The organism is Devosia rhodophyticola (assembly GCF_028816475.1).
In the GTDB taxonomy this organism is placed as follows: domain Bacteria; phylum Pseudomonadota; class Alphaproteobacteria; order Rhizobiales; family Devosiaceae; genus Devosia; species Devosia rhodophyticola.
Window position 1 is genome coordinate 2446030 of the sequence record NZ_CP118247.1, and the last position, 57671, is coordinate 2503700.

Annotated in this window: 47 protein-coding genes and 3 pseudogenes (1 of these 50 running past the window's edge); 33 read left to right on the forward strand and 17 right to left on the reverse strand. The window is 57.0% G+C overall.

The features are described 5' to 3' along the window. Nucleotides 1-1450, reverse strand: partial view of a circularly permuted type 2 ATP-grasp protein gene (locus tag PSQ90_RS11975; protein WP_282210526.1) — the 5' portion only. 962 nt of this gene lie to the left of the window's left edge; the window shows 1450 of its 2412 coding nt (coding positions 1-1450); the start codon lies at nt 1448-1450; its stop codon lies beyond the left edge, outside the window. Between the two features lie 4 nt (nt 1451-1454). Then, the gene (locus tag PSQ90_RS11980; RefSeq protein ID WP_282210527.1) at nt 1455-4811 is read right to left on the reverse strand and encodes a transglutaminase family protein; all 3357 of its coding nucleotides are present in this window, start codon (nt 4809-4811) and stop codon (nt 1455-1457) included. Nucleotides 4812-5212: 401 nt separating this feature from the next. Here PSQ90_RS11980 and PSQ90_RS11985 point away from each other — a divergent pair, with 401 nt between their 5' ends. The 4 genes from PSQ90_RS11985 (at nt 5213) to PSQ90_RS12000 (ending at nt 10314) form a co-directional block, all read left to right on the forward strand. After that, on the forward strand, nt 5213-6442 hold the full coding sequence (locus PSQ90_RS11985) for an imelysin family protein (RefSeq protein WP_282213057.1): 1230 nt from the start codon (nt 5213-5215) through the stop codon (nt 6440-6442). A gap of 161 nt (nt 6443-6603) precedes the next feature. Then, nucleotides 6604-8112 (forward strand): di-heme oxidoreductase family protein, encoded by a 1509-nt coding sequence (locus tag PSQ90_RS11990; protein WP_407648118.1) that lies wholly within the window; start codon nt 6604-6606, stop codon nt 8110-8112. Beyond that, complete coding sequence (locus tag PSQ90_RS11995) at nt 8112-9221, forward strand: imelysin family protein (protein WP_282210528.1); 1110 nt, start codon at nt 8112-8114, stop codon at nt 9219-9221. Before PSQ90_RS11990 ends, PSQ90_RS11995 begins: the two co-directional genes overlap by 1 nt. Nucleotide 9222: 1 nt before the next feature. Next, on the forward strand, nt 9223-10314 hold the full coding sequence (locus tag PSQ90_RS12000; protein ID WP_282210529.1) for a DUF1513 domain-containing protein: 1092 nt from the start codon (nt 9223-9225) through the stop codon (nt 10312-10314). Here PSQ90_RS12000 and PSQ90_RS12005 read toward each other — a convergent pair. Then, complete coding sequence (locus tag PSQ90_RS12005) at nt 10293-11333, reverse strand: LacI family DNA-binding transcriptional regulator (RefSeq protein WP_282210530.1); 1041 nt, start codon at nt 11331-11333, stop codon at nt 10293-10295. The two genes, PSQ90_RS12000 and PSQ90_RS12005, sit on opposite strands and share 22 nt — an antisense overlap. Nucleotides 11334-11794: 461 nt before the next feature. Here PSQ90_RS12005 and PSQ90_RS12010 point away from each other — a divergent pair, with 461 nt between their 5' ends. The 7 genes from PSQ90_RS12010 to PSQ90_RS12040 all read left to right on the forward strand — a co-directional run bounded on the left by PSQ90_RS12010 (nt 11795) and on the right by PSQ90_RS12040 (nt 18442). After that, nucleotides 11795-13060, forward strand: a complete 1266-nt coding sequence (locus PSQ90_RS12010) for an ABC transporter substrate-binding protein (protein WP_282210531.1) — start codon at nt 11795-11797, stop codon at nt 13058-13060. A gap of 84 nt (nt 13061-13144) precedes the next feature. Next, nucleotides 13145-14176, forward strand: a complete 1032-nt coding sequence (locus PSQ90_RS12015; protein WP_282210532.1) for a carbohydrate ABC transporter permease — start codon at nt 13145-13147, stop codon at nt 14174-14176. Continuing rightward, nucleotides 14125-14955: a carbohydrate ABC transporter permease gene (locus PSQ90_RS12020; RefSeq protein ID WP_282210533.1), complete on the forward strand. Its 831-nt coding sequence runs from the start codon at nt 14125-14127 to the stop codon at nt 14953-14955. The genes PSQ90_RS12015 and PSQ90_RS12020 overlap by 52 nt, the downstream gene beginning before the upstream one ends. Before the next feature lie 3 nt (nt 14956-14958). Further along, the gene (locus tag PSQ90_RS12025; RefSeq protein ID WP_282210534.1) at nt 14959-15963 is read left to right on the forward strand and encodes an ABC transporter ATP-binding protein; all 1005 of its coding nucleotides are present in this window, start codon (nt 14959-14961) and stop codon (nt 15961-15963) included. Nucleotides 15964-16113: 150 nt separating this feature from the next. Further along, nucleotides 16114-16896 (forward strand): ThuA domain-containing protein, encoded by a 783-nt coding sequence (locus PSQ90_RS12030; protein WP_282210535.1) that lies wholly within the window; start codon nt 16114-16116, stop codon nt 16894-16896. 82 nt (nt 16897-16978) lie between these two features. After that, a complete protein-coding gene (locus PSQ90_RS12035; RefSeq protein ID WP_282210536.1) occupies nt 16979-18028 on the forward strand; it encodes a Gfo/Idh/MocA family protein in 1050 nt (349 codons plus the stop codon). 162 nt (nt 18029-18190) lie between these two features. Then, nucleotides 18191-18442, forward strand: coding sequence for a GlsB/YeaQ/YmgE family stress response membrane protein (locus PSQ90_RS12040; RefSeq protein ID WP_282210537.1), 252 nt, complete (start codon nt 18191-18193; stop codon nt 18440-18442). A 55-nt stretch (nt 18443-18497) separates the two neighbouring features. Here PSQ90_RS12040 and PSQ90_RS12045 read toward each other — a convergent pair whose 3' ends face one another. Beyond that, nucleotides 18498-20105, reverse strand: a complete 1608-nt coding sequence (locus tag PSQ90_RS12045) for a bifunctional metallophosphatase/5'-nucleotidase (RefSeq protein ID WP_282210538.1) — start codon at nt 20103-20105, stop codon at nt 18498-18500. A gap of 229 nt (nt 20106-20334) precedes the next feature. Here PSQ90_RS12045 and PSQ90_RS12050 point away from each other — a divergent pair, with 229 nt between their 5' ends. Further along, nucleotides 20335-20982, forward strand: a complete 648-nt coding sequence (locus PSQ90_RS12050) for a ThuA domain-containing protein (RefSeq protein ID WP_282210539.1) — start codon at nt 20335-20337, stop codon at nt 20980-20982. Between the two features lie 12 nt (nt 20983-20994). Here PSQ90_RS12050 and PSQ90_RS12055 read toward each other — a convergent pair. Then, nucleotides 20995-21632 (reverse strand): annotated as a pseudogene (locus tag PSQ90_RS12055) (NrsF family protein). Further along, complete coding sequence (locus tag PSQ90_RS12060) at nt 21629-22183, reverse strand: sigma-70 family RNA polymerase sigma factor (protein ID WP_282210541.1); 555 nt, start codon at nt 22181-22183, stop codon at nt 21629-21631. Before PSQ90_RS12060 ends, PSQ90_RS12055 begins: the two are co-directional and overlap by 4 nt. 168 nt (nt 22184-22351) lie before the next feature. Here PSQ90_RS12060 and PSQ90_RS12065 point away from each other — a divergent pair, with 168 nt between their 5' ends. The 5 genes from PSQ90_RS12065 to PSQ90_RS12085 all read left to right on the forward strand — a co-directional run bounded on the left by PSQ90_RS12065 (nt 22352) and on the right by PSQ90_RS12085 (nt 26642). Further along, entirely contained in the window at nt 22352-22660 is a 309-nt protein-coding gene (locus tag PSQ90_RS12065; protein ID WP_282210542.1) for a hypothetical protein, read from the forward strand. Nucleotides 22661-22749: 89 nt separating this feature from the next. Further along, complete coding sequence (locus tag PSQ90_RS12070) at nt 22750-23598, forward strand: cytochrome b/b6 domain-containing protein (protein WP_282210543.1); 849 nt, start codon at nt 22750-22752, stop codon at nt 23596-23598. Then, nucleotides 23595-24386: a molybdopterin-dependent oxidoreductase gene (locus PSQ90_RS12075; RefSeq protein WP_282210544.1), complete on the forward strand. Its 792-nt coding sequence runs from the start codon at nt 23595-23597 to the stop codon at nt 24384-24386. Before PSQ90_RS12070 ends, PSQ90_RS12075 begins: the two co-directional genes overlap by 4 nt. A gap of 15 nt (nt 24387-24401) precedes the next feature. Next, nucleotides 24402-24806, forward strand: coding sequence for a GFA family protein (locus tag PSQ90_RS12080; protein WP_282210545.1), 405 nt, complete (start codon nt 24402-24404; stop codon nt 24804-24806). A 309-nt stretch (nt 24807-25115) separates the two neighbouring features. Next, nucleotides 25116-26642, forward strand: coding sequence for a DEAD/DEAH box helicase (locus PSQ90_RS12085; protein ID WP_407648217.1), 1527 nt, complete (start codon nt 25116-25118; stop codon nt 26640-26642). Nucleotides 26643-26904: 262 nt separating this feature from the next. Here the strand turns inward: PSQ90_RS12085 and PSQ90_RS12090 are convergent, their stop codons facing one another. The 5 genes from PSQ90_RS12090 to puuE form a co-directional block, all read right to left on the reverse strand. Further along, a complete protein-coding gene (locus PSQ90_RS12090; RefSeq protein WP_282210547.1) occupies nt 26905-27528 on the reverse strand; it encodes a nucleoside deaminase in 624 nt (207 codons plus the stop codon). A gap of 52 nt (nt 27529-27580) precedes the next feature. Next, nucleotides 27581-28384: an META domain-containing protein gene (locus PSQ90_RS12095; RefSeq protein ID WP_282210548.1), complete on the reverse strand. Its 804-nt coding sequence runs from the start codon at nt 28382-28384 to the stop codon at nt 27581-27583. A gap of 216 nt (nt 28385-28600) precedes the next feature. After that, a complete protein-coding gene (locus tag PSQ90_RS12100) occupies nt 28601-29095 on the reverse strand; it encodes an ureidoglycolate lyase (RefSeq protein WP_282210549.1) in 495 nt (164 codons plus the stop codon). Between the two features lie 11 nt (nt 29096-29106). Then, entirely contained in the window at nt 29107-30126 is a 1020-nt protein-coding gene (alc, locus tag PSQ90_RS12105) for an allantoicase (protein ID WP_282210550.1), read from the reverse strand. An 80-nt stretch (nt 30127-30206) separates the two neighbouring features. Beyond that, on the reverse strand, nt 30207-31622 hold the full coding sequence (puuE, locus tag PSQ90_RS12110; RefSeq protein WP_282210551.1) for an allantoinase PuuE: 1416 nt from the start codon (nt 31620-31622) through the stop codon (nt 30207-30209). A 159-nt stretch (nt 31623-31781) separates the two neighbouring features. Here puuE and uraH point away from each other — a divergent pair, with 159 nt between their 5' ends. The 11 genes from uraH to PSQ90_RS12165 all read left to right on the forward strand — a co-directional run bounded on the left by uraH (nt 31782) and on the right by PSQ90_RS12165 (nt 46279). Continuing rightward, nucleotides 31782-32138, forward strand: a complete 357-nt coding sequence (uraH, locus tag PSQ90_RS12115) for a hydroxyisourate hydrolase (RefSeq protein WP_282210552.1) — start codon at nt 31782-31784, stop codon at nt 32136-32138. A gap of 1 nt (nt 32139) precedes the next feature. Further along, a complete protein-coding gene (gene xdhA / locus PSQ90_RS12120; RefSeq protein ID WP_282210553.1) occupies nt 32140-33663 on the forward strand; it encodes a xanthine dehydrogenase small subunit in 1524 nt (507 codons plus the stop codon). After that, complete coding sequence (gene xdhB / locus PSQ90_RS12125) at nt 33605-35932, forward strand: xanthine dehydrogenase molybdopterin binding subunit (protein ID WP_282210554.1); 2328 nt, start codon at nt 33605-33607, stop codon at nt 35930-35932. The genes xdhA and xdhB overlap by 59 nt, the downstream gene beginning before the upstream one ends. Then, nucleotides 35929-36795, forward strand: a complete 867-nt coding sequence (xdhC, locus tag PSQ90_RS12130; RefSeq protein ID WP_282210555.1) for a xanthine dehydrogenase accessory protein XdhC — start codon at nt 35929-35931, stop codon at nt 36793-36795. The genes xdhB and xdhC overlap by 4 nt, the downstream gene beginning before the upstream one ends. Further along, nucleotides 36782-38332 (forward strand): ABC transporter ATP-binding protein, encoded by a 1551-nt coding sequence (locus PSQ90_RS12135; RefSeq protein ID WP_282210556.1) that lies wholly within the window; start codon nt 36782-36784, stop codon nt 38330-38332. Before xdhC ends, PSQ90_RS12135 begins: the two co-directional genes overlap by 14 nt. Beyond that, entirely contained in the window at nt 38316-39401 is a 1086-nt protein-coding gene (locus PSQ90_RS12140; RefSeq protein WP_282210557.1) for an ABC transporter permease, read from the forward strand. The genes PSQ90_RS12135 and PSQ90_RS12140 overlap by 17 nt, the downstream gene beginning before the upstream one ends. Further along, nucleotides 39398-40327: an ABC transporter permease gene (locus tag PSQ90_RS12145; RefSeq protein ID WP_282210558.1), complete on the forward strand. Its 930-nt coding sequence runs from the start codon at nt 39398-39400 to the stop codon at nt 40325-40327. The genes PSQ90_RS12140 and PSQ90_RS12145 overlap by 4 nt, the downstream gene beginning before the upstream one ends. A 21-nt stretch (nt 40328-40348) precedes the next feature. Continuing rightward, nucleotides 40349-41428 (forward strand): BMP family ABC transporter substrate-binding protein, encoded by a 1080-nt coding sequence (locus tag PSQ90_RS12150; RefSeq protein WP_282210559.1) that lies wholly within the window; start codon nt 40349-40351, stop codon nt 41426-41428. 103 nt (nt 41429-41531) lie between these two features. Beyond that, nucleotides 41532-42758, forward strand: a complete 1227-nt coding sequence (locus PSQ90_RS12155) for a urate hydroxylase PuuD (protein WP_282210560.1) — start codon at nt 41532-41534, stop codon at nt 42756-42758. Continuing rightward, the gene (gene guaD / locus PSQ90_RS12160) at nt 42755-44065 is read left to right on the forward strand and encodes a guanine deaminase (protein WP_282210561.1); all 1311 of its coding nucleotides are present in this window, start codon (nt 42755-42757) and stop codon (nt 44063-44065) included. Before PSQ90_RS12155 ends, guaD begins: the two co-directional genes overlap by 4 nt. Before the next feature lie 33 nt (nt 44066-44098). Next, entirely contained in the window at nt 44099-46279 is a 2181-nt protein-coding gene (locus tag PSQ90_RS12165; RefSeq protein WP_282210562.1) for a malate synthase G, read from the forward strand. Here PSQ90_RS12165 and ade read toward each other — a convergent pair. Beyond that, nucleotides 46276-47985, reverse strand: coding sequence for an adenine deaminase (gene ade / locus PSQ90_RS12170; RefSeq protein ID WP_282210563.1), 1710 nt, complete (start codon nt 47983-47985; stop codon nt 46276-46278). The genes PSQ90_RS12165 and ade overlap by 4 nt on opposite strands. A gap of 113 nt (nt 47986-48098) precedes the next feature. On the opposite strand from ade, the gene PSQ90_RS12175 reads away from it, so the two are divergent. Beyond that, nucleotides 48099-48266 carry a hypothetical protein gene (locus tag PSQ90_RS12175; RefSeq protein ID WP_282210564.1) on the forward strand — a complete coding sequence of 56 codons (168 nt, stop codon included), beginning with the start codon at nt 48099-48101 and terminating at the stop codon, nt 48264-48266. Here the strand turns inward: PSQ90_RS12175 and PSQ90_RS12180 are convergent. Then, a complete protein-coding gene (locus PSQ90_RS12180; protein ID WP_282210565.1) occupies nt 48263-50488 on the reverse strand; it encodes a bifunctional diguanylate cyclase/phosphodiesterase in 2226 nt (741 codons plus the stop codon). The two genes, PSQ90_RS12175 and PSQ90_RS12180, sit on opposite strands and share 4 nt — an antisense overlap. Before the next feature lie 207 nt (nt 50489-50695). On the opposite strand from PSQ90_RS12180, the pseudogene PSQ90_RS12185 reads away from it, so the two are divergent. The 3 genes and pseudogenes from PSQ90_RS12185 (at nt 50696) to PSQ90_RS12195 (ending at nt 52521) form a co-directional block, all read left to right on the forward strand. Further along, a pseudogene (locus PSQ90_RS12185) lies at nt 50696-51744 on the forward strand (NAD(P)-dependent alcohol dehydrogenase). Nucleotides 51745-51824: 80 nt separating this feature from the next. Next, nucleotides 51825-52400 (forward strand): MgtC/SapB family protein, encoded by a 576-nt coding sequence (locus tag PSQ90_RS12190; protein ID WP_282210566.1) that lies wholly within the window; start codon nt 51825-51827, stop codon nt 52398-52400. After that, the gene (locus PSQ90_RS12195; RefSeq protein ID WP_282210567.1) at nt 52336-52521 is read left to right on the forward strand and encodes a DUF3008 family protein; all 186 of its coding nucleotides are present in this window, start codon (nt 52336-52338) and stop codon (nt 52519-52521) included. The genes PSQ90_RS12190 and PSQ90_RS12195 overlap by 65 nt, the downstream gene beginning before the upstream one ends. A gap of 4 nt (nt 52522-52525) precedes the next feature. On the opposite strand, the gene murD is transcribed toward PSQ90_RS12195, so the two are convergent. From murD to PSQ90_RS12210, 3 genes are all read right to left on the reverse strand, one after another. Continuing rightward, entirely contained in the window at nt 52526-53827 is a 1302-nt protein-coding gene (gene murD, locus PSQ90_RS12200; protein WP_282210568.1) for a UDP-N-acetylmuramoyl-L-alanine--D-glutamate ligase, read from the reverse strand. Beyond that, the gene (locus PSQ90_RS12205) at nt 53817-55142 is read right to left on the reverse strand and encodes a hypothetical protein (RefSeq protein WP_282210569.1); all 1326 of its coding nucleotides are present in this window, start codon (nt 55140-55142) and stop codon (nt 53817-53819) included. The genes murD and PSQ90_RS12205 overlap by 11 nt, the downstream gene beginning before the upstream one ends. Before the next feature lie 69 nt (nt 55143-55211). Further along, nucleotides 55212-56102, reverse strand: coding sequence for a metallophosphoesterase family protein (locus PSQ90_RS12210; protein WP_282210570.1), 891 nt, complete (start codon nt 56100-56102; stop codon nt 55212-55214). Between the two features lie 110 nt (nt 56103-56212). Between PSQ90_RS12210 and PSQ90_RS12215 the strand changes: the two genes are divergently transcribed. Continuing rightward, nucleotides 56213-56686 (forward strand): NUDIX domain-containing protein, encoded by a 474-nt coding sequence (locus PSQ90_RS12215; RefSeq protein WP_282210571.1) that lies wholly within the window; start codon nt 56213-56215, stop codon nt 56684-56686. Here the strand turns inward: PSQ90_RS12215 and PSQ90_RS12220 are convergent. Then, nucleotides 56683-57638, reverse strand: a pseudogene (locus PSQ90_RS12220) (glutathione S-transferase family protein). The gene PSQ90_RS12215 and the pseudogene PSQ90_RS12220 sit on opposite strands and share 4 nt — an antisense overlap. Between the last annotated feature and the right edge of the window lie 33 nt (nt 57639-57671).

Consider the following 57671-nt stretch of genomic DNA (forward strand, 5'->3'; position numbering starts at 1 on the left):
TGGCGATGGCGGCTGTATCAAGGGTTGAGCCGACGCGGGCAAAGCCACCGGGCATTACGGTCCATCCTGCTTCGGTGCGCGCCGCATAAACCCGCAAAGTGATGGGGCGCGGCTGCAACTTGCCATCGACATAGACGGGCGCGGTCGACAGCTGGACAGGCTCCTGACCGACATAATCGGCGCCGTGCGTGCGGATGCGTTCGATCAGGTTGGCGCGGTGTTCAGGCGAAATGGTCGAGCCCAGGGCGGTACCGCGCTGGTCATCAAACGGCAGGCTGGTTGAAAAGGCCGGGCCAATCATCAAATTATCAAAATTGTCGATGACATAGTCGCGTTCCGATGGCTGTCCGCACCACCAGGTGGCGATTTCGGGCAGTGCCAAGGGCCTGTCGAGCAGGGCCTTGGCCAACCGGGGCATGAATGCGGCCAAGGCGCGCGTTTCAAGAATGCCGGTGCCCAGAGCGTTGATCATGGCGATGGAGCCGTTGCGCAGAGCGTCCACCATTCCGGGAGTGCCGATGCGACTATCGGAACGCAATTCCAGCGGATCGACGAATGATGCGTCCATACGACGCCAGAGCACGCTGACCGGTTTGAGACCAGCTACAGTGCGCACCATGACCTGGCCATTATCGATGGTCAGATCTTCGCCTTCGAGTAGCATGAAACCAAGATAGCGGGCGATATAGGCGTGTTCGAAATAGGTTTCGTTGTGCTGACCCGGCGTGAGGATGCCGACGCGCCCGCCATCCTTGCGGGCATCGGCAAACAGGGAATCGCGGAAGCTGCGGAAAAACCCGGCAAGTCGATGTACGTTCATGCCTGCATAAACGTCGGACAGGGCGCGGGTCGTGGCCACGCGGTTTTCGAGGGCGAATCCGGCGCCCGATGGCGCCTGGGTGCGATCACCCAGAACCCACCAATCACCATTTGGGCCACGACCCAACTCGAAAGCGCAAAAATGCAGAAAATGGCCGTCGGCGGGTTTGATCCCCATCATCGGTCGCAAGAATTCGCCGTTGCGGGCGATGAGTTCAGGCGGCAGCAGGCCGCGCTCGACAAATTTGTTGTCGCCGTAAATGTCGGCGACGACGGTTTCAAGCAATTCGGCACGTTCGATCAGACCATTGGAAATCTTTGCCCATTCGGCCTCATCGATCAGCAGTGGAATGTGGGCCAGGGGCCATGCGCGTTCCTTGCCTTCGGCACCATCATACTTGCGATAAAATACCCCGGCATCACGCAAATATTGATCGGCGCGCTCAAAGCGTGCGCCGAGTTCGGTTGGCCCCAGAGCATCAAAGGCCGCCATCAGCGCCGCCCAGCCCGGCCGTACCGAACCATCGGCAGCAATCATCTCGTCGGGTACGCCCGGTTTGAGGACGTAATCGGCAATCAGGCTGGTGGTGAGCGGCGAATCGGTGCCGCTGGGCTCGGTGTTTGTATCCATGGCGCTAGGTGAAGCTTGCCGGGCGACGCAGGTCAAGCGTTAGCGGAAATTCGTCCGCAGCCTTTTCAGATGCCATGTCAAATCCGCCCGCCGAATAATTGCGTGGTTCAAAGCGCGCCAGCCGCCGCGCTTCGGCTTCGTTGCCATTGACGGGGAATGTGTCATAGCTGCGCCCGCCTGGATGGGCGACGTGGTAGACACAGCCGCCGACCGGGCGTCTGGACCAAAGATCGTAAATATCAAAGACCAATGGCGTGTTGACGGGCAGGCGTGGGTGCAGGCCGGAAGCGGGTTGCCAGGCCTTGAAGCGGACGCCCGCGACGGCAACCCCGGCTATGCCCGTGGTGCGCATCGGCACGGGGCGTTTGTTGCAGGCGATCGCATAGCGTTCCGGATTTAGGCCCTCAAGCTTGACCTGCAGGCGTTCAACTGAGGAATCAACGAAACGGACGGTTCCACCAATGGCACCCTGTTCGCCCATGACGTGCCATGGCTCAAGGGCCTGACGTAGTTCCAGTTTCATCCCCTCATATTCAACCTCGCCGCAGAAGGGGAAGCGAAACTCGAGTTGAGCCTTGAACCAGGCCGGATCAACGGCAAAGCCTGAACGATTGAGGTCGGCCAGCACGTCCAGAAAATCCTGCCAGACATAGTGGGGCAGCATAAACCGGTCATGCAGCGTAGTACCCCAGCGGGTAAAACTGCCAGCCAATGGATCGGCCCAGTAGCGAGCGATCAATGCCCGGATCAGCACTTGCTGGGCCAGCGACATGCGGGCATTGGGCGGCATTTCAAAACCGCGAAATTCGACCAGCCCAAGGCGCCCGGTCGGCCCATCGGGGGAGAATAGCTTGTCGATGCAGATTTCGGCGCGGTGCGTGTTGCCGGTAACGTCAGTCAACAGATTGCGGAACAGGCGGTCGGTCAGCCACGGCGATGGACTTTGGCCCTGTCCGGGTGCTGGCACCTGGGCCATGGCGATTTCGAGTTCGTAAAGACTATCGTGGCGGGCCTCGTCAAAGCGGGGGGCCTGGCTGGTGGGGCCGATGAAAAGCCCCGAAAACAGGTAGGACATGGCCGGATGGCGCTGCCAATGCAGCACCAGTGATTTCAAGAGGTCTGGTCGACGCAGGAACGGGCTATCATTGGGTGTGGCACCGCCGACAACCACATGATTGCCGCCACCGGTGCCCGTGTGGCGACCATCGATCATGAATTTATCAGCGCCCAGCCGACAATTGCGCGCCTCCTCGTAAATCGCGGTGGTGGTGGCGACGCAATCGTCCCAATTGGAGGCGGGGTGAATATTGACCTCAATAACGCCGGGATCGGGGGCGACACGGATGACATTGAGCCGGGGATCATGCGGCGGGCCGTAACCTTCGAGATGCACAGGAAGGTGGATGGCCCTGGCGGCCGCTTCGGTGGCGGCGACCAGTTCGAGATAATCTTCGAGCTTTTCGACAGGAGGCAGAAAAACGCAAAGGCGGTCCTCGCGCACCTCAACGGTGACGGCGGTGCGCACCTCGCCTTCAATTTCACTGATTTCCTGCTCGGTGCGATCCTGCTGTTCTGTGGCCGCAGTAAAGGACGCGGTCGCCTGCGCGCGCGGATCGGCGGCAACGCCGGGTTCACGATGCGTTGGATGTTGGAGCAGAGATCGGGGGTCGGGCAAGTCGCCGCGCGCTTCGCCGGGGTCCTGCTGGACCACGTGAGGAAATTCGGTGGCGTTGAGGTGTTTCAGCGCGGCCAAGGGCAAGCGGTAGCCGGCAGCGCTATCGCCGGGGGCCAGGAACAGTTTTCCGCGCCGGGTTTTCCACATTTCGGTGAGCCATGGGCTGGAGGCTTGAGCGTTCCAGCGCTGGACCGGCAGCACATAGCCGGTGGGGCTGGTCAGGCCACGTTCAAACACTTTGGCAATGCGGGCGCGCGCTTCGGGATCGGCCAGTTCGGAATTGGCCGGGTCAACATTTGGCGGCAGATTGGCTTCGCGCAGCAGCCATTCGCCGGGGTCCTCATAGGCCGCGGCAATGGTTTCGCCGGTCAGGCCAAGGTTCGTTGCAAAAGCTGCAAGAAACGCCTTGGCATCATCGGGTTTGGCTGCGGTCTTTTCGCCTTCGCGGGCGATCAGTTTGGGGTCGGACCAGACGGGCTTGCCGTCGACGCGCCAATAAAGCGAGAAGGTCCAGCGGGGCAGGGTTTCGCCGGGATACCATTTGCCCTGGCCATAGTGAAGGAGCCCTGCCGGGGCGAAGCGCTCGCGAAGCCGGCGGATCAAGGTATCGGCCAGCGCCCGTTTGGTGGGGCCGACCGCATCGGTATTCCACTCGCCACTTTCAAAATCATCCACCGACACAAATGTGGGTTCGCCACCCATGGTCAGGCGTACATCGTGATCGGCGAGGTTTTTGTCGACTTGGTGGCCCAACGTATTGAGAGCGTTCCAGTCCTCGTCGGAAAAAGGTTTGGTGATGCGCGGGTGCTCGGCGACGCGATCAACGCGCATGTCAAAATTGAAGTCGACATTGGCAAAGCTGGCGAGGCCCGAGATCGGGGCGGCGTTGCGATAATGTGGGGTGGCAGCGAGCGGGACGTGGCTTTCGCCGGTCAGAAGGCCCGAGGTGGGGTCAAGTCCAATCCATCCGGCACCGGGCAGATAGACCTCGCACCAGGCATGCAGGTCGGTGAAGTCATGGTCGGTTCCGGCAGGACCATCGAGCGACACCAGATCGGGTTTGAGCTGAATGAGATAGCCCGAAACAAAGCGGGCAGCGAGGCCAAGGTGGCGCAGGGTTTGCACCAGCAGCCAGGAAGAATCCCGGCAGGAACCCCTGGCCGCGCTCAGTGTTTCTTCAGGCGTCCAGACGCCGGTTTCCATGCGCACGATATAATTGACGTGTTGCTGGATCGAGGCGTTGATGGCTGTGACGAAATTGACGGTGTTCATTGGCGTTCGGTCGATGCCGGCAAGGAAGCTGGTCAGCAGGGGGCCTGCGGGTTCGGGCACCATATAGATCGACAAATCCTGCCGAACGTCTTCGGGATAGAGGAACGGCCAGATTTCGGCACTTTCCTCAACGAAAAAATCGAAGGGATTGTAGACCGACATGTCGGCCACCAGATCGACTTCGATCTTGAGTTCGGTCACCGGCTCAGGAAACACAAACCGCGACATGTAATTGCCGTAGGGATCTTGCTGGACATTGACGAAATGATCGGACGGGGTGACGCGCAGGGAATGGCTCAAGACCTTGGTCTTGCTGTGGGGCGCGGGTTGCAGCCGGATGATCTGGGGCTGAAGGTAAACGGGTCGGTCGTACCGATAATGGGTCAGATGATAGACGGCGGCTTTAATTGACATGCCTGGGCGTCTCTCGCTGTAAGGGCCACAATTTCGACTTCCCAAGCCAGCTTATCCCGAGTTTTGGCAGTGCGATAGGCTTTGTGCACGGTACCGGCGTGCAATCGACCAAGAGGACGCATCGAGCCTGTCGTTGATTGGGCGGCATAGCGGGTGTCTCGTCGTCCGGGTTACCCAGGTGTGGGTCAACGGATTGACTTCACTAGGGTTTTTGCCAGAGATCCGATTATCGGGAGCGCTACAGTTTAGAGTTCTTCTAAACTATTGAATTTATTATTGATTTTTAATGTTGATATTGTTAGTCCGCTTTCAAGTGATGCCCCTGATGGGCTTGGAATGGCGTTTTATACTAGATCTGGAGTTGCAAGGTGACGTTACAAACCCGAGGCCTGTTGGCCTCCATGAGCTTGGCGCTGGGCCTGTTTACCGCGCCGGTGGCGGTTTTGGCGCAGGAGGCCAATGTTGAGGGCGTTCTGGCCACCTATGCCGATATTGCACAGGCCGGATATGAAGATGCGCTGGGCAAGGCCATGGCGCTTGAAGTGGCGGTTGATGCGTTGATTGCATCGCCAAGCGAAGAGACATTGGCCGCAGCTCGCGAGGCCTGGAAGGCGTCGCGCCCCGCCTATCAGCAGACCGAGGCGTATCGGTTTGGCAACCCGCTGGTCGATGCCTGGGAAGGGCGGGTCAATGCCTGGCCACTCGATGAGGGTTTGATTGATTATGTCGATGCGAGCTATGGCGCCGAGAGCGACACAAATTCGCTCTACACGGCCAATGTCATCGCCAATACCTCGCTGATGGTCGATGGTGTCAGCGTTGATGCCAGCAATATTACCCCGAACTTCCTGCAGAACGATTTGCAGGAAGCCGGTGGGATCGAATCCAATGTGGCGACTGGCTATCACGCCATTGAATTCCTGCTTTGGGGGCAGGACCTCAATGGCACGGGACCGGGGGCGGGGACGCGGCCTGCCACTGACTATTCAACCGCACCAAACGCCGATCGGCGCGCTGCTTATCTCAAGGCTGCCACGAGCCTGTTGGTAAGCGATCTGCAAGAAATGGCAGGCGGGTGGCAAGCTGATGGCGCGGCGCGGGCGGCCCTGCCCAATCTCGGCATTTCGGCCATTCTGACGGGTATGGGGTCGCTGTCGTTTGGTGAACTGGCAGGCCAGCGCATGAAACTGGGCCTGTTGTTGCATGATCCCGAAGAAGAGCATGACTGCTTTTCCGATACCACGGCGACCTCGTATCTTAATGATGGTATCGGGGTGCGCAATGTTTACCTCGGCAACTATGTCCGCACCGATGGCAGTCAAGTGGATGGGGCGTCGGTTTCCGATCTGGTCGCCGCCAAAGACCCTGCGCTTGACGCCGAAATCAGGGCACTTCTCGATGATAGTGTCAACAAGCTGCAGGTGCTGGTTGATCGGGCTGCGGGCGGAGAAGCCTACGATCAGCAGATCGGGGAAGGCAATGAGGCGGGTAATGCAGCTGTGCAGGCGGCAATTGATGCGCTGATGGCTCAGACGCGGGGCGTTGAGCGGGCCGTTTCGTTGCTCGATTTGGCCAATGTGTCGATTGAGGACAGCGATAGCCTGTCCAATCCGGATGCTGTTTTCCAATAGCGATATGTGACAGGTGGGCTGGTCTCACCGGCCCATCATGCGTCGATCCGGCGCAAGTTTATGGGCGGAGCAGGCATTGCGCCAGCGCAACGCCCGGGGATAGAAAATTGCAACCGACGGGGCAAAGCTGACCCTTTGGGCGTTTTGAGGATCATGGGCCGATGCAAGTTCGTTTGACATTATTGTTGGCGGCAACGCTGATGTCGGGGATTGTGCTGGCGCAGGACAATTTCGGGGTGCGCGGCGATCTGTCGGCCAAGGATCTGGCGCGTGTGCGTGCGGTAACGGCGCCAACGACCGATTTCAGCAAAGCCGAAAAGTTCGAGAACATGCAGGCGGGTGCTGCAACTACCAAGAAGGTGGTGGATGCCAATGTCTATTCGCACTTTCAGGCCAATCTGAGTTTTGCGCAGCAGGCAGATTTCGGGGTAGGGGATGCGTTGTTCCGAAAACTCTGGATATCAGCGCCCTCCTCAACGCAAGCATCGGACGGGTTGGGTCCGCTGTTCAATTCGCGGGCCTGTCAGAGTTGCCATGTCAAGGATGGTCGCGGGCATGCACCGAGTCCTGATGAAGTAGCGGAATCCATGTTCCTGCGCCTTTCGGTGCCACCGGGTGACAAGGACACGCGGCAATCACTTGATGGTATTTTTGCGGGCGAAGTGGGCGACCCTACCTATGGCACGCAATTGCAGAATTTTGCCGTCGGTGGCCTGTCTGCCGAGGGGCGCATGGCAATCGATTATACCGATCTGCCGGAAACGCTTGGTGATGGGAGCGTGTTAACGCTGCGCAATCCGCACTATTCGGTCAGCGATCTTGGCTATGGGGCAATGGCGGACAATGTGATGCTCTCGCCTCGGGTGGCGCCGCCCATGATCGGGTTGGGGTTGGTTGAACAGATTCCGGCTGAGGATATTTTGGTGCACGCGGACCCGGCTGATAGTGACAGCGATGGCATATCCGGCAAGGCCAACTACACAATTGAACCAGTGAGCCAGACAGTGATGTTGGGCCGGTTCGGCTGGAAGGCCGGGATGGCCACAATCCGCTCGCAGGCGGCCGCAGCCTTTGCAGGCGACATCGGTATTGCGACGCCTTTGGTCAACAAGCCATTTGGTGACTGCACCAGCAACCAGGCGGCCTGCCTGGCAATGCCGACGGGCGAACAGGTCCGGCTTGGTGTTTCCGAAGCACCGGACCCGGTATTGGACATGGTGACGGCCTATTCGCAAACGCTGGGCGTGCCCGAGCGACGCAAGGTCGATGATCCACAGGTCTTGCTTGGCAAGCAGGCGTTTTACCAAGCAGGATGTGCTTCCTGTCATGTGCCAAAATTCGTGACCTCGCGTGATGCCGATAGCGCGCATAAATTTCAACTGATCTGGCCCTATTCGGATTTCTTGCTGCACGACATGGGCGAGGGTCTGGCCGATCACCGGCCCGAGGGGCTGGCGGACGGCTATGAATGGCGCACGCCGCCGCTTTGGGGGATAGGCCTGAGCGAAACTGTTGCCGGGCAAGAGCAGTTTTTGCACGATGGACGGGCGCGTAGCCTGAGCGAAGCAATCCTGTGGCACGGCGGTGAAGGGCAGGTGGCGCGTGATAATTTTGCCAAACTGTCGGCGTCGACTCGCGATGATCTGATTGCTTTTCTGGAGTCGCTGTGATGCGCAAAATCCTGGTTTTGCTGATGCTGACAATGGTGGCGCCGGTAATGGCGCAGGAAGGCAAATTGCCGCCACCCAATGCCGAAGCGGCAAAATATCCGCTGGTGACGCGGTCCAGTGTTCTGGAGCGTGCTGTCAATGACGTGATCCGGCCGGCGTTTCAAAATTTCAAGGACAAGACCGACGCCATGACCGTGGCGATGGACGGGCTTTGCGTGGCGCCCAGTAGTCCCAATCTGGATGATGCAAAACTGGCTTTTGCAGATGTGGTTGATGCCTATTCGCGGGTCGAGTTCTTCACGATCGGGCCATTGGGGCGGGACAATCGAGCCGAGAGGATCTTTTTCTGGCCCGATCGCAAAGGCATTGGCTTGCGACAAGTGCAGCAAGTGTTGGCCCAAGAGGATGAGACAGCGACGACGCCCGATGGTCTGACCAGCAAAAGTGTGGCCGTTCAGGGGCTGGGAGCGTTGGAGTTTGTGCTTTATGGGACCGGTAACGATACCCTAACCAGCACGGACGGCGACTTTCGCTGCCGGTTCGGTTTGGCAATCAGCAAGAGCCTTGCCAATATCGGGTCTGAACTGGTGGTTGACTGGATGGCAAGTGATGGGATTGCAACCCATTTGATGGAACCACGCGAGGACTACGCCGACTATCGCACCAAGATCGAGGCACTCGAGGAGCTTGTTGGTTTCATGTCGCACGGAATGGAGGCCATCAGGGATACACGGCTGTTGCCGTTTATCGGGCGCGAGGGAGCGCCTAAGCCCAGGTTGGCGCCTTTTTGGCGGTCGGGACTGACGATGGCGGCGGTGCAGGCCAATATCGAGGGATTGCAGACTCTTTTTGAGAAGTCGCAGATTGCTGACGCCGTGGGGCCGACCGACATGGGGTTGCGTGCTTCGGTTGAGTTTGAATTCGCCAATGCTTTTCGTGCTGTTGATCTTGTTTCGTTGCCGGTTGATCAGGCCGTAACACGGAGCAAGCAAATGTCGGCGCTCAATTATCTGGTAATTGTCACGCAGTCGCTGCAGACGGTATTTGGTGAACAATTGTCAGCAGCGCTTTCGCTTTCGGTTGGGTTTTCAGCGCTGGATGGTGACTGACATGTGGCAGCGGCGGGCATTCTTGCGGGCGGCGGGTGTTGGCTTTGTTGCCAGTCTTTTGCCCGCGCAGACCGAGGCGCTGGATCGGGCCGATCTCGTCTTGGCGGCGGCGGTTCAAACAAGTGCGGGCAAATATGGGGCAGCGCTGGTCAGTGAGCGGGGCGAGGTGGTCAGCAAGCTGACCTTGCCGGATCGCGGGCACGATATCGTCTTTTCGCCTTCAGGCGCGCGGGGCGTGGTATTTGCCCGCCAACCGGGCACATTTGCAGTGGTGTTTGATCCAGCCGGGAGCGTGGCGCCGGTGACCCTGACCAGCCCCGAAGGGCGGCATTTTTACGGGCACGGGGTTTTTTCGCCCGATGGGCGGCTGCTTTACGCCACCGAAAGTGATTTCGAGGCGGCAAAAGGGGTGATCGGCATTTATGATGCGACCGACGATTATCGTCGCATCGGGGAAATGCCGACTTATGGCACCGGGCCGCATGAGCTGTTGCTGATGGGCGACGGGCAAACGCTGGTGATTGCCAATGGCGGGATCGAAACGCACCCCGATTATGGACGCGCCGAGCTTAATCTCGATACGATGGACCCATCGGTGGTGTTTGTGGATCGCACGAGCGGCGAGCTGATCGGACAGGTACGCCTGGCAACCGGGCTGCACCAACTTTCGATCAGGCATATGGCGATTGATGGACGGCAACGGGTCTGGTTTGGCTGCCAATACAAGGGTGAAATGGCGGATCGGCCGCAACTGATTGGTTATGCGACGCGGGACGGGGAAATCAAGCTGGTTGAATTGCCGGGCGATCTGCTGGCTGACATGCGCAATTACATCGGTTCTGTTGCCGTATCGGCGGACGGGGAGATGATTGGCGTCAGCTCGCCAGTTGGCAATCTGGTGGTGGCGATCAGTGCCGAAACAGGCAGGCCCAGTGTGATTGAAACCGTGCGCAATGGCTGTGGGTTGGCACCGCAGGGTGCGGGATTTATCGCTTCAAGTGGAGACGGTGCGCTGCGCGGCTTTGCGGGCGCGACGCAAGCCGATCAGGCATTTGAATTCGGCTTTGACAATCATTTGGCCGTGCTGGCCTGAGTCTTTGTCGGTGCGGGGCCGGAGGACTGGCGTAAGACCAGATCGACGGGCCAGAGTTCGTGAATGGATTCGACCGGTTTTCCGGCCAGCAACTGCTGGAAAAGCTCGGCAATGCGCACCCCGGCAGACCGCATGGACGAGCGGGTGGTGGACATTGAGGGCACCATATTGTCGGCATTGAGGTAAGGGAAAACGTCGTCGTGCGCGATCATCGAGACGTCTTCTCCCAAATTGAGACCAGCAATGCGCACGGCGCGAAAGACCCCTAGCGCCGTCATCATTGAGCCGGCAAGAAATGCCGTCGGTGGTTGGGGCAGTTCAAGCATGGTTTGGGTGATGCGAAAGGCAGCTTCGTCGGTGAAACTGGAATTGGCGATCAAGCCCCGGTCAATGGGCACGTTGCGGTCCATGAGAGCAGTGCAGTAGCCGGCTTCACGATGTTCGGCGAATGTGCGCCCCTTGATGCCGTTCAGAAGGGCGATGCGTCGGTGGCCCAGATCAATCAAATGGGAGGCGGCGCGTTCCATAGCGCCCTGATTGTCAATGTCGAACCAGGCGTGAGGTTCGTCGATTTCGGTGCGGCCGTGCAGGACGAAGGGCAGACGCAACTTGGTCAGTAGTCGAGCACGATCATCGTGCAGGGTGGGGGAGTGCAACAGGACGGCGTTGACGGATTGGCTGGCAGCAAGCCGTCGATAGGTGGCAACTTCTTCTTCGTGGTTATCGACCGTTGAAACCAGAATATCCATTTCCTTGTGGGCAAGGCCCGTGCCGATCCCGGCCAGAAATTCTGTCATGTGTGGGCCGAACTCGGTCGATCCGCGCAAGACGAGCCCGATAGTGCTGGCGCGACCCGTCGCCAGCCGCAAGGCATTGGCGTTGGGGCGATAGCCCAATCGGTCAGCGGTTTCCATCACGCGCAGACGCGTTGCTTCGTTGACCTCGGGGTAGCCGTTCAAAGCCCGGCTGACCGTGGTCTGGGACAATCCCAGATGTTCTGCGAGGTCTTTTAGTCTCATTGCTTTATGGCCCCGCAACGCCCTGAATAATACCAGTAACGCTGTGGCTATAGGGCGCTCAGATCGCCGTCAACATGCGGACCTGACGTTCTCCTCCGTGGTTATTCAAAGCGATTTCAAATTTTTGCGCAACCCGGAAAATAAGACTCAGAATTTTGAGGTGCGTTCATCATCCGATTTGGTGTGCTTGCCGAGTATGACGAAGTAGCGTCCGTTTTAACTAATTGATTTGTCTATCTAAAATAGGATAGATGTGAAAGCTGGAGCGGAAATTCGAAAATCCATGCTTGACAGAAAATTCGCCGTCTGGTTCTTTTTGGTTCAAAGCGCTTTGGAAGGTTGGCTGATCGATCCGAGTCAACCGGGGGCTTTCGGGAGGAATGCGGGGTCAGAGGATATGCAATGCATGCCCTCTGGGTTCAGCGTGTCTTCTGGCAAATGATTCTCGGGAGGAATTTTTTATGAAATTCAAGATGTTACTCGCTGGACTACTGGCGACGGTCGCCCTTGGCGGCGTTGCCCAAGCTGCCAGTTTGTCCATGGTATCGGGCGACACTGGCAATGGCCTGGCGTTCCTGCGCGGCCAGCTTGATCGCTTTGAGGCTGAAACCGGTAATACGGTGACCATCGTACCGATGCCGTCCTCTACCTCTGACCAGTTTGGTCAGTATCGTTTGTGGCTGGCTGCCGGGAATAGCGACATTGATGTGTACCAAACCGACGTTATCTGGGCGCCGCAGCTGGCGGACCAGTTTCTCGATCTGACTGATGCGGCCAAGGACGTGGTCAAGGATCACTTCCCATCGATCATTGAAAGTCAGACAGTGGACGGCAAGCTGGTGGCGCTGCCCGCGTTTACCGATGCGCCAGCGCTCTACTATCGCACCGATCTGCTCGAAAAATATAACAAGACCCCGCCCAAGACCTGGGAAGAAATGGCCGCCACTGCCAAGGAAATCATGGATGGCGAGCGGGCCGACGGCAACAAGGACATGTATGGTTTTGTGTTCCAGGGCAATGCCTATGAAGGACTGACCTGCGACGCGCTGGAGTGGGTGAAATCCTCGGGCGGCGGCCAGATCGTTGAAGCTGACGGGACGATTTCGATCAATAATCCAAAGGCTGCCGCGGCGATTGATCGGGCGGCAAGCTGGGTCGGTTCGATCGCACCCGAGGGCGTGCTGGCCTATCAGGAAGAGGAAAGCCGCGGTGTGTGGCAGCTTGGCAATTCAGTGTTCATGCGTAACTGGCCCTATGCCTATCAGTTGGGCAATAGCGCCGACTCTGCTGTGAAAGACAAGTTCGACGTGGTGCCGTTGCCTGCTGGTGCCGGCGATGGCAACAGTTCGGCCGCTACACTCGGCGGGTGGAATGTTGCGGTTTCGAAATATACGAAATCGCCAGATGAAGCGATCAAGCTGGCTTTGTTCCTGTCCTCCAAGGAGGTCCAGAAGGAACGCGCCATTGATCAGTCGAACCTGCCGACCATCGTATCGCTCTATGACGATCCTGATATTGCCAAGGCTCAGCCGATCATTCCGCGCTGGAAGGACGTGTTCCTGCAGGCCGTGCCGCGGCCATCGGCGCCGACCAAGGTAAAGTACAACGAGGTGTCGTCGCTGTTCTGGAGCGCCGTTCACGACACGATGTCGGGCAATGGTTCGGCCGCGGACAATCTTGAAGTGCTGGAAGCCAAGTTGACCGACCTCAAAGGTGACGGCTGGTAAGACCTCCAACCAGCCAAATGACGGCGGGGTCCGGACTATCCGGCTCCCGCCGTCATCCCTGAACCTTTGTGGCAGAGGATCAATATGTCGAGCGAAACAATAGTGCCGCCCAAGGTGGTGCTGGCAAAACCCATCAAATCCGAACTCCTGACGCAACGCGTTGCAGCGGCGCGATGGTTTCTAATTCCTATGTTGGTGGCGCTGGCCGTCGTTGCCGGTTGGCCGCTCCTGCGCTCGATTTATTTTTCCTTCACCGACGCCTCGCTGACTGACCTCTACAATGCCAAATTCGTCGGTTTCAAAAACTACATTTCATGGACGACGCTCAAGAGCGGACGGACAATTTATTCAGGCCTGCTAGTTGACCCGGTCTGGTGGAACGCGGTTTGGAACACGTTGCGATTTGCCGTGGTTTCGGTGTTTTTCGAGGCTGTGCTGGGCATGATCGTGGCATTGGTGCTCAATGCCGAATTCAAGGGCCGCAGCATTGTGCGCGCTGCAATTCTCATCCCATGGGCGATCCCGACAATCGTCTCGGCCAAAATGTGGGCATGGATGCTTAATGACCAATTCGGGATACTCAACGATCTGGGCCTGCGGCTCGGGCTGTTGGGTGAGAAGGTGGCATGGACGGCCCAGCCGGATACGGCCATGACAGCGGTGCTGATCGTTGACGTCTGGAAGACCACGCCGTTCATGGCCCTACTGGTGCTGGCTGGATTGCAGATGATCCCCAAGGATATTTATGAAGCTGCGGAAATTGACGGGGTTCACCCGGTCAAACAGTTTTTCCGCATTACCTTGCCGCTGGTGCGTCCGGCGCTGATGGTAGCGATCATATTCCGCCTGCTCGATGCGATGCGCATTTTCGATTTGATCTATGTGCTGACCCCCAACAGTTCAGCGACCAAGACCATGTCGGTGGTGGCGCGCGAAAACCTGTTTGACTTTGACAAGTTTGCTTATGGGTCAGCGCAATCGACGCTGTTGTTCGTGATCATCGCGGTTATGACTGCGCTCTATATCTGGTTGGGCCGGGTGCGCTTCGATGGGGGGATCGATAGATGCTCTGGAGTTATACCAAGACAACCGCCTTTTATATGCTGGTGCTGGTGATCGTGGTTATTTCGGTGTTTCCGTTCTACTACGCCATTCTGACGAGTTTCAAATCCGGCACGGCGCTGTTTCAGGTGGATTACTGGCCAACCTCGTTTTCCTGGGACAATTACATTGCCGTTTTCAGCCAAGGGGCGTTTCCGCGCAATCTGCTGAATTCGGTTTTCGTTGCATCAACGACGGTACTGTTGGCGCTGTTTCTGGCGGTCACGGCGGCGTTCGCGCTGAGCCGGGTCCGGTTTCGGGGGCGCTCACTGTTGTTGATGACGATCCTGGGCGTTTCGATGTTTCCCCAGATCGCGGTGTTGGCGGGGCTGTTTGAAGTTATCCGGGCGCTGGGCATCTACAATACGCCTTGGGCGCTGATATTCTCCTATACGATCTTTACACTGCCGTTCACGGTCTGGGTCCTGACCACATTCATGCGCGAGCTGCCCATTGAAATTGAGGAAGCAGCGATTGTGGATGGGGCGACGCCCTGGGTGATCATTACCCGGGTGTTCCTGCCACTGATGTGGCCAGCATTGGTGACCACCGGATTGCTGGCGTTTATTGGCGCGTGGAACGAATTCCTGTTTGCGCTCACATTCACATCGTCCAACCTGACGCGTACCGTGCCGGTCGCCATCGCGCTTTTGTCGGGTGGGTCGCAGTATGAGATACCCTGGGGCATAATCATGGCGGCCTCGGTAATCGTGACGGTACCGCTTGTCGTGCTGGTACTCGTCTTCCAGCGCAAAATTGTTTCCGGCCTGACCGCCGGCGGGGTTAAGGGGTAGGCAATGGCCAATATTCAACTCAAAGATGTGCGCAAGTCATTTGGCACGGTCAAGGTGATCAAGGGGGTCGATCTCGAGATCAAGTCGGGTGAGTTCATGGTGTTCGTCGGCCCGTCAGGATGTGGCAAGTCAACCCTGTTGCGGTTAGTGGCCGGGCTTGAGGACATTACCTCGGGGCAGCTGCTGTTTGACGGTGAAGTGGTCAATGGTCTGACACCATCCAAGCGCGGTATCGCCATGGTGTTCCAGTCCTATGCGCTTTATCCGCACATGACCGTATATGACAATATGGCGTTCGGGTTGACGCTGGAGAAGGGTAGCAAGGAGCAGATTCGCGAGCGGGTTACCAAGGCGGCAGACCTTTTGCAGATAGGGCAATATCTGGACAGGTTGCCCAAGCAATTGTCCGGTGGACAGCGGCAGCGCGTGGCCATCGGTCGGGCGATTGTGCGCGATCCAAAAGTGTTCTTGTTTGATGAGCCACTGTCTAATCTTGATGCGGCGTTGCGCGTGGCGACGCGGATCGAGATCGCCAAGCTGCATGAGGATATGAACAGTGTCACCATGATCTATGTGACCCATGATCAGGTTGAGGCGATGACGCTGGCGGATCGGATTTGCGTGTTGCGTGACGGCGTGATCGAGCAGGTCGGCACACCCATGGAGCTTTATGAAACGCCGGATTCGCTGTTTGTGGCGGGATTTATCGGTTCGCCCAAGATGAATTTTATTAGCGGCGAAGCGGCGGCGGCGTATAAGGCGCATACATTGGGGATAAGAGGCGAGCACCTCAATGTTGTATCAGAGGGTGGGGTGTGGAACGGCAAGGTCATTCACACCGAAAATCTCGGTGCCGACAGCTATGTCTATCTCGAAATGGGCATGGAAGAACCGGTTGTGGTGCGATTGGACGGCAACAATAACTATCATTCGGGCGATGTGGTTCACGTTTCGCCGATGGAAGACAAGCTCCATCGATTTGACGAAGAGGGTAAACCAATCCGCTGAATCTTCAGCCAGTCGCCCGACTGGCTGCAACATTAATCCATCATCCGCCGGGTCGCCCCTTGGGTTGGTCCGGCGGTTGGCCGAATCCGGGACCCGACCTCGATGATCCCGGTTCGCAATCGACAAAATTGAAGACTTCAGGAGTTTCAAATGGCTATTCGCACTCTGGTTTGGGGCGAGAACGTTCACGAGCACCTCAACAAGGTGGTACATGACACCTATCCCGAGGGGATGCACACCCAGATCGCCAAGCTTCTCAGCAGCGACGCCAATATTTCGGCCAGCACCGCAACATTGCAGGAGCCTGAGCACGGATTGACCGAGGCGATATTGGCCGAAACCGACGTTTTGCTGTGGTGGGGACATCGGGCGCACGGCGATGTGGCCGATGAAGTGGTTGAACGCGTGGCCAAGCGCGTTTGGGAAGGCATGGGGCTGATCGTTTTGCACTCGGGGCATTTTTCCAAAATTTTCAAACGATTGATGGGTTCGCCCTGCGCCTTGAGTTGGCGCGAAGCAGGCGAGCGGGAGCGGCTGTGGGTGGTCAATCCCGGTCATCCGATTGCCAAAGGACTGCCAGCCCATTTCGAACTTGAAAATGAAGAAATGTATGGCGAACCGTTTTCGGTGCCGGAACCGTTGGAAACTGTTTTCGTTTCCTGGTTTCAGGGGGGCGAAATCTTTCGCTCCGGGCTGACTTATCGGCGCGGCGCGGGCAATGTTTTCTATTTCCGCCCCGGCCACGAAACCTATCCCACTTACCACGACGATACCGTGGGCAAGGTGCTGCGCAATGCGGTCAACTGGGCCTATAATCCCAACAACTATCCTGACATCACCGAGGCGCCGAACGTGCCGGTCGACAAGGCGCTGGAGCCGATTGTCGCGCGGGGACAGGGCTTGCACAGCGCCGGTGAAGAGGGCTTCAAGTAGCACTGTAAAAATCTTGAATTGAGCATTCGCGCGGCAGCGGGGGTGCCCAATTTGGCGAACTATCGTTTCAAGGAATTCACTTATGCGTCTGCTCATTCTGGGAACTGGTGGCATGGCCAACCAGCACGCCAAACATTTTTCCGCCATTGACGGGGTGACGCTGGTGGGCGGCGTCGATGTCGATCCGGCGCGCGTCGAGGCCTTTGGTAAGGCTCACAATATTGAACGCGGCTTTGGCTCGCTCGATGCTGCATTGGCGTGGGGCGAGTTTGACGCGGTGGCCAACGTGACGCCCGACAGTGTGCATTATCCCACAACAATGGCGGCAGTCGCGGCGGGCAAGCATGTGTTTTGCGAAAAGCCGTTGGCAACTGACCACGGTCGGGCCATGGAAATGACGGAAGCTGCCGACAAGGCGGGCGTTGTGGCGATGGTCAATCTGACCTATCGCAACGTGGCGCAATTGCAAAAGGCGCGCTCCATTGTTCAGGCGGGCGAGATCGGTGCAGTCAAACACATCGAAGCCAGCTATTTGCAAAGTTGGCTCGTATCCAAGGCGTGGGGTGATTGGCGCACCGAAAGCCAGTGGTTGTGGCGGCTGAGCAAGAAGCATGGCTCCAATGGTGTTTTGGGCGATATTGGGGTGCATATTCTCGATTTTGCCGTCTATGGCGCGGGTTCGGATATTGACCGGGTGTTCTGCCGTTTGCAGACCTTTGACAAGGCAGAAAATAACCGGATCGGGGAATATGAACTGGACGCCAACGACAGCTTTGCCATGTCGGTGCAGCTGGAAAACGGCGCGCTCGGCGTGGTTCATGCGACGCGCTGGGCGACCGGGCACATGAATGAATTGCGTCTGCGGGTTTATGGCGAAAAGGGCTCGGTCGAGGTCCAGCATCGCCATGATGGCAGTTCTCTGCGGACGTGCCTTGGCGCAGATGCGGAAACCGGCACCTGGAGCGCGGTTGAGTGTGATCCGGTGCCAACCAATTACCAGCGTTTTCATGAGGCGGTGAAGGCGGGCAAGACCATGGAGCCCTCGTTCCGCCATGCGACTAATCTACAAAAAGTGCTTGATCTGGCGACTGTTACCGACACCGACCGGCGCGAGCATCAGGTCGAAGGTTGAGCGTTGCGCAAAAAGAACGTCGGCCGATGACCCAGGGGGCAACGCCATATTTGAGATCACAGGAATTTCTTCAGGCAGGTTGTTTCTAATTCGTCACGTGGTTCTTGCAACCTGTTGCACCGGTTCCGACTTAATAATGTAAGCAGGAATTGGAGCGTCGAAATGAGTATCATCTGGAGCATAATCATTGGCTTTCTGGCGGGTATGATCGCCAAATGGATTACGCCGGGCGATAACAAGCCGTCCGGGTTCATTTTGACCACGGTCCTGGGGATCGTTGGATCGCTGTTGGCGACGTGGCTGGGGCAGGTGATTGGCTGGTATGGTCCAAACGATGGGGCCAATTTTATTGGCGCCATTGTGGGGGCTGTTATCATTCTTCTGGCCTGGACACAGATCGCCCGCAGGGCCTGATATGTACGAAAAAGGGGCGCCGTGGCGCCCCTTGATCGATTCGAACTAGAAAAATCTATTTGATTTCGGTGATGCGACCATCGGTATAGGGGGTGTATTCGCCGCCCATTTTTGCGATGTAATCTGCCAGAACATTTTCCAGCGGCGGGCCAAAGTCATATGGATTGTCGCCCGACGCGAAGGTTTCATAGCCGTCGCCACCGCCACGCACATAATTGTTGGTGGCAAGAGTGTAGGTGGCTTCTTCATCGATTGGCGCAAAGCTGTCGCTGCTGCCCACCATCACGTCGCTGATGCGCGACCCGGCTGGCTTGGACAGGTCAAACGAGAATTTAAGACCTGCCACCTGTGGGAAGCGGCCGGCGCCATTTTCAACATCGCTAACCCCATTTTCGAGCGCTTCGATAACATCGGCGCCCGAGATCTGAACGGTTGCAAGGGTATTGGAGAACGGCAGGACAGTAACAACTTCACCCATGGTGATGTCGCCCGCATCAATCGAAGCGCGCAAGCCACCGCCATTTGCCAGGGCAATACTGGCACCCTGTTCTGCGGTGCGGTCAAGCATGGCGTCGGCCATCAGGTCGCCCATTTCACATTCCTGGGCGCGGCAGGTTTCACGCGAGCCATCGATGGCTGCGGTGGTGGTGCCGATGACCTTGCCCATTGCTTCCTGGATCGGACCGGCCAGAGCCGTCAGCTCTTCAGCGAACTTCGGATCACCCTTGACCGAAGCATCTATCAGGTAAGGCGCGCCGGAGGCTGATATCACATTGCCCGCGTCGTCCCAGGTGACGGCGATATCGCCAAGATATTTGCCATATTCATTGGCTTGGACCACTGGCACTTCAACGCCGGCGGGGTTGGTGACCATGGTTGGATAGGGCCCCGCAGCCTTTTCGTCGGTGTTGGACAGGAGCGTATGCGAGTGTCCGCCCACAATCACGTCAACCAGTGGCAGCGCGGCTGCGACTTGTTGGTCGACCGTGTATCCGATGTGGCTGAGCAGGATAATCTTGTTGACGCCAGCGGCGTCGAGAGCTTCGGACGCACCCCGGACATATTGGATGACGTCGTAAAATTCGACTTCGCCCGGCGATGAAATCTCAGGCGTATCTTCGGTTGTTGCGCCGATGATGCCGATTTTTTCACCGCCGACATCAACAATGATCGAGCCTTTGATCTTGCCGGCCAGATCTGGCGAACGCGAGACGTCGAAATTACCGCCAATGATGGGGAAGTTGGCCGCTGCGATGAATTTTGAGAATTCAGCCGGGCCATCGTCAAATTCATGATTGCCGGTAGCGACAACGTCAAAGCCCATCTGGTTGAAGAAATCGGCCACGACCTTCGATTTATAGGTGGTGTAATAGAGAGAGCCCTGGAAATTGTCGCCTGCGGACAGAAGCAAGACATTGCCGCCGTCCTTGCTGAGCTCGTCGCGGGTGGTGTCAATAATGGTCTTGAGGCGGGCAATGCCTCCAAAACATTCGCCCTTTGCATCGGTCTCCGCGTTGCAATCGGAGTTGGAGCCGGTGATGGGATCAAAGCGCGAGTGGAAATCGTTGATGTGCAGGATATTTAGCGTGTAGTCGGCAAATGCCGTGCCGGAGAATCCAGCAAAAAGGGTCAGCGCCGTAGCGCCGAGGAGCAGCTTCTTCATCCTGTGTTCCTTCAAATTATCTGCATTGACGTCGTCTGGCCCGCTATTATTGTTATGGGCGAACCAGTCATCGCGGAACGATAGTTAATCAGTTATTTGTGACAGTGAAAAGTGGACCAGACGGTCAAATTTATTCTTGTCGGCAACGATGGCTGATGCGTCCGAAGGGGGCTTTCAATCCGGCTTCATTGCGCTAAGTTCCCCCCGTTTGATTTGCGAGGGAATTTTTATGCGTAGCGCTTTGATCGTTTATGGGGGATGGGCCGGACACGAGCCTGAGGAATGTGCAACGATTTATCGCCGTTGGTTGCATGAGGATGGGTTTTCGGTGCGCACAGCGACAGAAACCTCAGCATTCGCCGATCCTTCGATCCATGATCTGTCTCTAATCATTCCGATCTTCACCATGTCCAAAATCGAAAAAGAAGAAGCGACCAACCTGGCCAAGGCGGTCGAAAATGGTGTTGGGCTGGCCGGACATCATGGTGGAATGAGCGACGCATTCCGCGATTCGGTTGAATATCAATTCATGGTTGGCGGCCAGTGGGTGGCTCATCCGGGCGATATCATCGACTATCGGGTTGATGTCGCAAAGCCTGATGATCCCATCATGGCCGGGGTGAAACCGTTCAATTATACGTCCGAGCAATATTACATGCACGTCGATCCGTCGATCGAAGTGCTGGCAACCACGACGTTTTCGGGCGAACACAATAGCTGGATTGACGGTGTCGTCATGCCGGTGACTTGGAAGCGGCACCACGGCAAGGGGCGCGTATTCCATACAACGCTTGGTCATGTCGCCAAGGAATTTGAAGTGCCCGAAATGGCGACGATGATGCGGCGTGGCATGAACTGGGCGGCGCGCCAGGAATAATGGTTTCAGGCGCTACCAGCGTAATAGGTAGCGCCCCAGAATGGCTCCGGCTGCGGCGACAATTGAAATGCCGAGTGTGTACCAGATCAAAAGGAATGCCAGGCCGTTTTCGCCACAGTGGAACGAATAAACCCACGCCCCGGCCCCCCCGCCAGCATACCCGCGGCAAGGCCCGCGAGCGTTGGATTGGCGGGTGCCAAACGGCGCATTGCCACCAGAAGCGTCGCCAGAATGGGAGATGACAGCGCGACGATCAGCCAAGGGCAGACCAGCGCTGATCCGCCCAGAATATAGACCATCGCGGTTTGCTGGTCGGTACCCATCAGTTGGGTTGCGGCGCCAAGCGCGAGGATAAGAACAAGGATGGGGGCGGCAAACCAAGGCCATTTTATCCGCCCTTCGGGGCGGACAAGTGTCAGGGTCAAAACCCCGCCAAGCACTGCGATTGCCATGGTGTAGGCAGACTTGATCCAGAAGACCGGACCAAGCATGGCGACGTCGATATCCGCACGGAAGCCAAGTTCCATCAACAAAGCCGATACAGCGACAACGCCGCCAATGGCCAGCGCGCCCAAAATCATCAGCTGCACGGCGTTGTGGGGTACCGGTTTTAGGTTATTGCTGAGGCGGGCAATCAACTCATCAGTCATTTGTTGCCTCCTGAAAATCGTGCCGTCAGTGCCTTGAGTCCTCGGTGAATTGAAACTTTTGCAGCCGTCTCGCTCATGTTGCTGGCTTTGGCGGCTTCAGCGATGCTGGCGCCCTCGATGCGCACTTTTCGAATCAAAGTCTCGGTGCGCTTTGGCACTGTATGCAGTGCCGTGTCCAGATCCATGCGGGTTGCAGCATCCGCTGTATCGTCGCGGGCGAATAAAGGGGCGTCATCGTCAAGCGGGACTGTAACACGCAGGGAATAGCGGCGCACGTGATCGACAAATTTGTGGTGGGCAACAGCGTGCAACCACGCGGTAAATGGTCGTTTGCGGTCATAGGACATTCGCCGCGAATGAATTGCCAGCAATGTCTCCTGCACAAGATCCTCCGCATAGGCGGCATGGGCGGCATGAAGCCGCCGTGTGAAATAGCGATATAAATGACGACGCAGCTCAGAGAGCAAAGTGCGGTATGCGCCAGCATCGCCATTGAGCGATTCCAGCATCAACGCGCGCAATCGCGTCTCGGTGGTGTCAGGCTCGCTCATTGCTACTCATTCGTTCAGATCAGGCACATGGTTACAGTCTGGGCGTGTTGTTGGGCAGTATATAGACTGGTCACGACGGTGTGAATGTGTAACCGGACAGGTTTATCGCGCGAAATGGTTGCATGTATCACGGCACAGGGCCGGTGAACATGTGCAGGAGATTTCCGGATGACTTTCCAGTCAAATCGTTTTTCACTTCCATTGGCGGCAGTGCTGCTTGTGGCATCCATGACAGCCGGGGCCAGTGCCCAGGACGCCATGAAGAGCGATGCAATGGCGGGAGACGCCATGAAAGGCGGAGCCATGGCCACTGAAGCGATGGGTGTCATGGGCATGATGAGCGAAGCCGATTTTGAATTGTGTCTTGAACAGGTGGATGCCATCACATTTGCAGAAGTCAAGAAAGTGGCTTCGGAGGCCTGCAACTCGATGCACGGTTCGGCGATGGGTGGCGATGCGATGGCGCCAAAGCAATAAACATGCTGTGATCGGCGACAATTGTTCTGCGCTACACCGTTGCTATACGGCATGTGTAGGACAATTGGCCGCTGGCGAGGGGATTCCGAATGGCAGATGTAATCGAGACAGCACCAACAAAGGGGCCGTTGATCTATAGGCAATCGATTTTTACCCGTGTCACGCACTGGGTATGGGCAATCTGCCTATTCTTCCTCTTGCTGAGCGGATTGCAGATTTTCAATGCACATCCCTCGCTCTATATCGGCCAGCAATCGGGCTTCGAGTTCGAAAATGCGGTGCTCGAAATATATGCGGTCAATACAGACGACGGCCCGCGCGGCAAGACCAAATTATTCGGACAGGAATTCGACACTAGCGGCGTTCTGGGAATGAGTGGTACCGAGCAGCGCCCGGCATTTCGAGGTTTTCCGGCGGCGCTGACCATCCCTTCATTTCAGGACCTGGCTACCGGGCGGGTGGTCCATTTCTTTTTTGCCTGGACTTTTGTCCTGACGATGTTTGTCTGGTTTATGGCCAGTTTCATCAATGGCCACATCCGACGCGATATAGTGGTAACGCCGAATGACATTCGGGGCGTGCCCAAGGATATCAAAGATCACGCAACGCTTAAATTTCGTCATGGTCGAAGCTATGGCCCGTTGCAGAAACTGAGCTATTTCGGCGTGTTCTTCATCCTGTTTCCGCTGATTATCCTAACCGGGCTGACCATGTCTCCGGGCATCGATAGTGCCTGGCCATGGTTGCTGGATGTGTTTGGCGGTCGGCAGACGGCGCGCACGATCCACTTTGTCGTAATGACGCTGCTGGTGGCATTTTTCATCATTCATATCATCATGGTTGTTGCCGCTGGCCCAATTAACGAGTTGCGCTCAATGATCACCGGATGGTACCGCGCCAGTCCGGGAACGACGACAGAAGAAGGAGAACAGCCATGAGCCAGTTGCAACTGACACGTCGCCGTTTTCTCGGTGTATCCGCCGCCAGCGCATCCTCGCTGGTATTGGCGGGTTGCGAACAATTTGATTTCCTGGGTTCGCGTGACAATGAAGTGCGCAATGTACTCGAAATGGCCAACACGCTGACCTACAAGGTTCAGCGAGGCCTGATCGGGGATCAGGTCATGGCGCGTGAATATTCGGCCAGTGAGATCCGGCAGGGTCAAAAACCCAATGGTTCAACCGATCCGACGACGCCAGAATACAAGGCACTGGTCGCCAATGATTTTGCCGACTATCGGCTCAAGATTACCGGCATGGTGGAGCAGGAGGTCAGTTTTTCGCTGGACGAATTACGCAATATGCCGGTGCGAAGCCAGATTACCCGGCATGATTGTGTCGAAGGATGGAGTTGCATTGCCAAATGGACGGGCACGCCGCTTTCCGGCCTTTTGGACCAGGCCAAGGTCAGGCCTGAGGCGCGGTTTGCCGTCTATCACTGTTTCGACAATATCCAACGCAGTCTGAGTGGGGACATTCTCTATTACGAAAGCTCGGATTTGGTGGATGCCTATCATCCACAGTCCATCTTGTCGTACGGGTTGAACGATGAGGCGTTGCCGATTGCAAATGGCGCACCGATCCGCCTGCGCATCGAGCGGGCGCTGGGCTACAAGCAGCCCAAATTCTTGCATACGGTTGAGTTGGTGGATGATCTCTCCCCGTTCGGCAAGGGCAAGGGCGGCTATTGGGAAGACAATGGCTATGATTGGTATGGCGGTATCTGAGCAGGTGAGGGCACGGTGAGTGACGAGTTGACTGGGGGGTGTCTGTGTGGCGCAGTGCGGTATCGTGTGGCGGACGAATTTGAGTACGCAGCCAATTGCCACTGCTCAAATTGTCGGCGCGCGACAGGATCGGCGTTCAAGCCCTTTGCAGGAATCACAGTTGAAAAATTTCATATAACTGCGGGCGGCGACAGCCTGCTTATTTATGGTGATCCCTCAGCGCACGATGCGCATTGCGCCAAGTGTGGGTCTTTACTTTACTCCCTGGTGCGCGACGGTACTTATTTTCATATTCCAATGGGGACGCTGGCCGATGCGCCGAGCATGTTTCCAACGGCACATATATTCGTTGCCTCTAAAGCGCCATGGTATGAGATCACCGATGGATTGCCGCAGTATGATAGTTTTGCGGACGACTAGGGCTGAAGATTTGGGGTGCGTGCAGGGCTGGCATGCGAACCCGTCACGCAAATTTGCTTGCTATTTGGGCGGTTCTCGCCCATATCACAGCCATCGTCACTGGCAGCAGAGCGCGTCGAAGCGCTTTTTGTTGCGAAACAGCATGACGGACTTCTCTTCTTATCGACCAATGCGGTGAGCGGCGAAGTACCCCGGTAGACGACCAGCCGGGCCAGCCAGCACCCGCGCGATAGCAATCTTTATATCGCCGTATGCATATTTATGAACCCGCCAATCCACAGGGATTGGCGTCGGCAGCGCCCGCTTTGGATGGCGCGCCATTTGAAAGACTATATATTGACCAATTTTGCTGAACTCGGATTGCCTGAATTGCTCGTCAACTCGCTGGCGCGCGCCGGCTTTAACGAGCCGACTAAAATCCAGTCCGAAGCCATTCCGCACCTCTTGACCGGTAAGGACCTGATGGGCATTGCCCAGACAGGCTCGGGCAAGACTGCGGCATTTGCCATGCCAATTCTAGCAGGCATTCTAACTCTAACTGGTCGTCCCCGGCCGCTGACAACGCGCGCGTTGATCCTTGCACCAACACGCGAGCTTGCGGTTCAGATCGATGAAGCGATCCGCAAATTTGCCGGTTCGGAAATGCGCCTACAGACCGTTCTGGTTCTGGGTGGCGTGTCGCGCTACCATCAGGTGCAGCGTATTGCCAAGGGTGTTGACGTGGTAGTTGCCACCCCCGGTCGACTTAAGGACCTGATTGACGACGGTAAGATCAAACTCGCGGAAACGCGCTGGTTTGTGCTCGATGAAGCCGACCGGATGCTGGATATGGGCTTTATCGCGCCGGTCAAGCATATCGCCAAGGCCATCGGGCCGCGCCGCCAGACCATGCTGTTTTCGGCAACCATGGCTCCAGAAGTTGCCAACCTATCCAAAGGTCTGCTGAACGAGCCTATTCGCGTCGACGCCAATCCTCAGGGGCAGACGGTGGTCAAGATCGACCAGCGGGTGATCCTGTCTGGCTCAAAAGCCAAGCGCGGTGTGTTGAACGAATTGCTGGCCGATCCAGCATTGGGACGCGTGATTGTCTTTTCGCGCACCAAGCATGGCGCCGACCGTGTCGCCAAGAATTTGAGTATTGATGGGCACAAGGCCGCTGCCATCCACGGCAACAAGAGCCAGAATGCACGGCAGGCGGCACTCAAGGGTTTTTCCTCGGGGCAGGTTCGCCTGCTTGTCGCAACAGACATTGCGGCGCGTGGCATTGATGTGCCCGGCATTACCCATGTGATCAATTATGAACTGCCTGATGATCCGGAAAATTATGTGCATCGCATTGGCCGGACAGGCCGCAATGGGGCGTCCGGGATCGCCATTACCCTTTGCGATGGTAGCGAACGGCTCAAGTTGCGCGATGTTGAACGGCTGATCCGCAAGAGCCTGCCGGTTTCCGGTGAGCTGCACTTAGCCAATGATACCGGCGTCGTGGAAGCGCCGCGCTCGGCCTACAAGGCCAAGGGTAATCGCGGATCGCAGCAGCCGCGCGGCGCCCGCAATCCCAAGGGGCAGGGCGATCGACGTTCTCCGGCAGAGCGTCGCCCATTCGCAGCATTTGGCGAAGGTGCGGGCAAGCCGAACCGGCCGTCCAAGCCAGCGGAAGCGGGTCGAGCCGATGGGCAGGTCACTCGCGTTCGTCGCGACAGCGAAACCGGAAAGCCGGTTGGCGCAAAGCCCGTTGCCAACAAACAGCGTTGGGGCAAAACACAGAAGGACGCGGCCAAATCGGCCCAGCGTACCGAGGGTGGACGGCGTCCGCGCAACGAACGCGTGGCTTAACCTTAAGTTAAGAAAAGAGCGGCGTTGCGCCGCTCTTTTTCATCAAACTGCAAAAATTAATGTATTATGAACGGGTCGGGCGGATCTGGTTCAAGGGCGAAGCATTATGAATCGAATAGTGTTTTCGGAACTTCGCAAAATGACCCAGTTTTTTCTTACCGCCCTATTCATTCTTGCCCTGAGCGTTTTGACGTTTGCCGCATCCTTTGCCGAAGTGCCAAGGAGCGAAATCGTGGCAAGCGCTGTGACAACAGAATAGAATTCAGGCCAGCGGTATATTTTTTCCACCCTTGTCGGCCTGGTAGATGGCCGACAGATCCGCATAAAGCGCGGCCAAATCATCAAATCGCCCCAACAAGGCCTCTCGTCCGCCACGGTCCAGGCTGGCGATCATCTGCACGATGTTGTGACTCTGCCAATATTGATTGGTCCGGTTATAAAGCGGCCGATCCGGCGAGACCATGCCGGTCTCTGGCTCGGGGACTGCGTAGACCCCTTTGAGAATGGCAATGTCGTAGGGAATGGCAAAACTGTCGCGGGTGTCCTGATAGCTGAACAAATAATAGAAATTGTCAAAACCTGACCATGTAATGCCCGAAAGGCAAAGCGAGCACGGCTCGTGGGTGGCAAGGAACAGGCAATCCTTGACGTCGGGACGGGTGGTTGGATCGAGTTCGAAAAATCGTTTGATGGCATGCATTTCACCGTGCCACAGCGGATTTTCGGTCTCGTTGTTGGTTTCGGCAATGACAACGGACAGGTCGGATTTGCGCAGAATGGCGGCTCCGAAAACCTTGTTGCCGTCCTTGACGCCGAGGCGTGTCTTGGGCGCGATTTCAGTTTCGATGACGTCGAGCAGCCGATCAATCAGTTCGCTGGTCTGCATGGCTACCCCTGAATCTTTGTTAGGGGCAGTCAGCCAGCAGGCACGGGTAATGTCAATTGTGTCCGGCGCGCAAGTGGAGCAGGTCGGATCCATCGGCGCCGAAAAGGACCAGTTCCGGCCCCGTAAGCTTATAGCTGTCAACGTTGGAGAGGGCGGCAAAGAGGGCCGCTTCCTGCACCATAACGGCGGGTGCGCACGCCATCCGAGTCGCCGCGATCGGGCCAACGCTCATCTTGTCGCCGGTCAATACAAGCTGTGCAAAATATTGGTTGCAACCGGCGTTGCCGCCACTGCGATAGTCAGCTGCGATTGAAAAAGTCAGGCCGGTCTGGGTCGTAACGGGATTACCGGCAATGGCCATGATTTGCCATTTCGTTTCAAACAATTGTCCCGAAACCGCGAGGCTGACGCTGGGGCTGTCGGCGATGGGGAAAAAAGTGGGTGTGCCCGCTTCGGCCATCGACAGGGTCAGAGCCAGTGATGGATTGGTGCCGAACTGGAGTGGTACTGGACGCGGACTGGCAAACCAGATCTGGTTGTCGGCAATGATCTGGGCAATCAGCCCGAATTGTCCGCCTGCATTGATGAGCCGTGAGTGCACCGAAAAATCAAACTGAAGCGGTACCTGGCCGGTCGGTGAAATAGCAGCGGTTGCGGCGACTATTTCTGGCAGGTCTGGCTTTGCCATATCAACGATTGCCATGCGCAGACTGGCGCCTGGGGGCAGGGCGATGCGTTCGCGATAGGTTATCTGGCCGACCATGTTTTGGGCCGGTTCAGCCGCATAGGTCGGCAGCCAGCCTGCCAAGAGCAGCACCAACACCAATATCGGGGCAACCAGAGTTCGGCCAGCCATGGCAATCGTCCTCCAACATTTATGCCACCACTATATGATGTGGCTGACGCAGGGCCAAGAGCAAGTGGTTGCCGTCGTTAATCCCGGCGGCCTAGAGCGCCGGGCGTTCCAATAGAGTCGGAACGTGCGCCCTATTTTTTGATGTAGCGTCGTTTTTGCGGAAAACAGGTTCCCACGCCCGCCTTCGCGGGAACAGGCATTTTTCCGCACGGTGCTCTAGGTCGTCGCGGCGATCAAATATGGGGTACTGAAGTGATGTTCTTCCAGATTATTGCCATCGCCGCCGCGATCAATGACAACGAAATCGCAGGTTTGCTGCAGCGGGGTCAAAACGCCGTGCCAGACATTCTGGGCGATGTTGATGCCCTGACCCGGTGCCGTGATGAAGGCAAGTGGCCGTCCCGGTTGGCCGTTGTTGTCGGGGGCCACAACGACGACAAAGGGGATTGCTGAGAGCGGATAAAAGGCCTGGCTGCCAAGGGGGTGCCGTTCCATCATTTTGAGCGGCAGCGGCAATTGATAGGGTTGACCGCGAAAGATGGAAATCAGCGGCCGGGGGTTCGCCCCAGTCAGTTCGACGGCGGCCAGATCGTGATAGCGTTCGGTCATGCCGGCATTGATCGCGTAGTGATCGGCACCCTCGGTTTGGATGACCTGCCCAAAAGGCAGAAACGCTGCTGCCGTCAAGGGGTGAAGGTCAATCTGTTGCATCTCAATGTCCATCAGGGCGCGAGTTTTCCAAATAGACGGAGGCGCGAAATGCCGCCATCAGGGAAGATGTTGACCCGCACATGGGTAACGGGGCCAATCGCGTTGACCGTCTTGAAGTCATGGATGGTGTCGGCAGACAGTTTTTGTTGCGGCAGCAGTTCTTGCCAGAACATGGCAGCGGTGACGACCGCGTCGTTGAGGTTATCGAAACCCCGGCCAAGATCGGCGGCCTGGACGGAGACTGCATCAGGGTAATTGCCCTTGTAGTGAGCGGTGTCGACCTCAATGGCATCGACAATGCCACGCGCGCCCAGCGCCAGTATGATCCAGTCATTGCCCGGCGTGCGGCGGCGGCGGGTTTCCCAACCATCGCCCATATTGATACCGCGTCCGGGCGAAAGCAGGCGCTGGAAGGAGCCGTAGTGGGCATCCGAATAAGCGATAACGCGACCACCATTGAGGGCCGACGCCAGATCAAGATTTTGCTCACCGATACTGGCGCGGTCCAACTCAGGTTCGCCATAGACCTTAAGGCGGGCGACGCCCCCGTCGGGATAAATGTGGAGGCGAACGTGGGTCCAGACCTTGTCGGATGCACAGGCGAAGAAATGATGATTTGAGGCGGTCAGGCCGCTGATATCAACGATCTGGGTCCAGACGGTGGACTGGTCAGGGGGCAAGGCGCTGTTGCAGGCTTCAATAGCGCAGGCGGGCGGGAAATTGCCGGTGAACCATGACGTATCGACGTCAAACCCGCGAATGATACCGGGGACTGCAAGCTGGATGGTGGCATGGTCATGCCCGCCATTGCGACGGCGAATGCTTTCCCAGCCATCCATGTATTTGCCGTTGTCATCATAAAGATCGGGGTCGAATGCGGGCGCGGCGTCGGACAGCATCCGGTTGACCTCGGCAAAAAAATCGTCGGTGCAGCTCAGCGCTTTGGCGCCCAATCCGGCTGAAGCAAGATTGACGCCGTTGCGGGCAAAGTCTGGAATGTCAGTTGCGGGTGGGGCGATAAGGATGCTCATGGACTCGCACTTTTCAAAAAATGACTGTCGGCAGTTAGCCGCAGGCTTGGCTTTGCCGCAAGGGGCATCGCCGCAATTGGCTAAAGCAGGATGGCGTCGAGGCGAAGCCTTGCAATGCGTTCGACCTGGGCGCACGCGGCGTTGAACTCTTCATCGGCATTATTGTTGATGCGGTTCTTGAAGGCATCCAGAATGGTGGCCCTGGTATTGTCCTTGACCGCGATGATGAAGGGGAAGCCGAATTTTTCGACATAGGCCGTGTTGAGGGCGGTGAAGGTTTCACGCTCCTCGTCGGTCAAGGCATCGAGCCCGGCTGAGGCCTGCTCATCTGTTGAGGCTTTGGTCAGCCGTCTGGCGGCCGCGAGTTTGCCAGCGAGGTCGGGATGAGCGCGTAGAACGCCTAGTTTTTCGTCGTGGCTGGCGAGGCGAAACTGGGTGCGCAATGCGAAGTGCAAGCCAACTGCTGTATTATTGGCGGGGGCGAGTTCACCCTCCCAAGCGCGTTCAGCGATCCAGGGGGAATGTTCAAAAATCGAACCAAAATGGTCAATGAAACCGGCTTTGTCGAGGTGGCTTGGTTGCAGGTCGGGCGATTGGTAGGGATGTTGGCTGGCCCAGTGGCGGGCAATTTCAAGGCGTGTCGGGACCCAGACCTTTTCGTGGGTGGCGATATAGTCGAGGAACCGTTGCAGGCCCATTGCGCGACCGGGTTGACCGACCAGGCGGCAATGAAGACCGACGCTCATCATTTTTGGGCTGCCGGATTTGCCCTCTGCATAAAGGCAATCAAAACTGTCCTTGAGGAACTGGAAATAGGCTTCACCATTGTCGAACCCGGAAGGGGTGACAAAGCGCATGTCGTTGGCTGAAAGCGTATAGGGAATGATCAATTGCGGGCGTTCGTCGTGGACGCGCCAATAGGGCAAATCATCGTCATAAGTATCCGAAATATAGGCGAAGCCGCCTTCTTCGGAGACCAGATCGACCGTATTGAGCGAGCAGCGGCCCGTGTACCAGCCCAGAGGGCGCTCGCCTGTCGCGATTGTGTGCAGATGGATGGCTTGCCGGATTTGCTCGCGTTCGGTTTCGGGCGGCATATCCTTGTGTTCGACCCATTTGTAGCCATGGCTGGCGACTTCCCAGCCTGCGGCCTGCATGGCTTCAAGTTGAGCCGGGGCCCGCATCAAAGCCGTTGCCACGCCATAAATGGTCAGGGGCAAATTGGCATTGGTGAATATGGCATGCAGACGCCAAAATCCGGCACGGGCGCCATACTCATACATCGATTCAATGTTCCAATGGCGCTGGCCGGGCCAAGGGGCGGCGCCGACAACGTCGGCCAAAAAGGCTTCGGAAGCCTCATCGCCATGCAAAATATTGTTTTCGCCACCTTCCTCATAATTGAGGACAAATTGCACCGCGATATGGGCGCCGCCCGGCCAGTTTGCCTTGGGCGGGGTGGCGCCATAACCATGAAGATCGCGGGGGTAACGCATGAAGACATCTCGCTGTTATTTACTCGAGTTTAGCTGTTGGGATTGTAACAACAAGATGCACAAAAATAGACCAAATGGTAAAAATCTGTTGCGCCCCCCTTGGAACGCACGAAATTTGCGATAGTCTGCGTCCTTGGGGCAAAGCAAAGGATTGCATAAATGGCGGGATCGGGGCGCCTGACAACGCATGTTCTGGACACCATGCATGGCAAGCCAGCGCGGGGGATGCGCCTTGATCTGCTTTATGTGCACGGCGACCACACCCATCATATTGCCGAAAGTTTTACCAATGCCGACGGTCGAGTGGATCAGCCGCTTCTGGAAGGTGAGCAGTTCGACAAGGGAATATTTGAGATACAATTCCATGTCGGCCAGTATTTCGAACGGCTGGGCGTTGAGCTTGAGAACCCGTTTCTGGACGTGGTGCCGATTCGTTTTTCCATTGGTGAAGACAGCCACTATCATGTGCCGTTGCTGGTGAGCCCATTTGCCTATTCAACCTATCGGGGCAGCTAAAATGGCAGAAGTGCGCAACGCGATCCGGTTTATCCTCAATGATGAGGATGTCACGCTGACCGAGGTCTCGCCCACAACCACATTGCTGGATTTCCTGCGACTGGAGAAACGGTTGCGCGGCTCCAAGGAAGGCTGTGCGGAAGGCGATTGCGGGGCGTGCACGGTGTTGGTGGGGCGGTTGTCGGGCGACGAAATCATTTATGATTCCGTGACGGCGTGCATACGCTTTGTCGCCAGCCTTGATGGCTGTCACGTGGTGACTGTTGAACACCTTGCCGCCAGGGATGGGACATTGCACCCGGTGCAGCAGGCGCTGGTGGATCATCACGGCAGCCAATGCGGATTTTGCACACCCGGCTTTGTGATGTCGCTTTACGCATTGTGGATGCGCAATCCAAATCCATCGACCCTGGCGATCGAGCGCGCTTTGCAGGGCAATTTGTGCCGGTGCACCGGCTATGCGCCGATTATTCGCGCGGCCAAATCGATTTCCTCATATGGTGCCCCTGAGGCGGATCCCTTGCGGGCTGAGCGCATCGCGATCAAGGCACGGGTCATTGCGCTTAATGATGGCGCGCGGGTCGAATTGGGCGAGGGCAGCGAGAAGGTCATTGTCCCGGCACATCTGGATGATTTTGCCGAACTCTATGCAGAAATGCCTTCGGCGCGGATTGTTGCTGGCTCAACCGATGTCGGTTTGTGGGTGACCAAGTTCATGCGCGACATTGGGCCTGCCATCTATATTGGCAACATACCCGAGTTGCGACGGATAGCGGAAAACGACAGCGAAGTTCGGTTTTATGCTGGCGTTACCTATTCAGAGGCGTTGCCCGTCATCGAGAACTATTTTCCGCAGTTGGGTGAATTGTGGAACCGGTTTGCAGGCGAACAGGTGCGGAATATGGGCACGATTGGCGGCAATATTGCCAATGGATCACCGATTGGGGACACGCCACCGCCACTGATCGCCCTGGGTGCGAAGTTGCACCTGCGGCAGGGGGAACACCGGCGCGAAATAAAGCTGGAAGACTTTTTTATTGACTATGGAAAGCAGGATCGGCGGTCCGGTGAGTTCGTGGAAAGTGTGACTATCCCACATCTGCCGGTTGGTGAGCAGTTTGCCACCTACAAGATTTCTAAAAGGCGCGACGAGGATATTTCGGCGCTTTGCGGGGCTTTCCGCGTATTTGTCAATGATGCGGGACTGGTCGGCATGGTGCGGATTGCATTTGGCGGAATGGCCGCGACGCCCAAGCGCGCAAATGGGGTGGAAGCGGCGCTGGTAGGTCGGCCTTGGACGGTCGATACAATTGAAGCAGCCGTTGGTGCCTTTGCCAGCGATTTTCAACCGATCAGCGACATGCGGGCCTCGGCGGAATATCGGTTATTGGTCGCGCAAAATCTATTGCGCCGGTTTCACGCTGAAACGACTGGCATTGGCCAGCGGTTGGTGCGGGGGCTGCCTGATGAACAAGCACCCAAGCGTGCCGCGAACCCAGATGCACGAAGCTACCCGCCACGATAGTGGCCCCAAACATGTTGCCGGGGCGGCGGAGTATATTGACGATATCGTCGAACCAGCCGGAACGATGCACGCCTATCTGGGATTGTCGCAATCTGCCCATGCGCAAATTGTCGACATTGACCTGAGTGCGGTAAGAACCGCGCCGGGGGTGATTGGGGTTCTGGGAATTGAGGACATTCCCGGCCACAACGATGTCAGCCCGAGCCACAAGCATGATGAGCCGGTTTTTGCCGATGGCGTTGTGCAGTTCTGGGGGCAGCCGATGTTTGCAGTCGTGGGGGAAACCCGCGAGGCAGCGCGTCGGGCCGCACAATTGGCCAAGGTCGAGTTAAAGCCACTGCCGTTTGTGGGCGATGTTCGGACCGCGCAAGCGGCGGGCAGCAAGTTGGTGACGGAGCCTCTTAAACTGGAACGCGGCGATGTCGCTGCGGGATTGGCCGCGGCGCCGCGCCGGGTAACTGGCAACATGACCATCGGGGGGCAGGACCATTTTTACCTCGAAGGCCAGGTTGCCATGGCTATTCCGGGCGAAGATGAAGATGTGACGGTTTTTTCCTCAACCCAGCATCCCAGCGAAGTGCAGTTGATGGTGGCCAATGTGTTGGGTATTCAGCAGCATGCGGTGACCGTCAATGTGCGGCGCATGGGCGGTGGATTTGGTGGCAAGGAGACGCAGGGCAACCTGTTTGCAGCCGTTGCGGCGCTCTCCGCAAAAAAATGGAAACGCGCCTGCAAGATCCGCCCGGATCGTGACGATGACATGAGTGCCACGGGCAAGCGACACGATTTCGTTGTCGATTATGATGTCGGCTATGACGATACCGGCAAAATTCTGGCGGTTGATGCCGTCTACGGTGCACGGGCCGGATTTTCATCGGACCTGTCGGGGCCGGTGACCGATCGGGCGCTGTTCCATGCCGATAATGCCTATTGGTATCCCGCTGTCCGGGTGCGATCAGAGCCGCTCTATACCAATACTGTTTCCAATACGGCGTTTCGAGGATTTGGTGGGCCGCAGGGCATGCTGGCAGCGGAGCGGTGGATTGAGGACATTGCCTATGCGCTGGATCGTGATCCGCTCGACATTCGCAAGGCCAATTTTTACGGCACTGACGACAACAATATAACGCCCTACCACCAGACGGTTGGCGACAATATCGTTCACCGCATCGTCGATGAACTGGAACAATCCTCCGACTATCAGGCGCGCCGGAAGGCGGTCAAAGCCCATAATGAGAGCAGTAATGTGCTCAAGAAGGGCATTGCCCTGACGACGGTCAAGTTCGGCATCTCGTTTACGGCTACCTGGTTCAACCAGGCGGGCGCGCTGGTGCATGTTTATAAGGACGGCTCGATCCATTTAAGCCACGGCGGCACCGAAATGGGGCAGGGGCTTTTCATCAAGGTTGCCCAGGTTCTGGCCGACGCTTTTGGGGTTGGGCTGGATGCCATCAAGATCATGGCGACATCGACCGGCAAGGTTCCCAACACGTCGGCGACTGCGGCGTCTTCCGGGTCTGACCTCAATGGCATGGCGGCCTATGATGCGGCGCGCCAGATCAAGGAGCGGCTGGTGGTGCACGCCGCCAAGATCTATCAATGCGCCGAGGAGGCAGTGCTCTGGGTGCCGGGGGGTGTTCAGGCGGGCGACGAGTTTGTGCCATTTAATTCATTGGTTGCCTCGGCCTATCTCAGCCGGGTGCAATTGTCGGCGACCGGTTTTTACACGACGCCGAAAATTCACTGGGATCGCGCCACGGGGCGGGGGCATCCGTTTTATTACTTCGCTTATGGCGCGGCAGTTTCAGAAGTCACCATCGATACGCTGACCGGGGAATATCAGGTGGATCGGGTTGACATCTTGCACGATGTCGGCAAATCGCTGAACCCGGCGGTGGATATGGGCCAGATAGAGGGCGGCTTTATCCAGGGCATGGGCTGGCTGACCACAGAGGAGTTGGTGTGGGATGACAAGGGGCAGTTGCGTACACACGCGCCCTCGACTTACAAAATTCCATTGGCCTCTGATGTGCCGCCGATTTTCAATGTGGAACTGGCGGAATGGTCGGTTAATCCTGAGCCAACCATTGGCCGCTCTAAAGCGGTGGGTGAACCGCCGCTAATGTTGGCGATGAGCGTGGTGGAGGCGCTGTCAATGGCGGTGGCTAGCGTTGGCGAATACAGGATTGCCCCGCGGCTCGACACGCCGGTGACCCCTGAAAGAGTGCTGATGGGATGTGAACGGGTTAGGCGCGAGGCACGTGGATGATAGACAAGGCCACCGAGATCGCTGCATTTTTTGAGCACGAACCGGTTGCCGTCATGGCCCAATTGAGCGAAGTGCGCGGTTCCAGTCCCCGCGCGCAGGGCACGTTCATGCTGGTGGGGGAGACCAGTGAATTTGGCACCATTGGCGGTGGGACGCTGGAATATATGGTGTTGGATCAGGCGCGCCGACTGATCCGGAGCGGGGAGAATATGACGCGTCTCGACGTGCCGCTCGGACCTGAAATCGGTCAATGCTGCGGGGGGCGGGTTGGCGTTTCAATGGATTTGGTGACGCCCGACATTCGCGCGGCGCTGGTTACCAACGCTGCTGCGGACGACGCGGAACTGACGCCGGTTTTTGTCTTCGGGGCCGGCCATGTTGGGCGGGCTCTAGCAAAGATTCTCGATTTGCTGCCGGTCAAGGTTTGCGTCGTTGATACCCGTTCCGAGGAGTTGGCCTTGTTGCCGAGTGGGATCAAATCCAGACGCGTGGCGATGCCAGAGGCAGTTGTGCGCGAAGCGCCTATTGGGAGTGCCTTTGTTATATTGACGCACGACCATGCGCTCGACTTCCTGATCGCTCAGGAGGCGCTGAGCCGAAGCGACAGTCCTTACGTCGGCATGGTGGGCAGCAAGACAAAACGTGCGAAATTTTCGAGCTGGTACAGGGGCGAGGGGGGAAGTGTGCAAGCACTGGAGCGACTGGTTTTACCCATTGGCAATCAAGGGCTTGTGGACAAACGCCCAGAGGTTATCGCGGCGCTGGCGGCGGCCGAAATTATGGTCCATATTGGTCGATGGGAAGCAGATATAGCGGGCGTGCAAGGCACCAAACATTGGGGGGCCGCTAATGGACGCCAGTAGGCCTTTCAGGCTGGAATTAACGGGAATAACCAAGCGGTTCCCCGGCGTTGTCGCCAATGATCATGTCAGTTTTTCGGTCAAACCCGGCGAAATTCACGCGCTTCTGGGCGAGAATGGCGCGGGCAAATCCACATTGGTCAAGATGATCTACGGGATCATGCAGCCCGACGGTGGCGAGATTGGCTGGGATGGGCAAAAAGTTGTCATGTCCAACCCAAAGACGGCCCGCAAGCTGGGCATTGGCATGGTGTTTCAGCATTTTTCGCTGTTTGAGGCGATGACGGTGCTGGAAAATATTGCACTGGGTATGGACGCAAAAATACCGGCGCGCGAACTTGAAGCTGGTATTCGCAAAGTGATGGACGAATATGGGCTGGTGCTTGATCCGCATCGGGTAGTGTCGACCTTGTCGGTGGGGGAGCGTCAGCGGATCGAGATCGTGCGGGCGCTATTACTCAATCCAAAACTGCTGATCATGGACGAGCCCACATCGGTACTGACCCCGCAGGAGGTCGAGCAATTGTTCGGCGTGTTGCGCAAGTTGGCGGTCGAGGGGTGCTCGATCCTTTATATTTCCCATAAGCTGCACGAAATCAAAGCCTTGTGCCACACGGCCACAATCCTGCGGGCAGGTAAATTGGTTGATACATGCGATCCGGGCGAAGAAACATCGCGCAGCATGGCCGAAAAAATGATCGGCGCCAGTCTCAAGGACATTGTGCGGGGTGAGGGGCGCGAACTCGGCGAAGCCAAGTTTATTGTTTCGGACCTGTCTACCGGCAAGTTGGGACATTTCGATGTTGCCGTTGAAGCTGTGAGTTTTTCGGTGCGCGCGGGAGAAATTCTGGGCATTGCCGGGGTGGCCGGCAATGGGCAGAATGCCTTGCTCAATGCGCTGAGTGGGGAAATATTGGCCCATGACGCCAGTGACGTAACGCTTGATGGTCAGCCTTTGGGACGTCTGGATACAACTGGACGCCGACGGCATGGTCTATGTGCTGTGCCTGAGGAACGCAACGGCCACGCCGCCATCGGGGATTTCTCGTTGGCGGAGAATACGATTTTGACGGCTCGAGACCGCATGAGCATGGTGGTCATGGGGCTGATCAATTCGGGGGCTGCGCGCACCTATACTGGCAAGGTTATTACAGAATTTGCGGTCAAGGCGCTGGGACCAGCGGCGTTGGCGGGGTCGCTATCGGGCGGCAATTTGCAAAAATACATTATGGGGCGCGAGATACTGCAGCGGCCGAGTGTTTTGATCGTGAGCCAGCCGACGTGGGGAGTGGATGCGGGCGCTGCTGCGGCCATCCATCAGGCGTTGGTGGATCTGGCGGCGGAAGGTTCGGCGATTGTGGTGATTTCACAGGATCTGGATGAACTGCTGGCGCTGTGCGACACGATGGCGGTGATCAACAATGGACGATTGTCGCCAAGCATGCCGGTGGGTACGGTAACGGTCGAGGAGATCGGACTGCTCATGGGCGGCGTGCACGGTGAAAAGGCAGCGGAGGACACGCATGCAGTTCCGGCTTGAGAAACGGCAAGAACCAAGCCGGTTCATGCTTTATGCCACCCCGGTTGCCGCGGTGGTTCTGACAATGGTGCTGGGGGCGATCATCTTCACCACTATCGGTTTTGATGGCGTTGGTGCCGTAAGGGAAATTTTCCTGACGCCGCTGATCAATCCACTGAAATGGCAGGATCTGGCGGTCAAGGCGTCGCCGCTGATCATTATTGCGGTGGGCCTGTCCATCGGCTATCGGGCAAACGTATGGAACATCGGAGCCGAGGGGCAATATATCGTTGGGGCGCTGGCGGGCACTGGTGTGGCGTTGGCAACCTGGGAAATGACCGGTTGGTGGCTTCTGCCGCTGATGATTATTGCCGGGGTTGCCGGGGGTATGGCCTATGCTGCCGTGCCGGCACTGTTGCGGGTCAAGTTCAAGGTCAATGAGATTTTGACGACACTGATGCTGACCTATGTGTCGGTGCAGTTACTCAATTATCTGGTCCTTGGTCCGTGGATCAATCCAACCGGTTATGGGCAGGCGCAGACACGGCTGTTCAATGCAGACCAGACCTTGCCCTACATCATTCCGGGCACCATCGTGCAATTGGGCACGCCCATTGCGCTGATCGTTGCCCTGGTTGCCTGGGTCCTGATGTCCAAATCCATGTTCGGCTTCCAGATCCGGGTGGTCGGGCTTGCGCCCCATGCGGCGCGCTATGGCGGATTTTCTGAAAACCGGACGATATGGCTGGCCTTGCTTGTCGGGGGCGGTCTGGCTGGACTTGCAGGCGTTTTGGAGGTCGCGGGACCGTTCGGGCGCATGGTGCCGAGCTTTCCGACCAATTATGGCTTTACAGCCATCATTGTCGCCTTTCTCGGGCGGTTGAATCCGTTGGGTATTGTGGTCGCGGGGATTGTTCTGGCGATCACTTTTGTCGGTGGGCAGGTGGCACAAACCACCATCGGATTGCCGTTTCCTGCGGTTGGCCTGTTTCAGGCGATGATGCTGTTCTTGTTGTTGGCTGGTGACATTCTGGTGCGTTACCGGCTGCGCCGCGTTGTCCGGCTGCCAGCGGCGGGGGAAGTCGCATGAGCCCTGAATTGCTGATCGGCATTATCATAACGCTAGTGGGGGCATCGACACCCATCCTCTTTGCAGCGCTGGGTGAATTGGTGGCCGAAAAGAGCGGCGTGCTTAACCTGGGCGTCGAAGGCATGATGCTGGTGGGGGCGGTTATCTGCTTTGCGGTTACCTACAACACCGGCAATCCCTGGCTGGGCATCCTCTCGGCCGCCTTGGCTTCGGCTGCGGTTTCAATGATTTTTGCCGTGTTGACGTTGGGCCTTTCGGCCAATCAGGTGGCCACAGGACTGGCGTTGACCATATTTGGCACCGGGTTTTCGGCGTTGTTTGGACGCGCCTATACCGGCAAGCCACTGGCATTGTTCAAGTCGGTATTTCCTGATGCATTGGCCACCCATCCGCTATTGCGCGCGGTTTTTGGCTATAGCCCACTGGTCTATCTTTCGCTAGCAATGGTGGCGCTGGTCTGGTGGTTCCTGGCCAAGACGCGGGGTGGTCTTATCCTGCGTGCCGTCGGGGAAAGCGATATTTCGGCCCATTCCATGGGCTATTCGGTCATCGGTGTTCGCTATGCAGCAGTTGCCTTCGGCGGCGCGATGGCCGGTATTGGGGGAAGTTGCTTTCCGCTGATGCTGACGCCGCAATGGGTTGAAGGATTGACCGCCGGGCGCGGCTGGATTGCGCTGGCGCTGGTGGTGTTTGGCGCCTGGCGACCGATCCGCCTGTTGGGCGGTGCCTATCTGTTTGGTCTGGTAATGACCATTGAACTTTATGCAAAAGCGGGCGGCGGTATTGCCCATGTGGTGCCGTCACAATTCTGGGCGGCGCTGCCCTATCTTGCAACCATCCTCGTTCTCGTGCTGATCTCACTCAGACAATCGAGCAATACGAGTGCCCCGGCCTGCCTTGGCAAGCCGTTCCTGCCCACCAACTGATAAGTCTTTTGGGAGACCAATATGAGCATGCTTTCACGTCGTAATATTTTGAAGATCGGCGGTGCCGCCGCCGCTCTACCGTTGCTTGGCCAAGGGGCATTCGCCCAAGAGCCACTCAAAGTCGGTTTCGTCCTGATTGGCACACCCGATGACAATGGCTGGAACCATGGCCACGACATGGGCCGTGAGGCGATGGAAGAAGCGCTGGGCAGCAAAGTCACCAGTACCGTTGTGACTAATGTGGCCGAGGGCCCGGACAGCGAGCGTGTGTTCCGTGAACTGGCCCAGCAAGGCCACAAGCTGATTTTCGGCACCAGCTTCGGCTTTGGCGATTATATGCTCAAGGTCGCCAAAGAATTTCCCGATGTGAAATTCGAATGGGCCACGGGCAACGCGACTTCGCCCAATCTTTCGACCTACAACGCCAAATTCCACGAAGGCCGCGCCGTGCTGGGCACAATTGCGGGTATGATGACCGAAACCAACAAGCTGGCCTATATCGGTTCGATCCCCATTCCAGAAGTTCGCATGGGCATCAACTCGTTTGCGCTTGCCGCGCGCAAGGTCAATCCGGATGTGTCGGTCAAGGTGGTCTATATCGACAGCTGGTTTGATCCAGCCAAGGAAGCCGATGCGACCCGGGCGTTGATCGATCAGGGCGTTGATGTATTTGCTTCGCACATGGATGGTCCGGTCAGTCTGCAGATCGCTGAAGAGCGCGGTATCATTGGCGGGTTCGGTCAGGGCGCGGACATGAGTGCGTTTGCACCCAAAGCGCAGCTGACATCGATCATCGACGTTTGGGGCCCACATTACATTGAGGCTGCCCAGCAGGTTCTCGATGGCACCTGGGCGGAAAGCAGCACCTGGCCCGGCCTTAAGGAAGGCGAAGTGGTGATCGGGCCTTACAATGAGAAAATTCCAGCTGACGTTGTTGCGGCGGCTGAAAAGGTCCGCATGGGCATCATCGATGGTTCGTTGCATCCGTTCGCCGGCCCAATCATGGACAATGCCGGAACCGAGCGGGTTGCTGCAGGTGATATCATTGACGACGGCGAGTTCTGGGCTGTCGATTGGTATGCTGCGGGCGTTGAGGCGTAAGAGCCTTAATCTGCGAAACTGACTGGGGAGGCGGGGTATCGCCCGTCTCCTTTTATTTTGACGAGCGATCGGGCGCCAAGGGCGCAGCAGGCGGGGGATGGAGATGGGCGATTTTGCGATCTTTTGGGAATGGCTGAGCTTTGCCGCGCGCTGGCTGCATGTCATCACCGCTATTGCCTGGATCGGCTCGTCGTTCTATTTCATCGCGCTCGACTTGGGCCTGCGCAAAACGCCGAGCCTGCCGCCTCTGGCGCACGGGGAAGAGTGGCAGGTGCATGGGGGCGGGTTCTATCATATCCAGAAATACCTGGTGGCGCCCGAGTTCTTGCCTGAGCATTTGACCTGGTTCAAGTGGGAAAGCTACGCCACGTGGCTCTCGGGCTTCGCTCTTTTGGCCATCATCTATTACGTAGGGGCGGACCTATATCTTATTGATCGGCATGTGCTGGACGTACCGCAATGGGGGGCGGTGGCGATATCCATTGCTTCGATCATTGTGGGCTGGATCGCCTATAATGCTCTGTGCCGTTCGCCAATTGGCAAGAGTCAAAACGGGCTGATGCTGGTGTTGTTCGGCATCCTGACGGCGATGGCGTGGGCCTATACCCAAGTGTTCACCGGCCGCGCGGCAATGCTGCATATGGGCGTTTTTACTGCGACAATCATGACGGCCAATGTGGCGATGATCATCATCCCCAACCAGAAAATTGTGGTGGGTGATCTCAAGGCTGGACGGGTTCCCGATCCCAAATATGGGGCCATCGCCAAGCAGCGTTCACTGCATAATAATTACCTGACGTTGCCGGTTATCTTTTTCATGCTGTCGAGCCATTATCCATTGGCGTTTGCGACGCAGTGGAACTGGCTGATCGCCAGCCTGATCTTTCTGGTTGGTGTTGTCATCAGGCATTATTTCAACACGCGGCACGCGCGCAAAGGCAACCCGCACTGGACGTGGCTGGCGGCGGTTGTGCTGTTCCTGATTATTGCCTGGTTGTCGACGGGGCCAAAACTGGCAAACTCTGGTGGTGAGGAGGTGGCGTCTCGGGCGGCCGAACCCTTTCTGGCAGCCAGCAATTTTGCCGAGGCAAGCCTGACCGTTCAGACCCGTTGCGCCATGTGCCACACCATCGAGCCTGCCTGGGAGGGCGTTCACGAGCCGCCAAAAAATGTCATTCTGGATAACGACGTTGCCATTGCCAACCATGCCAAGGATGTGGCCATGCAGGCTGGTTTTTCTCACGCGATGCCACCGGGCAATGTTACCGATATTACCCCCGAAGAGCGCGCCCTGATCGTTGCCTGGTTCCGTGAGGGATCGGGGCAATGAGCGCCAAAATTCTGCGCGGGCGGGTGTTGAGCTTTATGCGGGAACCGCAAGGGGCCGACGATCACGAGGCCTATCAATATTTTGAAGATGGCGCCGTCACCATTTCTGACGGCAAGATCGTGGCGGTTGGACCCTTTTCAGCATCAGCAGAAGGAGAGGTAGTCGACCATCGACCGCACCTGATCATGCCCGGCTTTATCGATTTGCATTTGCATTATGTGCAGGCTCAGGTTGTTGCCTCTTACGCTGGATCACTCCTCGAGTGGCTTAATAGCTATACATTCGTTGAGGAGCAGCAGTTTGCCCATCAGGGACACGCCGGGGCGATTGCCAGCGCTTTTTTTGACGAACTGATCCGCAATGGTACGACCACGGCCGTGGCCTATTGTTCAAGCCATCCGCAATCTGTTGATGCTTTTTTTGCCGAGGCGGAAAAGCGCAACATGCTGATGGTGGGCGGCAAGGTGATGATGGATCGCAACGCGCCGGAGGCGCTATGTGACACAGCCCAGTCGAGCTACGATGATACGCGGTCCCTGATCGACCGGTGGCATGGACGGGGTCGGGCGTTTTACGCGATTTCACCGCGGTTTGCCATTACATCGACACCGGAGCAGATGGCGGCGGCGCAGACTTTGGTGAGCGAGTTCCCCGATTGTTATGTGCAAACGCATCTAAGTGAGAACGATGCTGAAATTTCGTTTTCGATGCAGCTTTATCCCGATGCCAAGGACTATACCGGTATTTATGAAGACTACGGCCTTTTGGGATCGAAGACCCTGCTTGGCCACTGCATCCATCTCAATCATCGTGAAGCGTGCGTTCTGGCCGAAACGCGGGCAGTTGCGGTTTTTTGCCCGACCTCCAATCTCTTTCTGGGGAGTGGGCTTTTTGATCGTGACCGGATGGCGGCGGATGGCGTGCGCATCGGGGTCGCAACCGATATCGGCGGGGGCACGGATTACGGCATGCTGGCGACCATGGCTGAGGGATATAAAGTGCTGCAGCTGCGTGGGCAAAGGCTCAACCCACTACAGTCATTTTACATGATGACCCTGGGCAACGCTCAGGCGTTGTCACTGGAGAGAACGATTGGCCGGGTTGCGCCGGGCAATGCCGCGGATCTGGTCGTGCTCGACGCGGGGGCAACACCGGCAATGGCGTTGAGACAAAAAACCATCGCGAGTTTAAGCGAAGAGTTGTTTTTATTACAAACGCTTGGCGATGATCGCAGTGTTGTTGAAGTCTATATTGCAGGTGAGCGTACCAAGTTTGCTTTGGAAGGCTTGGCAGACGCGTTGGCATAACCTAAAACCGGCTTAGACAACAAGGAACGTTTTATGAGTCAAGACCAGAAGCAATCCGGGCTAACCATCTCTCCCCTTCTGGTAGATTTTATTGAGAATGAGGCGTTGCCGGGGCTTTCTGTTAGCGCTGAACAGTTCTGGAACGGGTTGGCGAGCCTTGTGGCAGAACATGGCCCAACCAACGCCAGACTGCTCGCCAAGCGCGATGATATTCAGATGAAAATCGATGATTGGCACCGCAAATACGGGCCGGTCAGCGCCAATCGTCAGGGATATGAGCTGTTCTTGAAGGATATCGGCTATCTGGTGGCAGAGCCAGCCGACTTCGCTGTCGAGACCGATGGGCTTGATCCTGAAATCAGCACCTTGTGCGGTCCCCAACTTGTGGTGCCGGTGTCCAACGCGCGTTACGCGCTTAATGCCGCCAATGCACGGTGGGGCAGTCTTTATGATGCGCTTTATGGCACTGACGTAATTGAGCGTTCTGGTGATTTGAAGCCAACCAGGGAATTCAATCCTGTGCGCGGTGCCGCTGTGGTTGAGCGGGCTGCCGATTTTCTTGATGAAGCCTTTCCCCTGGCCTCTGGCAGCCACAAGGCCGTGACCTCCTATGTGGTGGCTGTGCAGGGCGGGACAGCAGCGCTTGCCATAGCGACCAGCGCCGGTCCTACGACCCTCAAGGATCAGTCAGCCTTTGTCGCCTATGCCGACAAGGGCGACAAAGCCGAGATCGTCTTGCGTCATCATGGATTGCACGTCGTTCTGGTTATCGACAAAGACAATCCAATCGGTGCCAACCATCCAGCCGGGCTGGCCGACGTGCTGATTGAAGCCGCCCTGACCACCATTCAGGATTGCGAAGATTCGGTGGCCGCGGTTGATGATGTCGATAAGGTTGGCGTTTATCGCAACTGGCTGGGCCTGATGAAGGGCGACCTCAAGGATAACTTTGAGAAGGGCGGGAAGCGAATGACCCGCACCCTGAACCCTGATCGAGAGTATCGTGGGGCTACCGGCGAGCCGCTGGTGCTCAAGGGGCGGGCGTTGTTGCTGGTGCGTAATGTCGGGCATTTGATGACGACTGGCGCGGTCAAGACCGATGCTGGCAAGCCTATAGGCGAGGGCCTTCTGGATGCCATGGTGACGGTCTTGTGCGCCATGCACGACACGCAGAACAGTCGCACTGGCGCCATCTATATCGTCAAACCCAAGATGCACGGACCTGAAGAGGTTGCGTTCGCCTGCTCCATTTTTGCGTCGGTCGAAAAGGCGCTGGGACTGAGGCCGCTAACGGTCAAAATCGGCATCATGGACGAGGAGCGACGCACGTCGGCCAATCTCAAAGCTGCAATTCATGCAGCGCGTGAGAGGGTGTTTTTCATCAATACCGGCTTTCTTGATCGGACCGGCGACGAAATCCATACCTCGATGGAAGCGGGACCCGTGTTGCGCAAGGACGAGATCAAGTCCGAGCGCTGGATCGAAGCCTACGAAGACCGCAATGTGCTGATTGGACTGGCGTGCGGACTGTCAGGCCGGGCGCAGATCGGCAAGGGCATGTGGGCACGTCCCGATGATATGGCGGCAATGATGGAAGCCAAGATTGGCCATCCGCGCGCTGGCGCCAATACGGCCTGGGTGCCTTCGCCAACGGCGGCCACGTTGCATGCCCTGCATTATCATCAAGTCGATGTGTTTGAGGCGCAGAAACGCCGGCATAACGAGGCAACGCCTGGACTTGAGGAACTGTTCTCAATGCCGGTTCAGGAACCATTCTCGCTGAGCCGTGAAGAGATCATTCGCGAGTTGGAAAACAATGCCCAGGGCATTCTTGGCTACGTTGTGCGCTGGGTGCAGCAGGGCGTTGGATGTTCCAAAGTGCCCGACATCAATGATGTCGGCTTGATGGAAGACCGCGCCACTTGCCGGATATCTTCACAGGCAGTGGCAAACTGGCTGCGCCATGGGCTGATCAGCAAGGACGAGGTGACGTCAATTTTTGAACGGATGGCGGGCGTCGTTGACGAACAAAATGCGGGTGACCCGCTTTATCGGCCGATGGCCGAAAACTTTCAATCCATAGCGTTTCTTGCCGCCCTTGATCTGGCGTTGCATGGGGCTGATCAGCCTGCCGGTTATACCGAGCCAATCCTGCACGCGCGCCGTCTCGAAGTTAAGGCCAGAGAAGCGGGCAAGCCGGCGGCGATCGCCTAGTCGACAAAGTCAAACTTGTCGACGTCGAACAATCCGCGGTCTGTCATTTTTAGATGCGGAATAACCGGCAACGCCAGAAATGCGACCTGCAGAAAGGGTTCGGGTAGCACGCACCCCAGTTGTTTGGCGGCATCGCGTAGGTCAGTGAGCTTTTCGGCAACCGTTTCGAAGGGTTCCTGGCTCATCAAACCGGCAATGGGCAGGGCCAGCTCGGCGGTTATCTTGCCGTCCTGGGCAACCGCAAATCCGCCGCCGAGGGCGATCAGCCGGTTGACCGCCAATGCCATATCCGCGTCGTTGGCACCGATGACAGTGATATTGTGGCTGTCGTGACCGACCGAGGAGGCAATGGCGCCAGTCTTTAGGCCAAAACCTGTAACGAAGCTTCGCCCGATGTTGCCGTTGCGCCCGTGACGTTCGACGACGGCCAGCTTGATGACGTCGGCTGCGAGATCTGGTTGCAGGCCCGTCTTAGTCTGTTCAAGCGTTGCGCTTTCGCGGAAGGTCAGGATTAGGCCCGGCTTTACCCCGATAACCGGAGTTTCATTGCGACCTGGCTTGGCGGGGGTATCAAAACTTGCGGGCGTTACCGCTGTCGCCTTCATCGAATCCAGACCAACCGGCAAAACGATCTCCCGGGTGTCGAATAAAGCCGGTTCGACCAATCGACCGCCCGAGATCGTGTCCGAGACGCGGCAGTCCTCAAGACTTTCCAGCAAAGCAATGTCGGCGCGCCAGCCCGGGGCGACAAGCCCGCGATCGCTTAGCCCGAAGATGCGGGCCGCTGAATGAGAAGCGGCGCGATAGACATGGTGGAGCGGTCGGCCCATGGCGATTAGGCGCCGAATGGAGCTATCGAGATGACCCTCCTCGGCAATATCCAATGGATTGCGATCATCGGTACATAGTGCCACAAAACTAGATGAGTTTTCGTCCAGAATTTCGGCGAGCGCTGTCAAATCCTTTGAAACCGAACCTTCGCGAATAAGAATCGCCATGCCTTTGGCGAGCTTTTCGCGGGCCTCGGCCGCCGTGGTTGCTTCGTGATCAGTGCGGATTCCGGCGGCCAGATAACCATTGAGTGGAAGACCGCGCAGCAGCGGAGCGTGTCCATCGATATGGCCATCCTGAAAAGCCAGCAGTTTGGCGAGAATGCCCGGATCGGCATTGAGAACACCAGGAAAATTCATCATTTCGGCCAACCCGATAACCTTTGGGTGGCTGCGGAATGGCTCAAGATCCTGGATTTCCAGCTGTGCGCCCGACGTTTCAAAGGCGGTTGCGGGCACGCAGGACGAGAGATTGACCCTAATGTCCATGATGGTCTGTTCGGCGCAATCGAGGAAGTAGCGAACGCCAGTAGCGCCCAGAACATTGGCAATTTCGTGGGGATCGCAAATGGCAGTGGTGACGCCGTGAGGCAGCACGCAGCGGTCAAATTCGAACGGGGTTACGAGCGAAGATTCAATATGCAAATGGGTATCGATAAATCCAGGGACGGCAAATCGGCCACTGCCATCGATCTGCTTCTTGCCTTCGTAGTTGGCATGGGTGCCGACAATGCGATCAGCGACAATGGCGATATCGGTTTGCGTAACAATCCCGGTAATGACGTCGAGCAGGCCGACATTGCGGATAACCAGATCGGCGGGCGCGTTGCCTTGGCCGACTGCGATCATATGGGAAAGCGTTTGGGTTGAAAGCATTGGATATCCGTTCAGTGGCAATCAGGCAAAGTCGGCCGCCAACGGGGCGGCGTCAAGTGCGGGAACTCGAGAGGGTCGGGTGTCGTTGGGATTAAGAGAACGGAGTTCAACCCATGAAAACCTACGATCCGCACAAAAGTACGAATGATGTCCGTCAGGGAAACCGGCGGAAGGCCAATATGCGTGTGCTGGTAATATCCACAGCATTGATCGTTCTGGCGTTTATCGTTCTCTATGTGATCTACACCATGACCCAACCGGGCACGACTGGCGTGGCCTAAGCGACGTTGCGGTGCGATTTGCCGCTGCCGGGGTCAGCAAATATCCGGGCAATTTCGTCGGCGGGTACCGGCCGCGAGAAGAGGTATCCCTGAAGGGTGTTGCTGCCCAACTGGATTAGAATTTCAGCCTGCTCTTCAGTTTCAACGCCTTCGGCAGTGATTTCTATATCCATGGCATGAGCAAGCGATATGATTGCCTGCACAATAGCTACCGAGGCATGACCCTTGCTGAGTTGACTGACAAACGAACGGTCAATCTTGATCCGGTCGACAGGATAGCGCCTCAGATAACTTAGCGATGAATATCCGGTGCCGAAATCATCAAGGGCGATGTGGATGCCTGAAGACCTGAAAGTGCGCAGATTTTGAGAGGAGACGTGCTCGTCATCAAGCAGGATGCTTTCGGTGATCTCTAGTTCGAGATCGGTGGCGCGCATGCCCGTTTGGTGCAGAATGTCGAATACGCGGGTGGCAAATGTGGGATTGCGTAGCTGGGTGGGCGAGATGTTGACGGCGATCGTCCGCCCCGGCCACTGGGCTCCCATTTCGCAAGCCCGGCGCAGGACAAACTCACCCAGGTCTTCGATCAGCCCGGAATTTTCGGCGACCGGGATGAACTTTGCTGGTGAAATTTTGCCGTATTTGGGATGAAGCCAGCGCGCCAATGCTTCTGCGCCGCCTATGTCGCCATTTGGCTGGGACATCAGGGGCTGGAATTCGACTGACAGTTGATCGGATTGACGCAGGGCTTCGCGCAATTCGGACTCGATGGTGCGCTGCAGTTGCAGCACTTCGTTCATGCGCTCCTCATAGACCACAGCTCGATTGCGTCCGCCTGACTTGGCTTTATAAAGTGCAATATCGGCTTTTCGCAGCATTTCGCGCGGCTCGGCGTCGCCGGCCGACGTGCTGACGATGCCAATGCTGGCGCCAATAAAGGCTTTGCCGCGCTTGGTTTCAAAGGGTGTCTGCAAGGCAGCAATGATGTTGTGGGCAATTGCCGTTGGATCGGGCGTACCCAGATAGGTCACGTGCACAACGGCAAATTCATCGCCGCCGAAGCGAGCGACAATATCATCCTCAGATAGTGTGTCGCGCAAGCGCCGTGCGACGCCGCTCAACAATTCATCGCCGGCGTGGTGGCCCATGGTGTCGTTGACCTGCTTAAAGCGGTCCAGATCGAGCATCATCAGCGTAACCTGTCCGCCATCGGTGTCGCGGCGCGCAAGCGCGTCGGCGAGATCGGCGTCAAATTTTGCGCGATTGGCCAGCCCGGTCAGCCCATCAAAATTAGCCTGATGATGAGAGAGCTGCCGTTGGGCTTCCAGCTCGTTGGTCGAGCGGCGCAGGCGGCGGGTCAGGTAGAGGACCAGAATGGCGGCAACAGCGAAGGCGCCGATCATTGCCGGGCCGGTGTGACGCAATAAATGGCTTCCGGGGCGATCTGGGGTCCACTCAAAAAATCCCTTCAGACGTCCCGCGGCGTTGATTAGTGGAAAAGCCGATTTGTCCGGATCCTGTCCATCGATACCGGTGAATCGGGCATTTTCAAACAAGGTGCCATTCATCGCCCAACTGGGGGTGGCCGTCAGCGACACCAGGCTAACGACAATGAGTTCGGTGCCAGCCTGCTGGGAAATTGTTCGTGTGTTCGACACGATTGGAGACAGACTGACAATTGCGGGTTGGCCGCCAATGACGACAATGTCGGATAATTGCAAAGGCATGTCGGATTGACCGCTGTTAAAGGGGACAAGCCCCCCTGCGGCAATCTCGTTGCGCAATTGCTGGACCAACGGCAGAACGGCGGGGGCAATCGCCGAAAATGTGTTGGTAGACACACTGTTGCCGTTCTGCATGACATAGAGCGGCTGATTTTCGGGATCCAGGAGAATGGTCCCGTCATGCCCAAAAAATGCAAACATGCATTTACCCAACTGTTGATCGACCCAGTCCGGGTTGAAGTCGAAGCGGGTATTCAGAAGGGTTTCATCGCGCATGGCGATGCTTTGCTGCTCCTTGAGGAGGCTATCCCGTCGGGCCGCAAGTACTTTGGCGGCCAGATCCGTCTGCTGGGTCATGGCGCGGCTGTCGATATTGGAGGTTGTCCAGAACACGAACCCCATTACGCCAGCCACGGCAATTACCATCGCAAGAATGGCTGGTAGCAGAACGCTGGCGGAAAGGTGCCTCGTCTGAATGGGTATATTGTTCTCGCGCATTGGCAGTTCGCATTATCTCCTGAACCCGTACTTTATCTGGACATGCTTGATGACTCCTTACCTCGCGAGAATTTTCATTCCGCTAACCTGGCAAACAGAATATTCCGTTCAACAGCGCGCGTTCGCATGGCGTGGACAATATCTTGGAGTGCTGATTGAATGCTAGAACGCAGGCAAAGAACCGGCGCTGAAATTGTGGGATAATTCATGACAGAAGTTAGGGCACTGGTGCTTGAACGCCAGCATGTATTGGCGTTGCGCGACATTGATCTGCCGATGGCGGTTGGGCCCGGCATGGTCAGGATTGCGATCCATACTGTGGGAGTATGTGGATCCGATGTGCACTACTATACTCATGGCAAAATCGGGCCGTTTGTGGTCGATGCGCCAATGGTTTTGGGGCATGAAGCGGCCGGGACGGTTGTTGAGGTCGGCGAAGATGTCAGCCATTTGCGGGTTGGCGACCGCGTGTGCATGGAGCCGGGAATCCCTGACCCAAATTCGCGCGCTTCACGTATGGGCCTCTATAATATCGATCCGACGGTGCGCTTCTGGGCGACACCGCCGGTGCATGGTGTTTTGACGTCGCAGGTCGTGCATCCCGCCATTTATACCTTCAAATTGCCTGATAATGTCAGTTTCGCCGAAGGGGCGATGGTTGAACCATTTGCGGTCGGGATGCAGGCGGCGTTCAAGGCGGGGATCAAACCGGGCGATACGGCGGTTGTTCTGGGGGCAGGGCCGATAGGCACCATGGTTGCCCTAGCGGCCCTGGCGGGGGATGTGCGCGCGTGGTCGTGGCCGATCTTGCCCAGCCAAAGCTGGATATTGCGGCCCGCTACCAAGGGGTTATTCCGGTCAATATTCGCGAAAATGATCTGGCGACAGAAATTACGCGGCTCACCGACGGGTGGGGCGCCGATCTGGTTTTTGAATGTTCGGGATCGCCGCGTGCCTGGGAAGGCATCATGGCACTGCCGCGGCCGGGGGGCGCCATCGTGGTTGTTGGCTTGCCAGTGAAGCCGGCCCCGTTTGATATCGCCACGGCATCGACCAAGGAATTGCGCATTGAGACGGTATTTCGTTATGCTCATCAATATGATCGGGCGTTGGCCCTATTTGGTTCAGGACGCGTTGATCTCAAGCCGCTGATTTCGGAAACTTTTGATTTCGAAGATTCCATCGCCGCATTTGATCGAGCGGTTGAGGGTAGGCCGAGCGATGTTAAATTGCAGATCCGGATCGGTAAGGACTGATCCAGGCTGCGTTCCCGCCGGACGGGGAACCTTTCGCGGCATTTCCGGGTTGATTTGAAGCAACCCGGAAGGAACGCGAAATGGATTTTGGCAATAGCTTTGGGTTGGTGGAAAGCTACCTGCCTTTGCACATTGTCTTGATCCGCCTGCTTATTGCTGCGGTATTGGGTGGCGTTATCGGTATTGAGCGCGAAGTGCACACCGCGGAGGCAGGTTTGCGCACTCACATTCTAGTGGCAGTCGCGGCGGCCCTTTTTACCATTTTGACCTTCGAGATTTTTCATACGATTTCTGAAAACGGCGAAATGCCGCGGGCCGATCCCATTCGTGCCATTGAAGCTGTAACAGCGGGCATCGCATTTTTGGGCGCTGGCGCTATTTTTCGCCGCGGCGCGGGGGTTCAGGGGCTGACGACGGGCGCCGGCATGTGGCTTGCAGGGGCGGTCGGGGTGGCTTGTGCCCTGGGCTACTACTTGATTTCGCTCGTGGTTTCGATGTTTGCCATAGTTGTATTGGCGGCCCTGCGGGCGTTGGCGCACGGCGTTATTCGTCGTGAGGGCAAGGATAGCGAGCAGGCCGAAGGAGACGGAAATGCCAGCAAAATCGAAAGCCCAGCAAAAGGCCGCGGGCGCCGCCCTGTCGGCCAAGCGCGGTGAAACCAAGGTCGACGAACTCAAGGGCGCCTCAAAATCGATGTATGAATCGATGAGCGAGAAAGAGCTCGATGAATTGGCGAGCACCGACCGGAAATCCTTGCCTGACAAGAAGGGCGACTAGGGTTCTACCCGGTGTTCCGGTTCGAAAACAGCTGTTGGGCGAGGCTGACAAAGTGGTGGCCGCGCTCCTCGAAGTTCTTGAACTGATTATAGGATGGTGCGCCCGGCGACAGGATAACGGTGTCAAAATTTTGCCGTTCCACCAGTGCCCGCATGGCTGCCTCAAGGTCGGGCGCGCGCAGAACCTCAATGGATGAAGTGCAGTTTTCTGCCGTTGCCGCCAGGCGCTCACCCGTGACGGGAAGACAGATGAGGATTGCCACGCCGCGACTTTCCAGCAGGTCTGCCAACTCGTTATAATCTTGCTCACGCTCGTGCCCGCCCGCGATCAGCGCTATGTGACGATCGGGATATGCAGCGAGCGCGGCCTTGGTGGCTTCGGGTGTGGTCGAGATGGAATCGTTGACGAAGATCAACTCGCCAATCTGATGTTCTTCCAGTCGGTGGGGAAGTGGAGCAAAAGCTGCGATGCCAGCAATGACACCCTCAATGGTCGCACCCGTGCCCAAAGCAATTTGCGCGGCCAGTAGGGCATTGTCGCGGTTATGGTTGCCTCTGAGCCGCGAACTGTCGATTGCGCGATTAATCGCCAATCGTTGCATTTCGCTTGGCCTGGATAGCAAGCGATCCTCGCCGCCGAGCGCCGACAATACCAGGCTATTGGTCTGTGCCGCCGTGCCGAGGGCGATCCGCACAGGTCCTTCACGCGAAATCAGGTGCAGCTTGTCCTCGTAATATTGCGCCACGCTGCCGTGCCAATCGACGTGTTCGGGATATAGATTGGTGATGGCCGCAATATCGGGCAGAAAATCCATATCGGCGGTTTGGTAACTGGAGAGTTCCAGCACCACGGTTGGATACTTGTCGGCCAATTCGAGCGGCGCAACCCCAACATTGCCCCCCAACCCGGCATCGATCTCACTTGCGGTTAGCATCAAGTGAACCAGCGTCGCTGTGGTCGATTTTCCCTTGGTGCCGGTAATGGCAATCACGGTTCGGCTCTGCCGGAACGTGGCGCCCCAAAGATTGAGATTGGAGGTTACGGCGATACCGGCGCGTTCGGCCAGAGCGAAGATCGGCTTGTAACGCGATACACCGGGGCTTTTGATGATGTGGGCAAATTTGCGATCGGTGATGGCCCGCTCGATCTCGTCAGGCGCGATGAATGCGGCGTCGGAAATATTGGTCTCGCCGCTGTCGGCAGTCACATAGACGCGCAATTTGGGTTGCTGGCGCGCCAGAAAAGCCCTGGTGGAAATGGCCTCGCGCCCAGCGCCATAGAGCAGGACCGGCGCTTCAAACAGCATGGGGCGCTACCCGGGCAATAACCTCGGCAGGTATGTGATGATCATCGGCATCTTCGAATAATGCCTGCCGGGCGGATGTCAATTTCGCGGTGCCATATTGGGATTCCAGATCAGCCCTCAACGTGGCGACGATGGCGTCGTTTTCCCAAGCGGGGCTGGTGGTCAGGGCATGAAGACAGGCCGCCGCTTCAAGGATTTCGCCGACACATTCCCATGGCTTTTGCCCGGCCAATCCGGTCAATTCGCGAAACGAGGTCTCATGATCTGGATCGTCGAGCAAATTCCGGCCAAAAATGTCGATAAGCCGCTGCTTGTCCATGACGGGAGCAAAAATCAAGAAGACGAAATGACATTTCGGACATTCGCCGCACCATAACGGGCCATCGTGGCCTGATAGGCGGAAGTTGCGGTTGCAGCTTGAAAACACTTTGTCATAGCGCGTCTGGCGGGCAAATAGCGCCGCAATGCGCGCTTCTGAATAAGGCCGGAGCAAGGAAAAATACTGCAATGTGCCATTTGTGGCGTCGGCCAGCGTCCTGGCAATCAACCGTTCAAAATCGAGCGATTTTGAATGCTGATGATTGGCCTGCCGCCCGTCGAATTCGACATTGCCTTCGCTGGCCGAACGCTCATTGGACAGCACGATCCGGTTATAGCCAAAAAGCAGGGCGCAGAGCGCCGCGATCATCGAATTGATGGCCGTGGAGGGGACATGGCCATTAAGAAAGCCGGGCAGGCCCGACAGCCGGATCATTTCAGGATCGAGCTTACGGTTGACGTAAATCGGCGAGGTGCCGATTTTGGCGACGCTGGTTAAAATGGGGCCTTTCGGGTTCACCGCAAAAGGCGTGAAATCGATGCCGGCGGCCTGCAATAGCTCAACGCTGACCAAGGAATCCTTGCCACCACCGATGGGCAGCAAGGCTCGGTCAAGCAGTTTGGGCGCATCAACGGCAAAACCTTCACTGATTGGGGTATCAAGGACCAACCGACCAAAGCGCAGCAGGTTGTTGCGTGCATAAAACTCGCCGAGACCATTTTCGTAAATGTCGATAACGAAGGCACGTTGGTCGGTGGACAATGGCAGGTCGGGGGCGGAAATATGTAGAGGCGCCTTGAGCTTGAAGTAGCTGACGCCGAGTACAAAAGCAGTCAAATTGAGCAGAAGTGTAAAGGCGGGCGCGTCGAGGTTTTCTAACGACTGATCGCGTGGAAATTCCAGGGCTTCGACGAAATGCAGATCGTCGAGCTTGTAGCCAAAGCGGGCCACGCCGCTGGCAGCGTCAAATTGGGGGCGTTCGATCAGAAACTGCATGTCGGAATAGGGTCCAGCCAACGTCGGGCGACGGTATCGCACCCTATATAGCGATTGAAACCAGATTCGTCAGTAGATGCGCATTTGCAGGCGCATGACGATATCGGTCCCCAACCGCTGATAGCCATATTCGCGCATGGTGCAGGTCCAGCCATTGCCGTTTTTCTCGATGCGGAACAGGTTGTAGCGGGCCGGATCATCGAGACCACTGCCTTGGGCAGCGCTGGCAGCTGCCACACCAATGACCGGCACTTCGTGCTCGAGCCCGGAAATCGAGTGGATCGAGGAGCGATGGGTGTGACCATGCAGAATTAATTCAGCACCGTGCTCGGCAATGATGCGGCGGAACAGCTTGTGCCCTTTTAACCCAAACGAGGGATGCTGCAGTTCAGGATTGGGCGGGTGGTGGATCATCACAACACGGAACAGGCCAGCCTCACCAGTCTCGGTCAGAATTTTTGCCAGCCGTGCGGCCTGTTCTTGATCAAAGCGCCCGGTTGCCAGAAATGGTCGGGTCGGTACGGCACTGGAACAGGAAATAATTGCCGTATCATCGAGGCGCCGGACAAAGGGGAAGGCGCTGCCATGCGCACTGTCGCCCTGCAAATAGGGGCCCCACTCATGCTGGGCGCGCTCGAGAGCGCCGGGCACATAGGCATCATGATTGCCGGGGCAGACACACACAGTTTGGGCCGGACCGACGGTTTTAAGCCATTCGCCAGCGCGGATAACCTCGGCCTTGAGGGCAAGGTTGGTCAAATCGCCGGTGACGGCGGTAAAATCGGGGTTCTGGTCGCGCATATGGTCGACAAGGGCTTTCAGACCCTCGCCGCTGAGCGTGTCGCGGCGCATGATCTTCCAGTTGAGGAACCCGGTAAGCCGCTTTCCCAATAGATCCTTGAAGGAAATGTGGGGCAGGGGGGCAAGATGGATATCGGAAATGTGGGCAAGTGTTGTCATTGCAGGGGTAATGGCACGCCTGCGCGATCAAGAAAATGGGCAATTGACGTCGCTGACAATTTTGTCATGCCGCCGTTCCTGTTATCCATGGTGCAAAGCAGGAGCCAATCATGCAGATGAGTCGCTTTCAGAGAGTGCGCGCCAAGGTCTATTTGAACGCCATGGGCCTGTGGCGGCGGATGACGCTGGGCACGCGAACCATGCTGGTGGACGGCGACAAGGTTCTGCTAATTCGCCACACATATGTTCCGGGCTGGCAGTTTCCTGGCGGCGGGGTGGAGCCAGGGGAAACGCTGGCTGGCGCTGCGGCGCGCGAATTGCAGGAAGAGAGCGGTTATCGCGTCATCGCGCCGACGCTGTTCGGCATGTATCACAATACCAGCCCGATCACCGATCGCGATCATGTGGCTTTTTTTGTCAGCCACAAGTTTGAAAAGGCATTTGAGTTCAAGCCCAGCTATGAGATCGCCGAGGTTGGTTGGTTTGACCGCGCGCATTTGCCCGACAAAGTGACGCCGGCCACCTCGCAGCGCATCGACGAATATTTCGACCGCGCGCCGCGTCGGGACATCTGGGGTTACTAGCGCAGAAATGCCAATTCCGGCCCTACTGGAATGATCCGGTGTGGATTGATTGTGGGATGGCTCCAGTAATAATGGGTGCGAATGTGGTCCATATCGACAGTTTCCTTGACGCCTGGAACCTCATAAAGCGCCTTTAGATAATGGGACAGGTTGGGGTAATCGGCGATGCGCTTGCGGTTGCATTTGAAATGGCCAACGTAAACCGCGTCGAACCGCACCAGGGTGGTAAATAGTCGCCAGTCCGCTTCGGTTATGGCGTCGCTGGCAAGATAGCCGGTCTGGCCTAGAATTTCCTCAACCCAGTCAAGCGCCTCGAACAGCTTTTCGACCGGTTCGTCGTAAGCCTCCTGGGTCGTGGCAAAACCGGCCTTGTAAACGCCATTGTTGATGTCGTCATAGACCCGCGCGTTGATCTCGTCGATACGGGCACGCAGGGCTTCAGGATACAGATCGTCCGAATTTCCCGTCAGTTCGTTGAAAGCCGAATTAAACATGCGGATGATTTCGGAGCTCTCATTGGAAACAATGGACTTGGTTTTCCTGTCCCACAACACAGGCACAGTCACGCGGCCGGTATATTTGGGATCCGACTTGGCATAGACTTGCCAGAGATAGTCGTTGCCCGACAAAGCGTCGCCGGTTGCCCCCTCATCGGTAAAACTCCAGCCTGTTTCATCGGGCATTTTGGGCGCGACGATAGAAACCGGGATCAGATCTTCGAGTTGACGCAGTTTGCGCACGATCAAGGTGCGGTGGGCCCAGGGGCATGCCAGCGAAACATAAAGGTGATAGCGATCGGCTTCTGCCTTAAATCCGCCTTCGCCACTTGGCCCAACACCGCCGTCAGCTGTTATCCAGTTGCGAAAACCCGACTGGGCGCGCACGAACTTGCCGCCGGTTTTTTTGTGTCGTACCATTGGTCTGACCATTTTCCGTCTATCAGCATGCCCATTTCTTCACCCTTTGTTGTCGTGCCGGTTCGCCT

Coding starts and splice junctions, on each gene's coding strand:
- PSQ90_RS11995 (WP_282210528.1), top strand. CDS start 8,112: ATGCGCAAAATCCTGGTTTTGCTGATGCTGACAATGGTGGCGCCGGTA.
- PSQ90_RS12095 (WP_282210548.1), bottom strand. CDS start 28,384: ATGGCTGGCCGAACTCTGGTTGCCCCGATATTGGTGTTGGTGCTGCTC.
- xdhA (WP_282210553.1), top strand. CDS start 32,140: ATGGCAGAAGTGCGCAACGCGATCCGGTTTATCCTCAATGATGAGGAT.
- PSQ90_RS12155 (WP_282210560.1), top strand. CDS start 41,532: ATGGGCGATTTTGCGATCTTTTGGGAATGGCTGAGCTTTGCCGCGCGC.
- PSQ90_RS12150 (WP_282210559.1), top strand. CDS start 40,349: ATGAGCATGCTTTCACGTCGTAATATTTTGAAGATCGGCGGTGCCGCC.
- PSQ90_RS12085 (WP_407648217.1), top strand. CDS start 25,116: ATGGCGCGCCATTTGAAAGACTATATATTGACCAATTTTGCTGAACTC.
- xdhB (WP_282210554.1), top strand. CDS start 33,605: ATGAACAAGCACCCAAGCGTGCCGCGAACCCAGATGCACGAAGCTACC.
- PSQ90_RS12165 (WP_282210562.1), top strand. CDS start 44,099: ATGAGTCAAGACCAGAAGCAATCCGGGCTAACCATCTCTCCCCTTCTG.
- PSQ90_RS12005 (WP_282210530.1), bottom strand. CDS start 11,333: ATGAGACTAAAAGACCTCGCAGAACATCTGGGATTGTCCCAGACCACG.
- murD (WP_282210568.1), bottom strand. CDS start 53,827: ATGCTGTTTGAAGCGCCGGTCCTGCTCTATGGCGCTGGGCGCGAGGCC.
- PSQ90_RS12135 (WP_282210556.1), top strand. CDS start 36,782: ATGGACGCCAGTAGGCCTTTCAGGCTGGAATTAACGGGAATAACCAAG.
- PSQ90_RS12000 (WP_282210529.1), top strand. CDS start 9,223: ATGTGGCAGCGGCGGGCATTCTTGCGGGCGGCGGGTGTTGGCTTTGTT.
- PSQ90_RS12035 (WP_282210536.1), top strand. CDS start 16,979: ATGCGTCTGCTCATTCTGGGAACTGGTGGCATGGCCAACCAGCACGCC.
- PSQ90_RS12210 (WP_282210570.1), bottom strand. CDS start 56,102: ATGACAACACTTGCCCACATTTCCGATATCCATCTTGCCCCCCTGCCC.
- PSQ90_RS12190 (WP_282210566.1), top strand. CDS start 51,825: ATGGATTTTGGCAATAGCTTTGGGTTGGTGGAAAGCTACCTGCCTTTG.
- xdhC (WP_282210555.1), top strand. CDS start 35,929: ATGATAGACAAGGCCACCGAGATCGCTGCATTTTTTGAGCACGAACCG.
- PSQ90_RS12070 (WP_282210543.1), top strand. CDS start 22,750: ATGGCAGATGTAATCGAGACAGCACCAACAAAGGGGCCGTTGATCTAT.
- PSQ90_RS12050 (WP_282210539.1), top strand. CDS start 20,335: ATGCGTAGCGCTTTGATCGTTTATGGGGGATGGGCCGGACACGAGCCT.
- PSQ90_RS12030 (WP_282210535.1), top strand. CDS start 16,114: ATGGCTATTCGCACTCTGGTTTGGGGCGAGAACGTTCACGAGCACCTC.
- PSQ90_RS12060 (WP_282210541.1), bottom strand. CDS start 22,183: ATGAGCGAGCCTGACACCACCGAGACGCGATTGCGCGCGTTGATGCTG.
- PSQ90_RS11980 (WP_282210527.1), bottom strand. CDS start 4,811: ATGTCAATTAAAGCCGCCGTCTATCATCTGACCCATTATCGGTACGAC.
- PSQ90_RS12020 (WP_282210533.1), top strand. CDS start 14,125: ATGCTCTGGAGTTATACCAAGACAACCGCCTTTTATATGCTGGTGCTG.
- PSQ90_RS11985 (WP_282213057.1), top strand. CDS start 5,213: ATGAGCTTGGCGCTGGGCCTGTTTACCGCGCCGGTGGCGGTTTTGGCG.
- PSQ90_RS12010 (WP_282210531.1), top strand. CDS start 11,795: ATGAAATTCAAGATGTTACTCGCTGGACTACTGGCGACGGTCGCCCTT.
- ade (WP_282210563.1), bottom strand. CDS start 47,985: ATGCTTTCAACCCAAACGCTTTCCCATATGATCGCAGTCGGCCAAGGC.
- puuE (WP_282210551.1), bottom strand. CDS start 31,622: ATGCGTTACCCCCGCGATCTTCATGGTTATGGCGCCACCCCGCCCAAG.
- PSQ90_RS12040 (WP_282210537.1), top strand. CDS start 18,191: ATGAGTATCATCTGGAGCATAATCATTGGCTTTCTGGCGGGTATGATC.
- PSQ90_RS12100 (WP_282210549.1), bottom strand. CDS start 29,095: ATGCAACAGATTGACCTTCACCCCTTGACGGCAGCAGCGTTTCTGCCT.
- alc (WP_282210550.1), bottom strand. CDS start 30,126: ATGAGCATCCTTATCGCCCCACCCGCAACTGACATTCCAGACTTTGCC.
- PSQ90_RS11990 (WP_407648118.1), top strand. CDS start 6,604: ATGCAAGTTCGTTTGACATTATTGTTGGCGGCAACGCTGATGTCGGGG.
- PSQ90_RS12145 (WP_282210558.1), top strand. CDS start 39,398: ATGAGCCCTGAATTGCTGATCGGCATTATCATAACGCTAGTGGGGGCA.
- PSQ90_RS12015 (WP_282210532.1), top strand. CDS start 13,145: ATGTCGAGCGAAACAATAGTGCCGCCCAAGGTGGTGCTGGCAAAACCC.
- PSQ90_RS12215 (WP_282210571.1), top strand. CDS start 56,213: ATGCAGATGAGTCGCTTTCAGAGAGTGCGCGCCAAGGTCTATTTGAAC.
- PSQ90_RS12075 (WP_282210544.1), top strand. CDS start 23,595: ATGAGCCAGTTGCAACTGACACGTCGCCGTTTTCTCGGTGTATCCGCC.
- PSQ90_RS12205 (WP_282210569.1), bottom strand. CDS start 55,142: ATGCAGTTTCTGATCGAACGCCCCCAATTTGACGCTGCCAGCGGCGTG.
- PSQ90_RS12045 (WP_282210538.1), bottom strand. CDS start 20,105: ATGAAGAAGCTGCTCCTCGGCGCTACGGCGCTGACCCTTTTTGCTGGA.
- guaD (WP_282210561.1), top strand. CDS start 42,755: ATGAGCGCCAAAATTCTGCGCGGGCGGGTGTTGAGCTTTATGCGGGAA.
- PSQ90_RS12025 (WP_282210534.1), top strand. CDS start 14,959: ATGGCCAATATTCAACTCAAAGATGTGCGCAAGTCATTTGGCACGGTC.
- PSQ90_RS12175 (WP_282210564.1), top strand. CDS start 48,099: ATGAAAACCTACGATCCGCACAAAAGTACGAATGATGTCCGTCAGGGA.
- PSQ90_RS12180 (WP_282210565.1), bottom strand. CDS start 50,488: ATGCGCGAGAACAATATACCCATTCAGACGAGGCACCTTTCCGCCAGC.
- PSQ90_RS12195 (WP_282210567.1), top strand. CDS start 52,336: ATGCCAGCAAAATCGAAAGCCCAGCAAAAGGCCGCGGGCGCCGCCCTG.
- PSQ90_RS12090 (WP_282210547.1), bottom strand. CDS start 27,528: ATGCAGACCAGCGAACTGATTGATCGGCTGCTCGACGTCATCGAAACT.
- uraH (WP_282210552.1), top strand. CDS start 31,782: ATGGCGGGATCGGGGCGCCTGACAACGCATGTTCTGGACACCATGCAT.
- PSQ90_RS12065 (WP_282210542.1), top strand. CDS start 22,352: ATGACTTTCCAGTCAAATCGTTTTTCACTTCCATTGGCGGCAGTGCTG.
- PSQ90_RS12140 (WP_282210557.1), top strand. CDS start 38,316: ATGCAGTTCCGGCTTGAGAAACGGCAAGAACCAAGCCGGTTCATGCTT.